Source organism: Rhodobium orientis (assembly GCF_003258835.1).
GTDB lineage: Bacteria > Pseudomonadota > Alphaproteobacteria > Rhizobiales > Rhodobiaceae > Rhodobium > Rhodobium orientis.
Map to the genome: position 1 here is coordinate 1 of NZ_NPEV01000002.1, position 57,671 is coordinate 57,671.

The 57,671-nt window shown below is 67.3% G+C and carries 27 protein-coding genes (1 of these 27 running past the window's edge); 22 read left to right on the plus strand and 5 right to left on the minus strand.

Annotated features, from left to right (window positions below; all coding sequences use genetic code 11):
* Positions 1-30: 30 nt before the first annotated feature.
* From CH339_RS01490 to CH339_RS01520, 7 genes are all read left to right on the plus strand, one after another.
* Positions 31-1,221: a CaiB/BaiF CoA transferase family protein gene (locus CH339_RS01490; protein WP_111432507.1), complete on the plus strand. Its 1,191-nt coding sequence runs from the start codon at positions 31-33 to the stop codon at positions 1,219-1,221.
* 28 nt (positions 1,222-1,249) lie between these two features.
* On the plus strand, positions 1,250-2,578 hold the full coding sequence (locus CH339_RS01495; RefSeq protein ID WP_111432508.1) for an MFS transporter: 1,329 nt from the start codon (positions 1,250-1,252) through the stop codon (positions 2,576-2,578).
* An 86-nt stretch (positions 2,579-2,664) separates the two neighbouring features.
* The gene (locus CH339_RS01500) at positions 2,665-3,069 is read left to right on the plus strand and encodes a hypothetical protein (RefSeq protein ID WP_146610091.1); all 405 of its coding nucleotides are present in this window, start codon (positions 2,665-2,667) and stop codon (positions 3,067-3,069) included.
* A 2-nt stretch (positions 3,070-3,071) separates the two neighbouring features.
* Positions 3,072-3,878, plus strand: coding sequence for an alpha/beta fold hydrolase (locus CH339_RS01505; protein ID WP_111432510.1), 807 nt, complete (start codon positions 3,072-3,074; stop codon positions 3,876-3,878).
* A gap of 480 nt (positions 3,879-4,358) precedes the next feature.
* On the plus strand, positions 4,359-5,645 hold the full coding sequence (locus CH339_RS01510; RefSeq protein ID WP_111432511.1) for an MFS transporter: 1,287 nt from the start codon (positions 4,359-4,361) through the stop codon (positions 5,643-5,645).
* A gap of 29 nt (positions 5,646-5,674) precedes the next feature.
* Entirely contained in the window at positions 5,675-6,772 is a 1,098-nt protein-coding gene (locus tag CH339_RS01515) for a mandelate racemase/muconate lactonizing enzyme family protein (RefSeq protein ID WP_146610092.1), read from the plus strand.
* 428 nt (positions 6,773-7,200) lie between these two features.
* Positions 7,201-9,135 carry a sigma 54-interacting transcriptional regulator gene (locus tag CH339_RS01520; RefSeq protein ID WP_111432513.1) on the plus strand — a complete coding sequence of 645 codons (1,935 nt, stop codon included), beginning with the start codon at positions 7,201-7,203 and terminating at the stop codon, positions 9,133-9,135.
* Between the two features lie 123 nt (positions 9,136-9,258).
* Here CH339_RS01520 and CH339_RS24240 read toward each other — a convergent pair whose 3' ends face one another.
* Entirely contained in the window at positions 9,259-9,525 is a 267-nt protein-coding gene (locus CH339_RS24240) for a hypothetical protein (protein ID WP_146610093.1), read from the minus strand.
* On the opposite strand from CH339_RS24240, the gene CH339_RS01525 reads away from it, so the two are divergent.
* Together CH339_RS01525 and CH339_RS01530 are read left to right on the plus strand one after the other, a co-directional pair.
* A complete protein-coding gene (locus tag CH339_RS01525; RefSeq protein ID WP_111432514.1) occupies positions 9,515-10,960 on the plus strand; it encodes a bifunctional enoyl-CoA hydratase/phosphate acetyltransferase in 1,446 nt (481 codons plus the stop codon). The genes CH339_RS24240 and CH339_RS01525 overlap by 11 nt on opposite strands.
* On the plus strand, positions 10,957-12,273 hold the full coding sequence (locus CH339_RS01530) for an acetate/propionate family kinase (protein ID WP_111432515.1): 1,317 nt from the start codon (positions 10,957-10,959) through the stop codon (positions 12,271-12,273). The genes CH339_RS01525 and CH339_RS01530 overlap by 4 nt, the downstream gene beginning before the upstream one ends.
* A 55-nt stretch (positions 12,274-12,328) precedes the next feature.
* Here CH339_RS01530 and CH339_RS01535 read toward each other — a convergent pair whose 3' ends face one another.
* On the minus strand, positions 12,329-13,294 hold the full coding sequence (locus CH339_RS01535) for an acyltransferase domain-containing protein (protein WP_170138352.1): 966 nt from the start codon (positions 13,292-13,294) through the stop codon (positions 12,329-12,331).
* Between CH339_RS01535 and CH339_RS01540 the strand changes: the two genes are divergently transcribed.
* The gene (locus CH339_RS01540) at positions 13,293-14,108 is read left to right on the plus strand and encodes a 4'-phosphopantetheinyl transferase family protein (RefSeq protein ID WP_111432643.1); all 816 of its coding nucleotides are present in this window, start codon (positions 13,293-13,295) and stop codon (positions 14,106-14,108) included. The two genes, CH339_RS01535 and CH339_RS01540, sit on opposite strands and share 2 nt — an antisense overlap.
* Here the strand turns inward: CH339_RS01540 and CH339_RS01545 are convergent.
* Complete coding sequence (locus CH339_RS01545) at positions 14,081-14,941, minus strand: metallophosphoesterase family protein (protein WP_111432517.1); 861 nt, start codon at positions 14,939-14,941, stop codon at positions 14,081-14,083. The genes CH339_RS01540 and CH339_RS01545 overlap by 28 nt on opposite strands.
* A 116-nt stretch (positions 14,942-15,057) precedes the next feature.
* Here CH339_RS01545 and CH339_RS01550 point away from each other — a divergent pair, with 116 nt between their 5' ends.
* Genes CH339_RS01550 through CH339_RS01575 form a run of 6 tightly spaced genes read left to right on the plus strand, consistent with a single transcriptional unit; the run spans position 15,058 to position 20,635 of the window.
* Positions 15,058-15,882 (plus strand): FkbM family methyltransferase, encoded by an 825-nt coding sequence (locus tag CH339_RS01550; RefSeq protein ID WP_170138353.1) that lies wholly within the window; start codon positions 15,058-15,060, stop codon positions 15,880-15,882.
* On the plus strand, positions 15,879-17,126 hold the full coding sequence (locus tag CH339_RS01555; protein ID WP_111432519.1) for a cytochrome P450: 1,248 nt from the start codon (positions 15,879-15,881) through the stop codon (positions 17,124-17,126). Before CH339_RS01550 ends, CH339_RS01555 begins: the two co-directional genes overlap by 4 nt.
* Complete coding sequence (locus CH339_RS01560) at positions 17,123-18,379, plus strand: hydroxymethylglutaryl-CoA synthase family protein (RefSeq protein ID WP_111432520.1); 1,257 nt, start codon at positions 17,123-17,125, stop codon at positions 18,377-18,379. Before CH339_RS01555 ends, CH339_RS01560 begins: the two co-directional genes overlap by 4 nt.
* A gap of 42 nt (positions 18,380-18,421) precedes the next feature.
* Positions 18,422-18,667, plus strand: a complete 246-nt coding sequence (locus CH339_RS01565; protein WP_111432521.1) for an acyl carrier protein — start codon at positions 18,422-18,424, stop codon at positions 18,665-18,667.
* Positions 18,648-19,880, plus strand: a complete 1,233-nt coding sequence (locus CH339_RS01570; RefSeq protein ID WP_111432522.1) for a beta-ketoacyl synthase N-terminal-like domain-containing protein — start codon at positions 18,648-18,650, stop codon at positions 19,878-19,880. The genes CH339_RS01565 and CH339_RS01570 overlap by 20 nt, the downstream gene beginning before the upstream one ends.
* On the plus strand, positions 19,877-20,635 hold the full coding sequence (locus CH339_RS01575; protein WP_111432523.1) for an enoyl-CoA hydratase/isomerase: 759 nt from the start codon (positions 19,877-19,879) through the stop codon (positions 20,633-20,635). Before CH339_RS01570 ends, CH339_RS01575 begins: the two co-directional genes overlap by 4 nt.
* Here the strand turns inward: CH339_RS01575 and asnB are convergent.
* Positions 20,604-22,598: an asparagine synthase (glutamine-hydrolyzing) gene (asnB, locus tag CH339_RS01580; RefSeq protein WP_111432524.1), complete on the minus strand. Its 1,995-nt coding sequence runs from the start codon at positions 22,596-22,598 to the stop codon at positions 20,604-20,606. The genes CH339_RS01575 and asnB overlap by 32 nt on opposite strands.
* Positions 22,599-22,608: 10 nt before the next feature.
* A complete protein-coding gene (locus tag CH339_RS01585) occupies positions 22,609-22,863 on the minus strand; it encodes an acyl carrier protein (protein ID WP_111432525.1) in 255 nt (84 codons plus the stop codon).
* A gap of 514 nt (positions 22,864-23,377) precedes the next feature.
* Here CH339_RS01585 and CH339_RS01590 point away from each other — a divergent pair.
* The 6 genes in view from CH339_RS01590 to CH339_RS01615 are tightly spaced (at most 3 nt apart) and all read left to right on the plus strand, a layout consistent with a single transcriptional unit that may run on beyond the window.
* Positions 23,378-25,009 (plus strand): cyclic peptide export ABC transporter, encoded by a 1,632-nt coding sequence (locus CH339_RS01590; protein ID WP_111432526.1) that lies wholly within the window; start codon positions 23,378-23,380, stop codon positions 25,007-25,009.
* Between the two features lie 3 nt (positions 25,010-25,012).
* Positions 25,013-26,656 carry an ATP-binding cassette domain-containing protein gene (locus tag CH339_RS01595; RefSeq protein WP_111432527.1) on the plus strand — a complete coding sequence of 548 codons (1,644 nt, stop codon included), beginning with the start codon at positions 25,013-25,015 and terminating at the stop codon, positions 26,654-26,656.
* Positions 26,653-29,082 (plus strand): ACP S-malonyltransferase, encoded by a 2,430-nt coding sequence (fabD, locus tag CH339_RS01600; protein ID WP_111432644.1) that lies wholly within the window; start codon positions 26,653-26,655, stop codon positions 29,080-29,082. The genes CH339_RS01595 and fabD overlap by 4 nt, the downstream gene beginning before the upstream one ends.
* Before the next feature lie 3 nt (positions 29,083-29,085).
* Positions 29,086-49,644, plus strand: coding sequence for an SDR family NAD(P)-dependent oxidoreductase (locus CH339_RS01605; RefSeq protein ID WP_111432528.1), 20,559 nt, complete (start codon positions 29,086-29,088; stop codon positions 49,642-49,644).
* Positions 49,641-50,957: a flavin-containing monooxygenase gene (locus CH339_RS01610; RefSeq protein WP_111432529.1), complete on the plus strand. Its 1,317-nt coding sequence runs from the start codon at positions 49,641-49,643 to the stop codon at positions 50,955-50,957. The genes CH339_RS01605 and CH339_RS01610 overlap by 4 nt, the downstream gene beginning before the upstream one ends.
* Positions 50,954-57,671, plus strand: partial view of a non-ribosomal peptide synthetase gene (locus tag CH339_RS01615; protein WP_111432530.1) — the 5' portion only. Its footprint extends 13,481 nt past the window's final position; 6,718 of the gene's 20,199 nt are visible here — the first part of the coding sequence; the start codon lies at positions 50,954-50,956; the stop codon falls past the right edge of the window. Before CH339_RS01610 ends, CH339_RS01615 begins: the two co-directional genes overlap by 4 nt.

The window sequence follows — 57,671 nt, forward strand, 5'->3', positions numbered from 1 at the left end:
CGAAGTCGAAATCCCAGGAGTTTCAAGAAAATGACAGAGAACCGTGCACTCGCCAACGTGCGGGTCCTTGACCTCACGCGCGTCCTGGCGGGCCCGCTTTGCGGAGCGCTCCTCGCCGACCTCGGCGCCGAGGTCATCAAGGTCGAGCAGCCGGGCTCAGGCGACGACGCGCGCCAGTTCAACCCCTTCGTCAACGGCGAGAGTTCCTACTTCATGAACCTCAACCGGTCGAAGAAGGGGGTAACGCTCAACCTCAAGACCGGCAAGGACATCTTCCTCAAGATGGTCGAAACGTCGGACGTCGTGATCGAGAACTTCAAGCCCGGCACGATGAAGAAGCTCGGCCTCGACTACGAGGTTCTCAAAGAGCTCAATCCGCGCATCATCTATGTGGCCATCTCCGGTTTCGGACAGCACGGCCCCTACAGCCAGCTTCCCGGCTACGACCTCATCGGCCAGGCGATGAGCGGCCTGATGAGCGTGACGGGCGAGGCGGACGGCGAGCCGCTGCGCGCCGGCGGACCGGTCTGCGACGTCATGGGCGGCATGACCGGCGTGATGGGCGTCCTCGCCGCCCTCAACCATCGCCAGGCCAGCGGCCGCGGCCAGATGATCGACATCTCCCTGCAAGACACGCTGGTGACGAGCATGATGACGCTCAACCAGCACTATCTGGTCGACAACCGCGTGCCGCAGCGCCGCGGCAATTCCTACGAGTCGGCGGCGCCGGCGGATTCCTTCCGCGCCTGCGACGGCTGGTTTGTCATCACCGTCGGCAACGACAAGCTGTGGCGCGTCCTGGTCGACCTCATGGAGATGCCCGAGCTTCTGCAGATGCCGGAGTTCGAGACGAACTTCAAGCGCGTCCAGAACGGCAAGGAGCTGAAGAAGCACATCGAGAAATGGTCGGCCACGCGCAAGGTCGCCGACATCGTCGCGGCGTTGCTCGCCGTCAAGGTCCCGGCCGCCCCCATTCTCGACGTCGGCCAAGTCTGCACGGACCCGCACATCGCGGAGGCCCGCGGCATGTTCGTCGAAACCGATCATCCGAAGGCGGGCCCGGTGCGGATCACCAATTCCGCGCTCCGCCTTTCCGAAACCGACGCCGTCGTCAGGTCGCCGGCGCCGACCCTCGGCCAGCACAATCAGGAAGTGTACGGGTCGGTTTTCGGGTTCACACCCGAAGAGATCCTCGCATGGAAAGACCGGCAAATCATCTAAGGGACGCTGCGCGTCCAGGAGAAAGCGCATGTCTACGACACTGACTACCAACGATGCCGCCAGCGCGGAAGTCGCTGTGCCACCTGCAAAATTCACCTATTCGACCAGGTATGTCGTGACGTCCTTCATCATCGTCACGCTCGGCTGGTGTCTCGTGAACTTCAGCAACACCTTCCAGCTCGCCGTCCCCGGAATGATGGAGGAAATGCACTATACGTCCACCCAGATCGGCCTGGTTGCCAGTGTCTTTTCGTTCGGCGGGTTCTTCAGTGCCCTCTGGCTGCCGCTGGTGGCGGACCGGCACGGGCGAAAGATCGGCATGGCGCTGAGCGTCGCCATGGCGGTCGTCTTCAACAGCATGGTCGGTCTGACGCACAGCATCGTCGCCCTGCTGCCGCTTCGCTTCCTGTCATCCCACGGACAGACCTGCCAGTGGGGCATCGGCGCGTCGCATCTGTCGGAAATCGCTCCGGCAAGGATGCGCGGAACGCTTCTCGGCCTCATGCAGGCCGGCACGCCGCTGGGCTTCTTCATGTGCGCGGCGCTGTTCACCTTCATGATGTCGATGGGCTACTCCTGGCGCGTATTCTCCATGACGGCGATCGTGGCGGTGCTGATCATCATCCCCATCCTCTTCGTCCTTCAGGAAAGCCAACAGTGGAAGGCCGCCCGCGCAGAAGTTGAACGCATGAAGGCGCTCGGCAAGCAGACGGTCGAGGACCCGAGCCAGAAGAAGGTCAACATTCGCGAGCTGTTCAAGCCGGCGTACCGCAAGAACACGTTCATTGCGATGACCCTCCATTCCCTCGGCGCCTTCTGGGCGTGGGGCAACGTGACGTGGTTCCTCGTCGCCCTGTCCCAGGACTTCGGCATGGACGCCGTCACGCGCGGTCGGATGAGCATGCTGATGTGGGGCATCGCGGTGTTCAGCTATGCCCTTGCCGGGCGGGTTGGCGATCTCATCGGCCGTCGTGCCGCCATGTTGGTGTTCTCGCTGTTGATCATGTGCGGTGCTTCGACGATGTACTTCTCCACCGCGATGGAAGTCCCCAATGTGCAGCTCCTCTACGTTGCCACGGCTCTGATCGGCGTCGGTGTCGGCCTCCACTCGATCCTGATCGCCTATTCCAGCGAAATCTTCCCCACCCACGTGCGGGCGACCGGAACGAGCATCGCGATCGGCATCGGTCGGTTGACCGCCGTTTTCTCGATGATGGGGCTCGGCATTGTCGCCCAGCAGTTCAGCCCCACGACCGCAGAACTGACCGCCGCGATCGGCGCCCTGCTCATGGTCCCGACCATCTACATTTTCGGAACGGAAACGGCGCGTAGGGAACTGACCGACATCGTCAGCTAGAGCGCAAGGAGATACCCACCCTTCACCAAAACAAACATGGGCCTCAACATCTTCGTTGATGCCGAATAAGAAGCGAGAGCAAGACCATGATCAAGGCAATAGAAGAGCTCGGTCGCAGAATTAATACCTCCTGCGCTGATACATTCGCCAACCGGTATTTCGGGCGGTTCTTCACAGGAGACATGACGCTCAAATACGACGACGACGCGTTCACCCTGTCGCTGCACCAGGGCAAGGTCATCGCCATCCAGGCCGGCGTGCCGAATACCGGCATTGATCTCGGCGTGGCCGGCGCGACCAAGGACTGGCGCCAGTTCGCCGAGCGCAAGAGCCTGACCGTCTCGATCACCAAGATCAATCCCAACAATCTGAGCCTGTTGGGCGCGCCGCTGCGCACCCGCCAGAACTTCAATGCCCTTGCCTACCTTTGCCGGGTCTTTTCTGAAGTTCTCGAAGAACAAGGCACTGCCGGTAAGAAAGTGGAGGCATAGAAATGGCTATCACGGGTTTCTATAAAACCGTCAAAGGCATCAAGACCTACTTCGAGATGAACGACGGTCCCGCCGACGGCAAGCACACCATCATCTGCCTGCACACGGCGGGGCGGGAAAACCGCCAGTACCACGGCATGTTCGAGCTGCTGGAAGACAAGTACAAGATGTATTCCTTCGACATGCCGGCACACGGCAAGAGCTGGCCGCTTCCCGGCAACAAGGTCGTCGACAACTACCGCGACTACGGCGATTTCGTCTGGGCGGTCGCCGAAGCGCTGGAGATCGAAAAGCCGATCATCATCGGCTGCTCGATGGGCGGCAACATCGTCTACTACATCGCCCAGAACTATCCGGTCGGCGCGATCCTGTCGATGCAGGGTGCGGACTACACGCCGACGATCGATGCCTCGATCCTGGAACTGCTCAACCACCCCTATGTCAGCGCCCAGCACTCCCACGTGGAGTTCTCCGAGTGCCTGATCGGCCGGGCCTGTCCCCAGGAAGCGCGCGACTTCATCATGTGGGGCGTCGCCCAGGAGATCAGCGTCACCAAGCAGGGCGACCTTTCCCAGTACAACGGCTTCGACGTCCGCGGCACCATGGACAAGATCACCTGTCCCGTCCTCGTCGTGCACGGTGTCGACGATGCCATCGTCACCGAGAAGATGGTCGAGGAGACCATGTCGCGGTTGGTCAATGCGGAACGGGTCGTCTACAAGCCCGTCGCCGACTACGGCCACTTCCTGGCCGTCGAAAACCCGCAGGTCGTCGCCGAGCATCTCGATGAGTTCCTGACGTCGATCTGAGCCGGCGCTCCGGACGGCGCGCGCCCCTCCTCCGCGCGCCTTCCGGAAGTGGACGCCGGTACCCGGGCAAGCACACCTGCCGAGACACGTGGCCGGGGCACGTCGAGCGACCTCCAGCGAACGAGGCGTGCTCTGGCCAAGCCAATCGACGATTGCGGCCTTGCCCCGATCGTGGGCCGGCGCGGCGGTGGCCCGCGCCAGCCAACGGAGCACGCTCATCGGGCCCGGCAGCATTTTCCGGACAAGAAGGTGCGTCGGGACACCGAGATGGGCCACGTCGCCGGCGCTTGACTGAGCCCCGGCATGCCGCAGCGCGTGATGGGCGCACATCCGACCCGAATTCCCATCCTGCCCACAACCTGACGCCGACAAGATGCGCCGGCGCCCAAGAGCGATCACCATCTCCACCTGGCTCCACCGGCGGGGATGTCTCCCAAGAGAAACAAATGGAAGAATAATTCCGCAAAGGGAGTAAGTTAAATGAGCTCTATGGCAAAAAAAGTACTGTTTTTTGTATTTGTCGCATGGGTCATAGATGCGGCCGACAGTACGATCTATTCCCTGACACTTCCGATGATCAAAGAGGAATTTGGTCTCGATCTCAAGACCATGGGCCTGGTGGCGTCGGTCTTTCTTGCCGGAACCGTGCTCGGGTCGCTTGTGCTGCCCCTCCTCGCGGACCGCAAGGGCCGCCGCATCGGCATGACCACGTGCGTCGGCCTGTTTTCACTTGCGACCTGCGCCGTCGGCATGTCGGGCAGCGTCGTCACGATGGCGATCGGGCGTTTTTTCACGGGCTGCGGCACGGGTGCCGAATGGCCGATCGGCGCGGCCTATGTCTCGGAAATCGTCTCGCCGAAGAAACGCGGCTGGGCGATGGGCATCATGCAGTCAGGCTACCCGGTCGGCTTCTTTCTGGCCGGGCTTGTGTTCCTGATCTTCGAAAGCTGGTTCGATCTCGGCTGGCGCGCCTGCTACTTCGTCCTGGTCATTCCCGGGCTGGCGATCTGCATTCCCATCCTGACCATGCTGAAGGAAAGCCCGACCTGGCTCAAAACCAACGAAGAACGCCGAAACGCCAAGGTGACCGCGGCGGCGAAACCGCACCGCACGGGGTATGGCGAACTGTTCACGCCGAAATACCTCAAGAGCACGTTCATCGCGACCGTGCTGCACATGTTCGGAGCGATGTATGCTTATGGCATCGTCGTCTGGCTTCCCGGGGCGCTGGCGATCGATTTCGCCTTCGACAATGAGCAGGTGTCCTATTTCACGCTCGTCTCCTGGGCCGTCGGTACGGTCGGCTATCTCCTCGCCGGACGTATGGCCGACCTCTACGGGCGCAAGATCGTCCTCACCGCCTACATGCTCATCGGCCTGTTCGCAGTCCTCATGTTGAACTACATGCTGTACAGCGAGAACCACAGCGCCATCCTGATGTATGTCGTTGGCTGCTTTATTGGAATAAGTGTCGGCGTTACCGTTCTCTACATCACCTATTCCAGCGAAATCTATGTCGATGAAGTCCGGACGATCGGCCTCGGTTTTTCCGTGGCCCTCGGCAAGGTCGCGGCCGTCATCACGCCGACGCTGCTCGGCATCATCGCCGAGTTCACCTCCGTGTCGGCATCTCTCCTGGTTGCGACCGGGCTCGGCATGCTGATGATCCCGGTCATTTTCTTTGGTCCGGAAACAGCCGGCAAGGGTCTCCACGAAATCGATGTCGCATCGGCGGCTGCCGGACCCCGGGAAACCGAAACCCGGTGACTTCCGAAGAAAAAAAGAAGGTCGAAAAGATGATTATTACGAATATCGAAGTTATCCCGTTCAAGATCCCCAACAAGCGGGTGGTGGTCTGGGCGGCGGGGTCGCTGCCGGCGGCCGAACACCTGATCGTCAAGATCGTCGCCGAGGACGGAACCTTCGGGCTTTCGGAGGCAATTCCCCGGCCGATGATCTACGGCGAGACCCAGGCGGGCATGTATCACGCCCTCACCGAACACCTGAAGCCGATGGTCGTCGGGCAGGACTCCTTCAATTTCCAGGCGATCTGGGAGAAGTTCGAATACATGCCCTGGAACCTGGCGGCAAAGGGCGCCATCGACGTCGCGCTCCACGATCTGAACGCCAGGCTGCTCAACGTCTCGGTGGCCGAATTCCTCGGCGGCCCCTACCGCACCAAGGTGCCGCTTTGCTGGCAGATCGGGTTCGGTCCCGTCGACGAAATGATCGCGGAGATGAAGGCCAAGGTCGACGAAGGCTATCGCGCGTTCAAGGTCAAGGGCGGCCCGCATCCGGACGAGGACATCGCTGTCTTGAGGGAAATGCGGGCGAACAGCCCGGCCGGTACCCGCCTCTACATCGACGCCAACATGGCCTATGGCCGCCAGGATGCACTCCGCGTGATGCGGGCGCTGGAAGGCGTCATCGATTGCCTGGAAGAGCCGATGGCCGCCTCAGACGATGCCGGCCGCAAGGACCTGGCGGCGCGGGTCGACGTGCCGATCCTCAGCGACGAAAGCAGCTTCACCGTCGCCGACGTCTATCGCCAGATCCGGCTCGGTGCGATCGGACAGGTCGGCATCAAGATCCCGCGCACCGGCTTCACCCTGTCGCGAAAGATCGTGCACCTGGCCGAATGCGCCAACATCCCGGTGCAGGTCAGCCTGCAGGCGGAATGCGATTTCGGCACCGCCGCCGGCCTGCAGTTCGCCTGTGCGTTCCGGCAGGTCAGCCTGCCCTGTGAACTCACCTACTATGTCGACAACATGGGCGACAGCCTGCTGAGGGTCCCCCTCGTCATCGAGGACGGACACATGCACCTTCCGAAGGGACCGGGCATGGGCGTCGATCTGGACTGGGAAAAGGTGGACCGGTACGCCATTTCGATCTGATCCGGCCGAAGGCAAGGGGCCTGCCGCGGCGGAACGTCGGCTCCCCGTCGCGGCGGGCCTCTTGCGCCATCGACACGGGCCGCAAAAGCTTGTCGATGCCCCGCCGCCGATCGTGCCGGGGCATCGAAACAGACGGCTTCCAGCGATGCCGCCGCCGTCACGCAGGCCGGAATCCGCAGTCAGCAGAAAGATTAGGTTGTAATAAAAGGCAGGGCCTATCGAATTGGTATACGCAATTCTTCCTTCCGTGTCCGTTTCTTTTTCGAATTCGTTCGTGATGGCCTGTAGTAAATTGCCGCTGCCGGCAGAGCCCGACTTGTCCCTTACTGCGATGGGGCTTAGGGTGCCCCCGACCCAGCGCCGTGTATGATCGTGCGTGCAAGACGCGCCGGCGTATCGTGCCGGGATCCGCAGTATTGAGGGCGACAATGGAAAAGATCCGCCATGAAACGCTTGGCGATGCCATAAACATCGCGCTCATTCAGACCAGGGACGATATCGGCAAGACGTTTGAATCGATCGCCAGGGATTGCGGCGTTCACCCGCACAGTTTCGTCGCCGACTTTGCCGCTATTCCCGATCTGGCCCGCAAGATCGAGCCGCAGGTGGACGCCGTGCTGTGCCGGCCGGGCACCGCGGAGCACGCCGCCAGCGCCGTCGGCATCCCGGTCATTGCCATCCCGGTCACGTCGTTCGACCTGGTCTGCGCGCTCTATCATCTCAACGCTCCGTTTCGCCGCGCGGCGGTCTTTTGCTACCGCAAGAAGTTCTCCGGCGTCGACGTCATCGAGAAACTGTTCCAGTGCGAGGTCATTCAGTATTTCTTCTGGGATATCGAGGAAATCCCGGGGCTCGTCGACGATGCGGCCAGGATCGGCGTCGATTTCTGTTTCGGCGGCGGCGTCACTTCCGCCCACGCCCAGAAGGTCGGACTGCGCACCGTCAAGATCACGCCGAACGAGGATTCGATCTTCCGGTCGGTGCACGAGGCCCTGCACGCCATCAAGGTCCGGCGGCGCGAGCGCAGCCAGGCCGCGCGCCTGGAAATGGTCTTCGATTCCATCTCCGAGGGCATCGTCGTCACCGACACCGAGAAGAACGTCGTCATCTACAACGGCACGGCCGCCAAGATCTGCAAAACAGGGGACGCGGACGTCATCGGCCGGAATGTCTGCGACATCGTCCGCGATCCCGGCATCGCCATGACCTTCAAGGCCGAGGAGAAGGAGCCGAGCTACCTGAAGAAGATCCAGGACAACACCTATGCCATCCGGCAAAAGCCCGTGGTGCTGGACCAGAACCGGATCGGAACCGTCTATTCGTTCGAGGACATCACCACCATCCAGCATCTGGAAGCGTTGATCCGCAACCAGTTGCGCAGCAAAGGCCTGGTCCCGCGCTACCGCTTCGACGACATCCTGTCGCAAAACCCGCAGATGAACCGGTGCAAGGACCTGGCGAAACGCTACGCCCGCGCCGCCGCCTCCGTCGTCATCGAGGGGGAATCGGGTACCGGCAAGGAAATGTTCGCCCAGAGCATGCACCTGGCCAGCAACCGCGCGACGGGCCCCTTCGTTGCCGTCAACTGCGCGGCCATCCCCGAAACGCTTCTGGAGAGCGAGCTGTTCGGCTATGAGGGCGGCGCATTCACCGGCGCCAGGAAGGAAGGCAAGCCCGGCCTGTTCGAGGAGGCGCACCAGGGCACCATTTTCCTGGACGAGATCGGCGAAGTGCCGGCCGCGCTGCAGGCGCGCCTGTTGCGCGTCCTGCAGGAGCGCGAGGTCCGCCGCGTCGGCAGCAACCGCGTCGTTGCCGTCGACATTCGGATCATCAGCGCGACCAACAAGAACCTTCTGCAAAAGGTCCAGGAAGGCACCTTCCGGGACGACCTCTACTACCGCCTCAACGTCTTGAACCTGAAAATACCGCCCTTGCGCGAACGCAAGGAGGACATCTCGTTGATTGCCGAGAAGCTGCTGACGCTGTTCGGCATGCAGGTCACGCCCGAGATCATGGTCGCCATCGCGCCGGCTCTGACCGCCTATGACTGGCCCGGCAACATCCGCGAGCTCACCAACATCCTGGAGCGGATGTCGCTTCTGATCGACAATGCGAGCGCGCCGTCCGAATGGGCCGGGTTGCTGGAACAGATGCTGCAGGTCTCGGGCAATGACGACCCGCAGGTAATGACGCTGTCCGTCGACATGAATTGCGGCCTGAAGGATCTGGTCCGCGAGGTGGAGCGCAAGGTCGTCGGCGAAATGCTGGTCAGAAACAACAACGACCTAGCCGCGGTGGCCGCCCAGTTGAAGATCGGCCGCACCTCGGTCTGGCGCAAGGTGCGCAGCGAGACGACCCATTAGGGCCTTCCATCCGTGAGATGAGACCGCCCGGCGTGCGGCAAGGGCCGTTGCCGGGCCTGTCCGCGTGCGCGTTTCAGGGCTGCGGGTAGCGGCGGCCCGTTGCAAAGGACGCGCCGCCGCGTTTCAACAATGGAATGGCACAAGCAGTTGTTTTTGAAGATTTTTTGAGAATTTCCCCATTTCAGATTTGAGATGGCGCGCGGCCAGGCCCAGCAGATCGGCCGCGAAAGCGTTGGCACGCAACTTGCGAACTCGCTTCGGTGTTACGGCATTCCTGCGCCCGGCAATGCTCGAAAACCGAAACCCCTTCCAGCTTGCGAAGTCGATCTTCGCGGCAACGGGAAACGTCTGTCCGAAAGCAAGAAGAGCACATGATCCTATGAACGCCACACCCCCCTCTTTCCGTGCAGATCAGTTGCTGACCAGCCTGACATTCGACGAGCTCGAAGTCGGTCAGACCGCGAGCATCGAGCGCAAGCTGACCCCCACGGACGTCAACCTGTTCGCAGCCATGTCGGGCAATGTCGATCCGCTGCATTTTTCCGGCGGCGCGACCTCCCGCTTCCGCCAGCCGATCGGCCACGGGATGTGGACGAGCTCGCTGTTTTCCGGCCTGCTCGGCACGCGACTGCCCGGTCCGGGGACCATCTATCTCAGCCAGAACCTGACCTTCGTCGCCCCCCTGCATGTCGGCGACACGGTGACGGCCACGATCCGGGTCGCCGACAAGAGCCGCACCGAAAAGGGCCACGAGCGCGTGACCTTCGACTGCTCCTGCGACAACCAGAACGGCGATCCGGTGATCACCGGCACGGCGGTGGTGATTCCCCCGTCCGAGCATGTCGACCAGGCCGGCGCGGCATTGCCCGACCTGCAATGGATCGCCCACGACCAGCTCGCCCGGCTGACCGCCAAATGCGCCGACCTGCCGCCATTGCCGACGGCCATCGTCTACCCCTGCGACGAGACCTCGCTGCGCGGGGCCTGTTCCGGCGCCGCCATGGGCCTGGTCGAGCCGGTTCTCGTCGGTCCGCAGGCGCAGATGCAGGCGCTGGCCGAGCAACTCGGCCTCGACATCTCCGCCCATCGCATCGTCGACGCGGCGGGCCCGATCGATGCCGCCCTCAAGGGCGTGGCGCTTGCCAAGAACGGCGAGGTCGGCGCGGTGATGAAGGGCGCGCTGCACACCGACGAGCTGATGGGCGCCATCGTGCGGCGCGACACGGGCCTGCGCACGTCAAAGCGCATCAGCCACGTCTTCGTCATGTCGGTGCCGACCTATCCCAAGCCCCTGCTGATCACCGACGCCGTCGTCAACATCGCCCCGGAAGCCGACGACAAGGCGGGCATCATCCAGAATGCCGTCGAGCTTGCCAGCGTACTCGGCGTCGAGACGCCACGCGTTGCCATCCTTTCGGCAGTGGAGACGGTCAATCCGAAGATCCAGTCGACTGTCGATGCCGCAGCGCTCTGCAAGATGGCCGATCGCGGCCAGATAACGGGTGCCATCGTCGACGGCCCGCTGGCCTTCGACAATGCCATCTCAGCAGAGGCTGCGCGCACCAAGGGCATCCGCTCCGAGGTCGCCGGCCAGCCCGACATCCTGCTGGTGCCGGAGCTTGCCTCCGGCAACATGCTCGTCAAGCAGCTGTCGTTCCTGGCCCATGCCGATGCCGCCGGCATCGTGCTCGGAGCCGCCGTCCCCGTCATGCTCACCAGCCGGGCCGACAGCCTGCCCTCACGGCTTGCTTCCTGCGCGCTCGCCGTGCTGCTGGCCGACAAGGCCGCAAGGAACGGCGCGACCCGTCCGGAGGCGGCCCAGTGAACGTTCACGCCAATCTCTCCGGCGGCGCCCTCCTGGTCCTCAACAGCGGCTCGTCCTCCGTCAAATTCTCCGTCTTTCGCGTCGATCCGGAAGGCCGGGAAATCACGCCCCTGTTTGCCGGCCAGTTGACCGGCATCGGCACCGACGCGCGGCTGTCGGCAAAGACCGCGGCCAGGGAACCGATCGCCGACGAATCCTGGGCCGAGCGCGACACGGGCAGCGTGCCGGTGCTGTTGCCGCATCTGATATCGTGGATCGAACGCCATCTGCCACAGGATCTGCCGCTCATGGCGGCCGGCCACCGGGTGGTCCACGGCGGCGCCAACCTCCATCGCCCGGCGAGGATCACGGACGATGTTCTGGCCGAGCTGGAAACGCTCATCCCGCTCGCCCCCCTGCACCAGCCGCAGAACGTGGCGGCGATCAAGGTGCTGGCCGAGAGCCGGGGCGACCTGCCCCAGGTGGCCTGCTTCGACACGGCTTTCCATCACGCCCAGCCGTTGAATTCGACCACCTATGCCATCCCGAGGCACCTGACGGAGGCGGGCATCCGCCGCTACGGGTTCCATGGGCTTTCCTATGAATATGTCGCGCGTCAGTTGCTCGCGACCCATCCGGATCTCGTCAGGGGCCGGGTCGTCGTCGCCCATCTCGGCAACGGCTCGAGCCTGTGCGCCATCAAAGACGGCACCAGCATCGACACCACCATGGGCTTTTCCGTTCTGGAGGGCGTCCCCATGGGCACCCGCTCCGGCGGCATCGATCCCGGCATCCTGATCTATCTGATGCGCAAGTTCGACATGGACGTGAACGATCTGGAGCGCCTGCTTTACCACCAGTCCGGCCTGCTCGGCGTTTCCGGCGTCTCCAACGACATGCGCGTGCTCCTGGGCAGCAGCGATCCCCATTGTGCCGAGGCCGTCGACCTTTTCTGCCTGCGGGTCGCCAAGGAAGTCTGCACCCTGGCCTGTTCCATGGGCGGCATCGATGCGCTGGTCTTCACGGCCGGCATCGGCGAACACTCCGCCGAGGTCCGCGCCGGGGTCTGCGCCCATCTGAACTGGCTCGGCATCGACCTCGATGCGGCGCGCAACGCCGACGCCGAGGCGCTGATCTCCTCCGACACGTCTCTCCCGGTCCACGTTATCGCCACCGATGAGGAATTCATGATCGCGCGGCACACGGTCGATCTGCTGACCACGCACAACGCCGCCTGCCGCGGCTCGGTGGCCCGGATAAGGGGCTCGACCTGCGGACCAGACGGGGAGAGGCGCAACCCGGACCGACAACGGGACATTGAACCGCGTCGTTGAGCGTCAAGCCAGCCGCGGAACGCGGGTGCCGGTTCTCTTGAGGACGCGCGTCTGGCTATCGGCCCGCATCGAACACCGCCGAGAGCCGTTTCAAATTGCCGCCGAAGGGCGAGACGAGCGGGACGATCTCCGAGCCGCCGCTCCGGAGGTCCTGGCGCAGGACCGCGGCGAGGCTGCCGCTGGGGCTGAGGTCGAGATAGCGCGCGCCGCCCCGCGCTTCGATCGCCGAGAAGGTGTCGCGCAGCCGCATTTCTGCGCGCACGATGCGCCAGGTGAGGGGGCCGTCGACGTGCTCGACCGGGGCGGCAAGGCATGCCGACCACACTGGCCAGAACGGCGTCTCGAAGGCAAGATCGGCGACGGCGGCAAGATAGGCGTCCTTCGCGCTCTCCACCCAGCGCGAATGGAAGGCGAACGGCACCGGCAATTGCTGGAAGGGAACGTCGAGCCGGCGCAACTCCGCGAGAACGCGATTGGTCTCAACGGCCGGGCAGGCGAGCACGCAATGGGCCGCGGCGTTGGTCCCGGCAATCTCCGTCGCCTCGGCAAGGACCGCTGAGTCATCCCGGATGCTCTCCGGCGCCAGCACCGCGATGAGCGCCCCGGCCGGCGCCGTTTTGGCAAAGACCTGCGGCTGTTCGGCGACGGCACGGAGCGCCGTCTCGAACGGGACCATGCCGGCAACGCTCATGGCAACGAACTCGCCGAGGCTGACGCCGAGGAGCATGTCCGGCTTGATACCCTTTGCCTGCAACAGCTTGGCGAGCGCGAACTGCACCAGGAAGAGCGACGGGTGCGAGTGCTCCAGCCGGTCGAAGGGCTCGCTCGCCTTCCTGCCCGCGCCATAGATCGCCTCCAGCGGCGAAAACCCTTCGGCGTTCCGCACGATCTCGTCGCCGATCTCCATCCATTGCCTGAACACGGCGTGCTCCCCCATGACATCGCCCGCCATGTGGTAGTACTGGGAGCCCTGGCCGGCGAAGCAGAACACCGTCGGCAGGCAAGGCGAAACGGACGACATGAACGAGACCCCGGAAAGCGAGCGCAAGGCGCCCCAAGACGCGCCCTTCTCACATGCGGCAAGCCCGAACGGCAAGCCGGAGATCGACCGCGACCGCGTTAGCGCCTGGTGGCTCCGCCTTGACGACATCGGCGCTGCCGACTGGCCTTTGCTTGAGTCGCTCCTCTCCGACGAGGAACTGACCCGCGCCCAGCGCTTCCACTTCGACCGCGACCGCGACGTCTATATCGCCGCTCACGCCCTCTGCCGCGGGCTCCTGACCTGCTGCGCGAGATCGGCGCCGCGCGACTGGCGCTTCACGGTCGAGGATCACGGCAAGCCCGAAGTGGTCTCGCCGGCCGGCGCGCCGCGGCTTCGCGTCAACATCTCCCACACCAGAGGCCTTGCCGCCGTCGCGCTTACCGCCGAGAACGACATCGGCGTCGATGTGGAATGGCTGCAGCGCGAGGCCGCCACCGAGCAGCTCGCCGAACGGGTCTTTGCTCCGAAGGAGCGACAAGTTCTGGCGGACGCGGCCGAGACGATGAAAACCGAGACGTTCCTGACCTTCTGGACCCTGAAGGAGGCCTATGTGAAGGCGATCGGCAAGGGGCTCTCCCAGCCGCTCGACGCCTTCCATTTCGACCTTGAGACCTTGGCCATCGCCTTCGACGACCCGGACGTCGACGATCCGGCAAACTGGCAGTTCGCCCGCTGGCGCCCCGGCCCGGACCATCTGATGGCCCTCGCCATCCGCCATCCGGACCCGGCGCGGCTGGCAATCGAGGCCGGCCCGGCGCCGCTCGATTACCTGAGGGCGCTCGCCGGCTCCTGAATGTCGGCTTCCTCGCCGAGGATCGTCCGCAAGTATGGCGCCATGCCGCGTTCCTGGTCCCACTGGCGCGGATAGCCGAGGGAGACCTCCTCGAAGCGGGTGCCGTGGCGCCAGTCGGTGCGGCGGATGTGGATGTGGCCGGAGATGACGACGCGGGCATTGAACCGCCGGTGCCAGTCCTCGGTCCGCCTGGTGCCGCACCAGGGCGAAAAGCGCGGCGCCCGGGGAATGCGGATGAGGTCCTCGCGCATCGGAAAGTGATTGACGAGGATCGTTTCCATGCCCTCCGGCAGGGCCGAGAGCCGCGCCTCGGCCTCGTCGCAGCGCCGCTGGCACCAGGCTTCGCGGCTCTCGAACGGGGCAGGGTTGAGGAACATCTCGTCGGCGCAGACGGAGTTCTGCTCCCGCGCCCAGGCGACGACCTCATGCCGTCCGATATGGTCGGGCCGGAAGCTGTAGTCGTAGAGCAGGAACAGCGGCGCGATCGCGCAAGGGCCGCCGGGGCCGGTCCAGACCTCGAACGGATCTTCCGGCGTCACCACGCCATAGGCGCGGGCAAGGTCGACGAGCGCCCGGTAGCGCTCCTCGCCGACGAGGGCCGGCCCCTTGCCGCCCTCCTCGGGGATCGCCCACAGGTCGTGGTTGCCCGGCACCCAGAACACCTTGGCGAATTTTTCCGTGAGGGTGGCGAAGGCGAGCCGCACATGGTCGAAGCGCTCGGCGACATCGCCGGCAAGGATCAGCCAGTCATCGGGATAGAACGGCAGTTCCTGAAGGGCGTCGCGATTGGCCGGGCTCGCCAGGTGTAGATCGCTGATGGCACGGATGTTCATGGTCGGGGATATCTGCGCCTCTTTCCTTGACGCTGGCGGGCGAATTTCGAACACTTCCCGGAATCGGGCGGCAATGTCCACCCCGGTGCGGCTCGAAACTCAGTTGGATAACGATCTTGGCGCTCGTAACGAAGGCCTTGCCCGGCGGGCGGGAGATCTCTTGCATCAACCCCTATGAGGTGGATTTCTCCGTCCACGAGATCTTTTCCGCCGACCTTGCCGCCCATGGCATCGCCCTGCCGCACGATGGGCTGTTCCTCGACGTCGGCGCCAATATCGGGCTCTTTTCGCTCCGGCTGCGGGAGAAATGCCCGGCCGCGCGCATTCTCGCCTACGAGCCGATGCCGGACGTCTTAAGAGCGCTCGCCGAGAATATGGGGCGGCTTGCGCCCGCCGGCGAGGCCTATGCCCTTGCGCTCGGCGCAGAGCCCGGTACGGCGACCTTCGACTATTTCCCCGGCCTGACGGCCATGTCCTCGTCCCATCCCGACGTGGCGGAAAAGATGGCGGACGGCATTCGCGCCATCATGGCGGGCGCCAGCGGGTCGGCGGAGGTGCGCGATCTGGTGGAGAGCACCGGTGCCGACGAACGGGCAACGGACGGGGCCTATATGGAGGACCTGTTCCGGCGCCAGCGGGTCACCGTCGACGTCGACACGGTCTCAAGGCAACTGACACGGCACGGCATCGAGCGGGTCGATCTCCTCAAGGTCGACACCGAGGGCGCCGAACTGGACGTCCTTGCCGGCATCGCCGAGGCGGACTGGCCGAAGATTTCGCAGCTCATGGTCGAGGTGCATCTCGGCGACGAGGTGCTCAACGACCTTGCGGCAGATTTCGAGGCCCGCGGCTACGCCATCTCCATCGACCGCCATCCGCTTGCCGACGGCGGCGCCGCGGTCTCGCAGATTTATGCGGTCCGCCGCGGAGACAAGCCATGAGCGCGGCGGGGCAAAGCGACGACATCGACTGGTGGGGGACGCTCTCCGACCCGGCCTTTCTGGAAAATCCCTATCCGGAGCTGCATCGCCTCAGTGCGCGCGGGCCGGTGCAGTTCGATCCCGCCAGCGGCATCTGGTTCATCCTCGGCCACAAGGCGTTTTCGAAGGTGCTGAAATCGCAATCTTTCGGCCGCGACACCCGCAATTGGGCGGGCGGTTGGACCACGGAGGACTACAAAAAGGCCGATCCGGTCGGCTATGAACTCTTCAGCACCTTCCAGCCGCAGATGATCAATTGCGACGGCCCGGAGCACAGGCGCATGCGCGCCGTCTACGAGCCGGCCTTCCGGTCCCAGGCAATGGCCGACGTGGTGCCGATCATCGAGGCCGAGGCGGCCGCGCTGCTCGATGCCATGCCGGACGAAGGCGAGGCCGACTTCATCACCGCCTTCGCCGCCCCGCTGCCGCTCCGGGTCTTGTGCGAACTCTTCGACCTCTCCGCCGGTACTGATGCCCGCGTCGCCCGCTGGAGCGCCTCGCTGATCAGGATTGGCGACATCCTGATGACCCCGGAGCAGAAGCAGGAGGCGCTGGACGCCCTTTCCGAGTTCAAGGCCTTCCTGAAGGAGTGCCTGGCGGCGGCCGACCCCGCGAGCGCCCGGAACTTCATGGCGCTGGCCTTAAAAGCCCGTGACGACGGTACGCTCGATGAGGAGGAAAGCCTCACCAATCTGATTTCCATGCTGATCGCCGGCCACGAGACGACCGTCACCCTGATCGGAAACGGCATGCTGATCCTGTTGCGCAACCCGGAGGAAATGGCAAGGCTTCGTGCCGAGCCGGCCCTGATGCGCACGGCCATCGAGGAGTTCCTGCGCATGGAGCCGGGCGGCAACATGATCCTGCGCGTCGCTTTGGAAGACGTGGAAGTCGAGGGGACGGTGATCCCGAAGGGCGCGCCCGTCCTCGGCCTCATCGGCGCCGTCAACCGCGATCCGGCCCGCTTCGATGTGCCAGACGACCTCGACATCGCCCGGCCCGCCAACGCCCAGCTCACCTTCGGCGGCGGCGCCCATTCCTGCATCGGCGCGCCGCTCGCCCGCCTGGAAGCCCAGATCGCCTTTTCGGCGTTCTTCGAAAAGTACGACACCATCGAGCTTGCGGGCGCACCGGAATGGCGGCTCGACCGGCTGAACGCCCGCGGCCTCGCAAAACTGCCCGTCCACCTCGGAGCCGCCAAATGACCCGCCCCGTCGGCATCGAGGCCATGAACGTCTTCGGCGGCGTGGCCTTTCTCGACGTCCGCGAACTCTGCGACCATCGCGGCCTCGACATGCCGCGCTTTGAAAACCTGCTGATGCAGGAAAAGTCTGTCGCGCTGCCCTACGAGGACCCGGTCACCTTCGCCGTCAACGCCGCCAAGCCGCTCCTCGACGCCATGACGCCGGCGGAGCGCACGCGCATCGAGATGGTCGTCACCTGCACGGAGTCGGGGATAGATTTCGGCAAGTCCCTCAGCACCTACCTCCATCGCTATCTCGACCTGCCGTCCAACTGCCGGCTCTTTGAAATAAAACAGGCCTGCTATTCCGGCGCCGCCGGCCTGCAGATGGCGGCGAACTTCGTGCTGTCCGGCACGTCGCCCGGGGGTAAAGTTCTGGTCGTCACCACGGACATCTCCCGCTTTGCCCTCGCCGATGCGGGGGCCGTCGAGGAATGGGCCTATTCGGAGCCGAGTTCCGGCGCGGGTGCCGTTGCCATGGTGATCTCCGACACCCCGCACATCCTTGCGCTGGACGCCGGCGCCTACGGCAACCATGCCTTTGAGGTGATGGACACCTGCCGGCCGGGGCCGGACACCGAGGCGGGGGATGCCGACCTCTCCCTGATGGCCTATCTCGATTGCGCGGCGGGCGCGGTCGGGGATTACCTGCGCCGGGTCGAGGGGGCGGATTTCAGGGAGAGCTTTTCCCAGCTTTGCTTCCACACCCCCTTTGGCGGCATGGTGAAGGGCGCGCACCGGCATCTGATGCGCAAGCTCTACAAGGCAAAACCCGACGAAATCGCCGGGGATTTCGAGGTCCGCCTCGGCCCCAGCCTTTCCTACGGCAAGCGCGTCGGCAACACCGCCGGCGGCTCGGTCTTCGTCGCCCTTGCCGGCACCATCGACACGGCGGGGATAGACGCGCCCGTGCGCATCGGCCTCTTTTCCTACGGGTCCGGCTGCTGCTCGGAGTTCTTTTCCGGCGTTGCAGGACCGGAGAGCGCGGCGCGGCTGGGGGGCATGGGGATTTCGGCAGAATTCGATAAGCGCTACCGGCTGTCGATTGCCGAGTACGAGCGGCTGCTTGCCGGCGATGCTGTCGTGCGCTTCGGCACCAAGGACGCCGAGCTCGACCACCAGATCATCCCTGGAGCCTGGCCGGCGGACGGGGCGGGAACGCGGCTTGTCCTCGACAAGGTCGTCGGCTACCACAGGCACTATATCTGGGTCTGACCGACCCCGAGCCCAGCGGGCATAAAGAGGACGGCACACCCCTTGGACAGCGACCAGATCGTCGACATCATCATTGGCGAAATCCGCGAGACCGTCCCGGAACTTGCCGACCGTCCCATCGGCCGCGGCGATTCCATGGCCGACCTTGGCGTCGATTCCATCGAGCGCAGCGAGATCATCCTGGCGACCCTGGAAGCCGTCGGCCTGAAGGTGCCCATGGTCCAGCTTCACGGCCCGCGCAATATCGGCGAGCTCGCCGACCTCATCGATGCCAAGAAAAGCGGCTGACCCGATCCGCTTTGCGGGGATAGGCGTCGCCTCCGGCCTCGGCCATGGCAGGGCGGCGTTCCGGGAGGGCCTGTTCGCCGGTCGCAACGTCTTTTCGGAGTTGAAGCGCGAGGGGAGGGAGGCGCCGGAAGGCGAACAACCCTTCCTCGGCGTGGAAATGCCCGAGCCGCCGGCGGTGCTGCCCCCTAGGGTCGATCGCACTGCGACCCTGACGGGTCGGGTCGCCGCATCGGTGCTGGCCGAGGCCTGGGAGGATGCTGGGCTCGACGCGATCGCCCCCGAACGCATCGGCCTTGTCGTCGGCGGCAGCAATCTGGCGACGCGGGAACGGGCGCTGGCACTCGTCGAATATTGGGAAAAACGCGCCTTCGTGCGCCCGCGCCACGGGCACATGTTCCTCGACACCGATCTCTGCGGGCTCTGCACGGCGGCCTTTCCGATCCGCGGCTTTGCCATGACGGTCGGCGGGGCGTCGGCGAGCGGCGCGGTCGCCATCGTAGAGGCGCGGAACGCCATCCGTTCCGGCCGGGTCGATGCCTGTATCGCCCTCGGCGCGATGCAGGATCTCGGCGGCCACGACCTGCAGGCTCTGAGGGCGCTTGGCGCCATGGGCTCGGATCGCTTTTCCGATGTTCCCGAAAAAGCCTGCCGGCCGATGGACGCCGACCATGACGGTTTTCTTTACGGCGAGGCGGCCGCCGCTTTGGTCCTTTGCCGGGAAAGTGTTGGCCTGTCGAAGACCTACGGCACGCTCCTCGGCGCGGCATCGATTGCTGACGGCACCCGCGGGCCGGAGCCCAATCACGAAGGCCAGATCCGCGCGGCGAGGATGGCGCTGGCCGAGGCCGGGCTCGCCGCCGCCGATATCGATCACGTGAACGGCCACGCCACCGGCACGCCGTCGGGCGACGATACCGAGCTTGAGACCTACCGCGCGCTTGGCCTGCACCACACCCGCATCAACGCCACGAAATCGATCCTCGGCCACGGCCTCGCAGCCGCCGGCGCCATCGAGACCGCCGCCGTGCTGGTCCAGATGGCGGAGGGTCGTTTGCACCCGACCCGCAATCTCGAAACGCCGATCGACCCGGGTTTCAAATGGGTCGGCGTCGCGCCCGTCGAGCAAAAAATCGGCCACGCGCTGAAATTTTCCTTCGGCTTCGGCGGGGTGAACGCCGCGCTGGTCATCGGTGCGCCGGAGGCGAGTCGATGACGTTCGAGACCCTGAAGGTGACGACGGACGGAAATGTATGCCGGATCGTCTTCGACCGGCCCAACGCCGGCAATGCGCTAAACGCAAAGCTCATCGCGGAATGCGCCGAAATCGTCGCGCGGTGTACCGCCGAGGACAGCCCCGTCACGGTGGTCGCGATTGAGGGCGGCCCTGAGGTCTTCTGCGCCGGCGGCGATTTCGAGGCGGTCTCCGACAGCGGCTCGGCCGGCGATCCTGCCCCGCTCTACGATCTCTGGCAGGCGCTTGCCGACGGGCCGGTCGTCACCGTCAGCCTGGTGCGCGGGCGGGTCAATGCCGGCGGCGTCGGTTTCCTGGCCGCGTCCGACATCGTCATTGCCGAGGAAAGCGCCCGGATCGGCCTTTCCGAACTGCTGTTCGGGCTTTATCCGGCCTGCGTTCTCCCCTTCCTCATCCGCCGCATCGGCCGCCAGCGCGCCAACTACATGACGCTGATGACGCGGCCGCTCAGTGCCGCGGAGGCGCGGGACGCCGGCCTCGTCGACGTCGTCGCGGAGAATGCCGAACGCGCCTTCCGCCAGCATCTCGCCCGCCTGACGCTCCTGAAAAAACCGGCCATTGCCCGCTACAAGGCCTACCTTTCGGCCTGCCGGGGCGAGCCCGTCGCCGACCGGGAGGCGGCCCTTGCCGCCAACCGGGAAATGTTCCGCGATCCGGAGGTGCGTGCAAGCATCCGCCGCTACGTCACCGAGCTGAAGCTTCCCTGGGAAGATTGACCTCGGCCCGGCGCGCGGTGAGGTCGACGGCCTTGTCGAGCGGCGGCAGGACGGAGGCCGACAGCCCCTCGCGCCGGACGAAGGCCCGGTCGAGAAGCGCGATGGAGATGAGATAGAGGAAGGTCTGGTTTTCCTTGGTGCTGATCTCTGCCGCCGGCTTCGTCAGCACCTTGTTGGCCAGACGTGAGGCAAATTTCGGCTCCAGGAACGGCAGCTTGGACAGCTCGTCCGCGCTCAGCACCAGGTCCAGATAGTCCGGCTTCTCGGCCGCAAAGGCGGCCGCGTCCGGCGCCCGGTACGGGAATTTGCGCTTGTCGGTGATGGCGTCGGGCACCCGGCCCCTGAACGCCTCGCGCAGCAGCCGCTTTTCGACAAAACCGTCGTCGAATTTGAGGTTCACCGAGGTGGCGAGCGCAAAGACTTCCGGATCGAGGAACGGGCAGCGGTTCTCCACTCCGTGGGCAAGGCTCATGCGCTCGCCCTGGGTGGACAGCAGGTAGCCCGGGAGGAGGGTCTTGTATTCCAGCCACTGCGCCTTTTCGACCGGCGACAGGCGCTCGTATCCGGGCGCATTGGCGACGAGTTCGGAAATCGCCCGGAACGGATCTCCCTTGTCTTTCATCAGGCGGGCGGAGAACTGGCCGTTCTGGAACCTGAGCTCGTGGGAAAAGAGGCCGGGCATCTTTTCCTCTGAAAACTGCGCATAGAGCCCGGTGACGGCGGCGCTGTCCTCCGGCCCGTAATGCGAGAGATGCGGGTAGAGCCGGGCGAGCCGCGGGCCGCGGATCTCGTCGGGCAGCTCGCGCCAGGCGGCGCGCAGCAGCGTTTCCTTGAAGAGGTCGTAGCCGAGGAACGCTTCGTCGGCGCCTTCGCCGCTGAGGATGACCTTGATGCCTTCCGCCTTCGTGCGCTGTGACAGCAGATACATCGGCACGAAGGCGCTGCGGAAGGCCGGCACCTCGGCATGAAAGACCGCCTCGGGCGTGGCGTTGGCGATGTCCACATGGCGGATGCGCTCGGCGTGGTGCGAGGTGCCGAGATGCTCTGCGACGAGCCGCTGCTCGGCGGATTCGTCGAATTCGGCGTCCTCGAATTCGACAGAGAAGGTGGAGAGAGGCTTCGATGCGAAATCCCGGGCAAGGGCCGCGACGATCGCCGAATCGACGCCGCCGCTGAGATAGACGCCGACCTCCACGTCGCTGCGCAAACGCAGTTCGACGCTGCGCGACAGCCGCGCGCGGATCGCCTCCAACGCTTCCTCTTCGCTCTCCACCTTGGGCCCGATGTCGAAGCGGAGCGCGTCGTAGGTGCGGGTGGCCAACGTCCCGTCCTTGACGGAAAGATACTCGCCCATGGCAAGGCTCTTGATGCCGAAAAAGCCGGACTGCTCCGGCAGCGGCGTCCATTGGGCAAGGATGGAGGAGAGCTGGTCCGGGTCCTGCTCGAAGGAAAAGCCGGGAACGGCCAGGAACGCCTTCATCTCCGAGGCGAACAGCACCGTATCGCCGCGGATGGCGTAATAGAGCGGGCGCTTGCCGAAGCGGTCGCGGGCAAGGAAGAGGTCGCCCGTCTCGGCATCGTAGAGCGCAAAGGCAAAGCCGCCATTGAAGCGCGTCAGGCAGTCCGGCCCCCAGGCGATCCAGGCGGCAAGCACCACTTCCGTGTCGCAGGTGGTCCGGAACGAAAAGCCGCGCGCTTCCAGCGTCGCCCTCAGTTCCCGGTAATTGTAGATCTCGCCATTATAGCAGAGCCAATAGCGCCCGCTCGCATCGCCGAAGGGCTGGGCGCCGCCGGCCGGATCGAGGATCGCCAGCCGCACGGTCCCCATGGCGAGGCCGTTGTCGACCAGGGTGCCGTAGCCGTCCGGCCCGCGATGGGCGATGCGCGAGAGCATGCCGCGGATGTCGGCGCCGAGCGCTTCGGCCGGCCGGTTGGGTTTGAGGATGCCGGCGATGCCGCACATGAGCCCGGCCTCAGGCGCTTGCGGTGCCGCGTTGCGACACCTTTTCGGCCACCGCCGCCTCGATCTGCGTCAGGCTGACCATGACGCCGCCGGTCATCTCCTTTTCGGAGAATTTGATGCCGTATTCCTTCTCCAGGAAGCGGATGAGCTGGATGTAGCCGAAGGAGTCCATCACGCCTTCCTTGAAGAGGTCGGAGCTCTCCGGAAAGGTCTCGTCGAACTCGATCAGGAACTGTTCTTCGATGAAGTCGCGAATCCTGCTCATGGGCCTCGATATCGCCTGATACCCGAAGTCGTCTGACTGTGACGGCGCGTCGCCTTGAGAACTGTCTTGGGGTGATTCTCTTGAGGTGCGGCCGCCCGATAAGGCTAGCCAATCGCCGGGGTGAGGGCGAGGGGATATCCGGCCGAAAGTGCTCCCGCCAACAGAAAACGCCATGATTCCACCCCTATTGCGGGAGGGATTGGCGGCCGCAGGCTGAGGTCCTCAAAAGTATCCGGCGTATGCATCGAGTGACGTTATCCACAAGGCAGTTATGGCGCCGAATTGATGTGGATGCGATGCCGGTTCGGCTTGCGCGGGTCAAGGTAGCTGCCTAGCATTATCCGAACCCGGCAGATGCGTTTTCCGAGAACGAGATTGCGGCGCGTCCGGCACCGCAGACCGTCCGCCCGTTGGCGGGCGGACGTATCGCCGGCCGGACAATCCGTCGGCGCGGCACGGGCGGGACAACAGCGCGGTCCGCGGGGGAGAACACGCCGAACATGGCAGGTGTTGAATGAATATCCTCCGCCTGCTCCAGGGCGGGCCGCCGGCAAGCCGTCGCTTCCTCTTCGCCATCACCTCGTTCACGGGCCTCGGCAATGCCGGCCTCATCGGCCTCATCAACCAGGCCGCCGAGCAGTCGCTGCTCGGCGCCAAGGTCGGCGCGCAGCTTCTGATCGTCTATGCGCTGACGCTCGCCTTCTTCCTCGTCTCCAACCGCACCTCCCTGCACCAGGCGAACCGCTACGTGCAGCAGAGGCTGGAGGCGACGCGGCGGCGCATCGTCACCAAGATCCGCCGCGCCGATTTGCGGACGCTGGAGCGCCTCGGCCAGGGCGACATCTACATCACGGTCGCCCAGGAGACCGACCACCTCTCCCAGACCCTGCCGCTCCTCATCGGCGCCGCCCAGAGCGCCTTCGTGCTGGTCTTTTTGCTGCTCTATATCGCGACCCTGTCGCTGATCTCCTTTGCCGTCGTCGCCGGCGTCACGGCCCTCGGCCTCAGCATCTTCGTCATCCGCCAAAGGGCGCTCACGGCATCGCTCGCCGCGGTCCACTATCGCGAGGCGGAGATGCTGGACAGCCTCTCCCACTTCACCCTCGGCTTCCAGGAAATCCGCCTCAACGCCGACCGCAATGACGGCCTCTTTGCCCATTTTTCCGAGGTCGCCGACCGGCTGAAGGACGAGGTCATCGCCATCGGCGGGCGCTGGGTGGCGCTCCTGCAATTCTCCAACGCCTTTATTTTCCTCCTCGTCGGTGTCGTTGTCTTCGTGCTGCCGGCGTTCTTTGCCGGCTATACGGACACCATCTACAAGATTACCGCCGCCTCAGTGTTTGCCATAGGCCCCGTCGCTGCGATCACCTCCGTCGTCAGGCTCATCGGCCGCGCCGAGGCCGGCCTCGGCCATGTCTACGCGCTGGAAGAAAAGCTCGACGAGAACGCGCCCGGTGCTGCGGAAAAAAAGCCCCGCGAGCGCTCGCCGTTCCGGGATTTCCAGACCATCGAGCTTGCGGGAACGACGTTCCGGTATGTCGACGGCGCCGGGCTGACGACCTTCACCGCCGGCCCTCTCGATTTCACGCTGAGGCGCGGCGAGACCGTCTTCATGACTGGCGGCAACGGTAGCGGCAAGTCGACGGCGCTGAAGCTCATCTGCGGCCTCTACCGGCCCGACGGCGGCCGCATCCTCTGCGACGGCACCGAAATCGATTCAAGCAACCGCCAGCAGTACCGCGAGATCTTTTCCGGCGTCTTCACTGACTTCCACCTCTTCGACCGGCTCTACGGCATCGACGCCGATCCGGAGGACGTCGCCCGCCTCATCGCCCGCATGGAGCTCTCCGACAAGGTCGATTTCGCAAAGGGTCGCTTTTCGACAAGCGACCTCTCCACCGGCCAGCGCAAGCGCCTCGCCATGATCGTCGCCCTGCTGGAGGACCGGGAGGTCTATCTGTTCGACGAATGGGCGGCCGACCAGGACGCCCATTTCCGCGAGGTTTTTTATGGCGAGATGCTCGCCGACTTCAAAGCCCGCGGCAAGACGGTCGTCGCCGTCACCCATGACGACCACTACTGGGACCGCTGCGACCGCCGCGTTGCCCTCGACCTCGGCATGATCACCAGTGGGGAGGGCGTCTGAACCATGGCGATCGTCGACTTCATCCGCGGCGCCGATCCGCGCCAGCTCCGCATCATGTTCCTGCTGACGCTCGTTGCCGGCCTCGCCAACGCGACCCTCATCGTCGTCATCACCAAGGTCGCGGAAACGGTCTCCAATGCCGGCACCCCAGGCGTTTGGGCCTGGCTCGCCTTTGCCGGCGCCTTTCTCCTCTATTACGGCGCCAACCAGATCGCGCTGGTGCGTTCCATGGCGATCATCGAGGACCTCCTCAACAAGAAGCGCCTGGAGATCGCCGACCGGCTGCGCCGCTCCGAGCTTCTGGTCGCCGACCGGCTCGGCCGCGGCCGGCTCTACAATCTCGTCGCCAAGGAGACCAACCACCTGTCGGTGACCTTCCCGCTGATCGTCGATGCCGTCCAGCAGACGGTGCTGCTCGCCGTCGCGCTCGTCTACCTGCTCTATCTCTCGCCGGCGGCGTTCGCCGTGTTCCTGGCGACCGTGCTTGCCGGCATCCTCGGCTACAAGGCCATCGACAGCCGCTACCGGGAGATATTGCGGCTCGTCGAACGCATGCAGGCCGAACTGCTCGACGCCATCACCGACATCATCCGCGGCGCCAAGGAACTGCGCCTCAACACCAGGCGCAGCGACGCCGTCGCCGCGGCCTACCGCAAGCGCTCCAACATCCTGGAGCGGCTGATGGTGCGCTCGGTCGAGCACTGGGTGTCGCTGATCCTCCTCGGCGGCCTCACCACCTTTGTCATGCTCGGCGTCGTCGCCTTCGCCTTTCCCGGCTACGTCACCGGCCACAACACCATCATCTTCCAGCTCGTGCCGGTGCTGCTGTTCTGCATGGGCACGCTGACCAAGACCGTCGCCCAGTCGCCCATGTTCATGCGCGCCGAGGTCGGGCTGAACGCGATCCTGGCCATCGATACCGAACTCTCCGAGGCCTCCTCCATCGGCCCCGACGAGGCGCGCCGCCAGGCCCGCGCCTTCCTCGATTTCTCCACCATCTCCTTCAACGGCATCCGCTTCAGCTACGACCGCAACGACCCGGAGGCCTATACGGTCGGGCCCCTCGACCTCGGCCTGACCCGCGGCGAGATCGTCTTCCTGGTCGGTGGCAATGGCAGCGGCAAGTCGACGGCGTTGAAGATGATGACCGGGCTCTATCCGCTCGATGCCGGCTGGATCGGCGTCGACGCCGCGGCTGTTGCAGGCAGTGCCCGTGCCGGCTACCGCGAGCTTTTCGCCTCCGTCTTCGTCGACCTCCACCTCTTCGACCGGCTCTACGGCATGGAGGACGCCGACCCCGGCAGGGTCAACCGGCTGATCGCGGAATGGGGGCTCGCAGGCAAGGTCACCTTCGAGGACGGCCGCTTCAACCAGCTCCACCTGTCGACGGGCCAGCGCAAGCGCCTGGCGCTGATCGCCGCCGTCGTCGAGGACCGGCCGATCTATGTCTTCGACGAATGGTCGGCCGAGCAGGACGTGGACTATCGCGAGCATTTCTACACCACCTTCCTGCCGGCCCTGAGGGACCAGGGAAAGCTGGTGATCGCCACCTCCCACGATGAAAAATACTGGGGTGTTGCCGACCGCGTGGTCAAGCTGGACCTCGGCCGCATCGAATGGATCAGGACGGGGGCGGACGCGCGATGAAGGCCTATCTGTTTCCAGGACAGGGCGCACAGCGCATCGGCATGGGCGCGGACCTCTTCGATGCCTATCCCGATCTCACCTGGCGCGCCGGAGAAATCCTCGACTACGACATCGCCGCCCTTTGCCGCGACGGCCCAATCGAAAAGCTGAGCCAGACGCAGTTCACCCAGCCGGCGCTCTATGTGGTCAACGCTCTCAGATACCTGAAGCACCGGGACGAGACCGGCGAGACGCCCGACTTCCTGCTCGGCCACAGCGTCTCCGAATATGTCGCGCTGTTCGCTGCCGGCGTCCTCGACTTCGCCACCGGCCTGTCCCTCGTTGCACGGCGCGGCGCGCTCATGGCCGAGGCCCGGGGCGGCGGCATGGCAGCCGTCCTCGGCCTCGATCCGGATGCGGTGGCCGAGCTGATCGCGCGGGAAGGGCTCGCAGATATTTACCCGGCAAATTTTAATACCCCGCGCCAGATCGTCGTCTCGGGCCGCAAAGACGCGATCGTCGCCGCCGAGCCCCTGTTCCTTGCTACTGGGGCCAGCCACTACAAGGTGCTGCCGGTGAGCGGTGCCTTCCACACGCCGTTCATGGAAGCTGCTCGGGCGGAGTTCGCCGGCGTCGTCGCTGCGGCCGACTTTTCGCCGCAACAGGTGCCGGTGATCTCCAACGTTACGGCCCGCCCGCACGTCGATGCCGACATCCGCGCCCGCATGGTGGAGCAGATCACCGCGCCGGTGCGCTGGGCCGAGAGCCTGCGCTACCTGATGGCCCGCGGCGTCGCCTTCACTGAGACGGTCGAACTCGGCCCCGACGGCCCGCCGGTGGTGCGGCCGATGTTCCGGCGCACGGAAATGGAGGCCGGGCCGCTTCCGCCGGAGGAGATGGCAGTGGCGGTTCCCGTTGCCGCGGCGGCCACCCCGGAGCCTGCCTTTGAGGCCGCCGCACCTGCCGCGCAACCGATCCAGCCGACGCCGTCGGGACCAGTCGCAGACGCCGGAGCAGCGCCCTGTCCCGAACGCAGCGCAGATGCCGTGCTGTCCGAAGTGGCATCGCCGCAGGTCTCGACCGACAGCCGCCCCTGCCACACACCCCGCTTTTCCGTCGAGCGTCTGGGCTCGCGCGCCTTCTGCGACGCCTTCGGCATTCGCCACCCCTATGCCAGCGGTGCCATGTATCGCGGTATCGCCTCGACCGATATCGTCATCCGCATGGCAAACGCCGGTCTCCTCGGCTTCTTCGGCGCCGCGGGCCTGTCGACGGCGGAGGTCCGCAACGCCATACGCCGCATCCGATCGGGCATCCCCGATGCCGCGCCCTTCGGCGTCAACTTCATCGCCCGGGTCAACCGGCCCCACCTGGAGGACGAGCTGACCGACCTCCTCCTGGAAGAGGGCGTCACCATCGTCGAGGCCTCCGCCTTCATGGAGGTCACGCCCGCGCTCGTCCGCTACCGGGCGAAAGGGCTGACCCGCGAAGCCGGCCGCACACGCGCAAGAAACCGCGTCGTCGCCAAGGTCTCCCGCCCCGACGTCGCCGCCCAGTTCCTCGCTCCCGCACCCGACGACGTCGTGAAAAAACTCCGCGCGTCGGAAGCGATCACTGGCGACGAGGCGGAACTGCTCGCCCATCTGCCCATGGCCGACGCCATCTGCGTTGAGTCCGATTCCGGCGGCCACACCGACCAGGGCATGCCGTTCGCCCTCATCCCGCCGATCCTGAAGCTGCGCGACGATGCGCAAATGCGCTTTCCCGATGCCGGCCCGATCTTCGTCGGCGCCGCCGGCGGCATCGGCACGCCGGAGGCCGCCGCCGCGGTGCTCGTCCTCGGCGCCGATTTCCTCGTCACCGGCTCGATCAACCAGTGCACGGTCGAGGCCGGCACGAGCGACGCCGTCAAGGATCTCTTGGAAGCGATCAACGTCTACGACACGGCCTATGCGCCGTCCGGCGAAATGTTCGAACTCGGCTCCAAGGTGCAGGTGTTGAAAAAGGGCGTCTTCTTCCCGGCACGCGCCGAAAAGCTCGTCACCATTTATCGCCAGCACGAAAGCCTCGAAGCGATCGACCCGGCCCTGCGTCGCCAGATCGAGGAGCGCTATTTCCACAAAAACTTCGAGGAAGTTTATGCCGACCTCGCAAAAACCTACGCGCCCGTCGAAATCGCGCGCGCCGAGGCGATGCCGAAGCACCGGATGGCGCTCGTCTTCAAGCGCTATTTCCGCGACACCACCGACTGGGCGCTAGCCGGCGAGATGGCCCACAAGGTCGACTTCCAGGTCCATTGCGGCCCTGCGCAAGGTGCCTTCAACCAGTGGGTCGCCGGCACCGAGCTTGAATCCTGGCCGAGCCGCCATGTCGACGACATCGCCCTAAAACTTCTCGACGGCACGGCGGACCTCCTGTCGCGCCGCTTTTCGGCATTGGTGGGCTAGCCGATGGCCGAGCGCCCCGTCGCCATCATCGGTCTCGGCATGCGCCTTCCCGGCGCCGACGACCTCGACGGATTCTGGGCGCATCTCGCCGCGGGCCGCTCACTCATCACCGAAGTTCCGCCGGAGCGGTGGGATGCGGCGGCGCTGAAGGGCGATCCATCAAAGGGTAACAAGACCGCAAGCATCTGGGGCGGCTTCGTCGACGGCGCCGACACGTTCGATGCCGCTTTCTTCGGCATTTCGCCGCGCGAGGCGGCCTGGATGGACCCGCAGCAGCGCTTTGCGCTCGAAATGGCCTGGCACGCCATCGAGGACGCCGGCTACGCCGCCTCCGCCCTTGCGGGAACCCCTACCGGCGTCTTCATGGGCTGCTGCCACTGGGACTATGCGGAACTTCTGGAAAAGCACCTCGCCCAGATCGATGCCTACCTTCCGACCGGCATCGCCTTTTCCATCATCGCCAACCGGGTCTCCCACTTCTTCGATTTCCGCGGGCCCAGCATCACCAACGACACCGCCTGCGCCGCCTCGCTGACCTCGCTCTATGAGGCCGTGCGCGCGCTCCAGGCCGGCGAATGCGACCTGGCGCTCGCCGGTGGCGTCAACCTGATTTGGTCGCCGAACCATTTCGTCGCCTTTTCCAAGGCCGGCATGCTCGCCCGCGACGGCCACTCCAAGGCTTTTGATGATGCGGCCGACGGCTATGTCCGCGGCGAGGGCGGGGCCGTGCTCTTGCTGAAGCCGCTGTCCCGGGCGCTCCAGGACGGCGACCCCATCCACGCCGTCATTGCCGGCATCGGCGTCAACCATGGCGGCCGCACCAACTCCCTGACCGTCACCAACCCCGAGGCCCAGGCCGAACTGATCGCAAGGGTCCACCGCGAGGCGGACGTTCTTCCGGACGCCATCGACTACATCGAGGCGCACGGGCCGGGAACGCCGCTCGGCGACCCGATCGAGGTCTCGGGTCTCAAGGAAGCGTTTGCGCGGCGCGCGGCCGAGACCGGCGTTTCCTTCCAGCCGGAGACCTGCGGCATCGGCTCGGTGAAGACCAATATCGGCCACCTGGAAGGCGCCGCCGGCGTTGCCGGCATCGTCAAGGTGCTGGCGGCGCTGAGGCACGGCCACCTCCCGGCCAATGTCGGTTTTTCGGAGATGAACCGGCTGATCGACCTCGCCGGCACCCCGTTTCGCATCCAGAAGGAGCCGACCGACTGGCAGCAAAGGGACGACCGGCCCCGCCGCGCGGGTGTCAGCTCCTTCGGCTTCGGCGGCAGCAACGGCCATGTGCTGCTGGAAGAGCTTCTGGCGCAGGCGCAGGGCGGGGCGGAGGAGGGGGGCGCAGCCGAGGCCGACGTCGTCGTGCCCCTGTCGGCGGTGAGCGAGGAGCGGCTGAAGGTTTACGCCGAACGCCTTCTGCGATTCATCGAAGCGAACGGCGAACGCATCACGCTTGCCGACCTCGCGGTCACCTTCCAGCACCGCGAAGCGCTGGACGCACGGATCGCCGTCGTCGCCTCGACCCTCGACGGCCTTGCGGGGAGGCTGCGGGCGTATCTGGCGGACGGAAATGCCATGCTGCCGGACGGCAACGGCCCCCTGCACGACCTCGCACGAAGGTGGGCTCGCGGAGAGGACGTCGACTGGCCGGAAATCGGCGGGCGCCGCATCCACGCCCCGCTCACCCCGTTCGACAGGCAACGCCATTGGATGGACCTGTCGCTAGGTCAAAAACCGCAGGGCGAGACGCCCCATCCGCTCCTCCACCGGAACGTCTCGGGCTTCGGCGGCCCCGTCTTCGAGACCGTTCTTTCCGGCGACGAGTTCGTCCTCGCCGACCACCATGTGAACGGCACAAAGCTGCTGCCGGGCGTTGCCGGGCTGGAAATGGCCCGCGCCGCCGCGAGCCTTGCCGGTGGGCTCGAGCGGGCCGCCTATGTGATCGAGAATGTGGTCTGGAGCCGGCCGATCGCCCTAGAGGAAGGGCAAAGGACGGTCCGCGTCGAAACCCGCTTGGCGAAGAAGGATGGCGCCATCGGCTTTGCGCTTCACAGCGGGAATGGGGCTGCCAACGTGCAAGGCACTTTGGGGCCCGTCGACACCGCTGCTCCGGAGGGAGAAGACCTCGGCGCGCTGCGCTCGCGCCTCATCCAGCGCGTCGATCCCGCCACTTGCTACGAGCGGCTTAATGCGAGCGGCGTAGACCACGGACCGGCGTTCCGGGCGCTGTCGCAGGTGTATCGCGCTGGCGACGAGGTTCTGGCGCAACTGAAGCTGCCGCGCCGTCTCCTGCCCTCGCTGGAAACGATGCCGCTCCACCCGGTGCTGCTGGATGCCGCGATCCAGGCCTGGGTCGCCCTCGGCGATGCGCCGCCGCCCGGTGCCGGCGTGCCGTTTTCCTGCGAAAAAGTCGAGGTCTTCGGGGCCTGTGCCCCGGTCATGTGGGCACATCTGCGGCTGCGCCCCGGCCCGGCGTCCATCCGCCATCTCGACATCGACCTCCTCGACAAGGACGGAGGAAAGCGCGTCGCGATCCGCAACCTGGCCCTGCGCGTGCTGGCGCCGGCCGAAACGGCCGAGACGGAGCTCCACACCGTGCCCGTCATCCTCGCCGACGGCGCCTGGCGCGAGGCGCCGCTCACCTTCCGCGACGACGCGGACGGGGAAACCCGGATCCTGCTGGCCGGCTCCGAGGCAACGACGGCGGAGGCCCTGGCGAAGCGAACGCGCTGGCCGGTCGAATCCCTTCCATCGGTCGAGGGACGCGATCCGGCGGACGCGGCCGAAATCCTCTTCCGTGCCGTCCACGGCATCCTCGCGGAGACCTTGCGCGCCCGGCCTGCCGAGCCGGTGTCTTTCCTCGTCCTCGCGACGGACGGGGTTCCAGCCACGGCCACCGCGCCGCTCGCCGCGCTGCTGCGGACGGCGGCGACCGAAAACCCCAAGGTCAGCGGCCGCGTCGTGTCGCTCGCCGGCCCCGTCTCGCCCGACCGGCTATCCGTTACGGCCATGGTCGAGGCCCGCGCTGCGGATGCCCTTACCGAGATATCCCACGATGTCGACGGGACGCGGAGTGCCTGGAAACCCGATGCGCGAACTATCGCAATATCGGATAATCCATTTTGCGCCGATCCGAACGGCGTCTACTGGATAACCGGCGGCTTCGGCGGCCTTGGAACGATCTTCGCTGGCTGGCTGGTCGACAGGGGCGCAAAAAAGCTGGTTCTCAGCGGCCGGCGGCAAACGCCGGGCAAGGAGGGCGAGGAGACGCTCGATGCCCTTCGTGCCAGGGGTGCCGAAATCCTCCATGCGCCCTGCGATATTGCCTCCCGCGACGAGGTCGACGGTCTCGTCCGCCGCATCGCCGATCTCGGTCCCCTGAAAGGGGTCATCCACGCCGCCGGCGTCCTCGACGACGGTTATGTCCTCACCCAGGAGGCCAACCGGGCCGTCGCCGCCTTTGGCCCCAAGGTTGCGGGGACACTCAACCTCGACCGGGCGACCCGCGATGCCCCCCTCGACTTTCTCGTCCTCTGCTCTTCTGTTGCCGCCGTCTTCGGCAATCCGGGCCAGGCCGGCTACGCGGCGGCGAACGCCTTCATGGACGCCTTTGCCGAGGCCCGCGCTGGCGACCCGGCGGCTCCCGGCAAAACGGTCTCGGTCGCCTGGCCGCTCTGGACCGAGGGCGGCATGTCGGTCGATGCCGCGACCCTCGCCGCCATGGAAAAGCGCCTCGGCCTCACACCGCTGCCGACAGGAGCCGGCCTTTCCGCGCTTCAAACCCTTCTTGCGAGCGAGGCCGCGCCCCGCACCACCGTGCTCCACGGCGACATGGCCCGCATCGGCGAGATGCTTTTCGCCTATGGCCGCGAGCCGGACCCAGCGCCACCGGCGCCGGTTGGAAAAACCGTTGCCGAAACGGCCGCGCCCGCCGTCGGCAATGCCGCCCTGACCGATTTCGCCGTCTCTTGGGTCCGCGACATCCTCGCCGAGGTTCTGGAATTCGATGCCGCGCGCATCCGCCCCGACCGCAAGCTGGAGGAATACGGCCTCGACTCCATCGCCATCGTGGAGACCACCACGCGGCTGGAAGAAGCGCTCGGGCCGCTGTCGAAGACGCTCTTCTTCGAGTTCGTCGACCTTGCCGGCGTTGCCGGCCACCTGGTGGCTGAGAAGGCGGAGGTCCTCAAATCCCTCTTGGCAGACGAAAAGGGACCCGCGGCGGATACGCCGTCTCCGCCCGAACCACCCCGGCCGACTGCCACACTCCCGCTCGCCGCCAACGACGACCGTATCTCATCGCCGCCACCCATACGGCAGCCGGGCCGCTCGCACCGAACGCCCGACACCGCCGACGACCGTCACGACATCGCCATCGTCGGCCTGTCGCTCCGCGTTGCCAATGCCGCCGACCAGGATGCCTTCTGGACAATGCTGTCGGAAGGCATCCATGGCTTCACGCCTGTCCCCGCCGACCGCTGGGATCACGCCGCGATCTACCACCCGGAGCGCGACGTCCCCGGCAAGACGGTAGTCAAGACCGGCGCCTTTCTTGCCGATATCGATAAGTTCGATCCGCGGTATTTCCGGATTTCGCAGGCTGAGGCCGAGCTGATGTCGCCGGAGGTCCGGCTGTTCCTGGAGGCGAGCGTCGAGGCCTTCGAGGATGCCGGCTATTCCCGCGAGACCATGGCACGGCGCTATGGCGGCAACGTCGCCGTCATCGTCGGCTCCATGACCAACGAATACGACCTCTACGGCTTCCAGAACATGCTGGTGCGCGGGTCGCTTGCCAGCGGCAGCTACACCGGCACCGTGCCGAACATGGTCTCCTATTTCTATGGGCTGACAGGCCCGTCCTATTTCCTCGATACCATGTGCTCGGCCGCCTCGACCTGCGTCCACGAGGCCGTCCACATGCTGCGCGCAGGGCGCTGCAAAATGGCGCTCGCCGGCGGCGTCAGCCTGCTGCTCCACCCGCAAAAGCTGATCGCCACCTCCCAGGAGCATTTCACCAGCAAGTCCGCCGACGTCATCCGCGGCTATGGCCTTGGCGCCGACGGCACCATCCTCGGCGAGGGCGTCGGCGCGCTCGTCCTGAAGCCGCTGGTCGAGGCGAAACGCGACGGCGACCGCATCCACGGCGTCATCATAGGCTCGGGGATCTCCAATGCCGGCGTGCGCAACGGCTTCACCGTGCCGAACCCGAACCAGCAGGCCGTCGCCATCGAGGCCGCCCTCGACGACGCCGGCATCGGGGCGGAAACCATCGGCTATGTGGAGGGCCACGGCTCCGGCACCGCCCTCGGCGATCCGATCGAGGTCAAGGCCCTGACGACCGTGTTCCGCAAGGCGACGGACACCATCCAGACGGTCCCCATCGGCACGGTGAAGAGCAACGTTGCGCACCTCCTCGGCGCCTCGGGCCTTGCCGGCATCGCCAAGGTGCTGGCGCAGTTGAAGCATGGCCAACTCGCCCCCTCGCTCCACGCCGAGACGCTGAACCCGGACATCCCGTTCGCAACCTCGCCGTTCTACGTCCAGCGGGAGCTGGCCGCGTGGGAGCGGCTGCGGGATGCGGCCGGCGCCGAGCTGCCGCGCCGCGCGGGCGTCACCTCCATCGGCGCCGGCGGCATGAACTCCCACATCGTCATCGAAGAGGCGCCCGCGCTTTCGGCTTTGCCGGAGCCGGAAGGGCCGGAGCTGCTGGTCTTTTCCGCGCTCACTCCGGAGCGGCTGGCGGCGGTTCTGGAGCGTTTGCGCGGCTACCTTCGCGCCCATCCGGACGAGCGCCTCGCCGACATCGCCTTCACGCTGCAGGTGGGAAAGAACGAGCTTTCCGCGCGGCTGGCGATTGTCGCCGGAAGCCGGGACGAAGCCCGTGCCGCCATCGAGCGGTTCCTTTCGGCGGGTGAAGCGGGCGAGAAGACGGTCTATCAGCCGTCGATCCTAGATTGCGATCCGCCGGCCGACCGCGGGGCTGTGGATGCCGATTGCGCGGCGCGCCGGCTGGACCGCATCGCCGCCGCCTGGTGCCGGGGCGCGGTGATCGACTGGGATCTCGTCAATCGGGGCCGGGCGGTGCGCCGCGTCTCCCTGCCGGCCTATCCGTTCGAGAAGGTGCGCTGCTGGTACCGGGAGGAGCCGGATGCTCCCTCCGTGGTCCGCCCGTTGGGCGCGCGTTCGAAGCTGCACCCCTTCGTCGGCGTCAATCGCTCCGATGCGGCGGGTCTGCGCTACGAGACGCCCATCCACCTCGCAGAACTCCGCGACTACGTCGTCGCTGAGGCCGGGCGGGACACGGTCCTGCCGCTCGCCGCCGTCGATGCACTCGCGGCGGCGGCGTCGATTGCCGGCCTCTCGGAGCGGCCGGCGCTCCGCGAGATACAGATACGCTCGGTGGAGAACTGGACGGAAATCGCATCATGCGATATCCGGATTGACCGTAAAGCGTATGAAGGACCGGCGCTCACAATCGATGCAGTCGGCAACGCCGGCGACCGGACGACATGGGCGCGCGCCCTGCTGTCCGCCGACAGCCCGGTGCCGGCCGGTTCCGTGGACCTTGCGGCCGTGCGCGCCGCCGCATTGCAGGAGCTGGACGCCAGAACCCTCTATGGTGGGTTGAAGGCCCAGGGCCTTGCCTTCGGCCCCTATCTGGAAAGCATCGAGACGGCGTGGCGCCTTGCCGACGGGAGCGTGCTCTGCCGCCTGCGTCCCGACCCGCCGCAGCAGGATCCTTTCAAGAAAAATGTCCGCCTGCCGGCGCTCGCCCTCGGCGCGGCCTGGCAGGCCCTGCTGCTGGCGCTGCCGGGGGAGAGCGGGGCCGCGGCGCTCGCGATCGACGGCGTGACGCTGGCCGATGGCGAGGTCACCGACGTTCTCTGCCGTGCGGACGGCAGTGGCAGCCACGACATCCTGTTCCTCGCCCAGGACGGAGCGGTCGTCGCGGCATTGAGCGGCGCCTCGGCGGATGCATCCTCCACCAAGGAAAGCGCCGCCGCACCGGAGCCCGCACCGCCCGCGACCGAGGCCGCAGCTCCCGCAAGCGCGTTCCGCGACGACCTTCGCCGGATGGCGGCAGACATCCTGAAATTCGCGGTCCTCGACATCTCTCTGCGCGAGCCGTTCCACGACCTCGGCTTCGATTCCATCTCGCTGACCCGCTATGCCGGCGATATCTCGGCTGCCTGGGGCATCCAGCTTTCGCCGGCGATCTTTTTCGAATGCGAGCACATCGAAGCGCTTGCCGACCACCTCGCCTCGCGGCACGGCGTGACGGCGCAGCAGAAGCCCGCAAAGGCAGTCCCGGCCAAGACGGCGTCCGACACCGTCTCGGCGCCGGTCATCCCCGCCGAACCCGCCGGCATCGACCGGCGCACCACCCCGCCGGTCCCGGAAAGCGACAGAAGAATCGCCATCGTCGGCATGGCCGGGCGCTTCCCCGAGAGCCCCGACGTCGGGACCTTCTTCGACAATCTCCTTGCCGGCTGCGACCTCATCTCCGATCTGCCGCTCGAGCGCTATTCGCCGGCCTACCGGGCGCGCCTCGGTGCGGCCGGTTTCACCAAGCGCGGCGGCTTCCTGTCGGACATCGACCGGTTCGATGCTGCCTTCTTCCGGGTCTCGCCGGCCGAGGCGGAACGCATGGACCCGCAGCAGCGCCTGCTGCTCGAGACCGCCTGGCGGGCGCTGGAAGACGCCGGCTACACCCCCGACGAGCTACCGCGCGCGACGGGCGTCTTCGTCGGCATCACCTCGCTCGACTATGCCGAGCTCTGGCGCGCCGAAGGGGGCGGTTCCGACGGCTATCTCGCCACCGGCAATTCGCTGGCGATGGCCGCCAACCGCATCTCGCACCGGTTCGACCTGTCCGGCCCGAGCGAGGCCATCGACACGGCCTGTTCCTCGTCGCTGGTCGCCCTCCTTCGCGCCCGCGACGCGCTCCTTGCCGGCAGGTGCGAGGCCGCGCTCGTCGGCGGCGCCAATCTCTGCCTGTCGCTCGACGGCTTCGAGGGTCCGCACCGGGCCGGCATGCTCTCGCCGAGCGGCCGCTGCCACACCTTTGCCGCCGATGCCGACGGCTATGCGCGCGGCGAGGGCGTCGCCGTCCTCGTCCTGAAGCGGCTCGCGGACGCCGAGCGCGACGGCGACCGCATTCTTGCCGTCGTCGCCGGCGGCGCGGAGAACCATGGCGGCCGGGCCGGCGCGCTGACGGCACCGAACGCAAAGGCACAGGCCCGGCTGATCGTCGAGGCGATGGCCGGCATCGACCCGGCATCCATCTCCTACATCGAGGTTCACGGCACGGGCACGGAGCTCGGCGATCCGGTCGAGACAAACGGCCTGAAGCGGGCCTACGAAGAGCTGCTCGGGGATCGCGCCGCGGACATTGGCCTTGGCGCGGTCAAGCCGAATATCGGCCATCTGGAAGCCGCCGCCAGCCTTGCCGGCGTCGTCAAGGTGGTGATGGCGATGGCGAGGGGCGAACTGCCGCCGACCATCGGCTGCGAGGTGCCGAACCCGCATATCGACCTTGCCGGCAGCCCGTTCCGGCTGGTGACCGCGCGAGAGCCTTGGGTAGGCGAACCGCGCCGCGCCGGCATCAGCAGCTTCGGCTTCGGCGGCACCAACGCCCATGTGGTGCTGGAAAGCTATGGGGGGAGCGCGCAGGCGAGCCGCCGACCGCTGCCGTCGCACGATTTCGCCGACACCCGTTTCTGGATCCCGTTTGAAAAGGAGGCGGACGCGACAAGCGAAACGCTGCTCTTTTCCGCCGACTGGGTGCCGGAACAGGCAATCGGCGACGCCCGTTCTGGCAGGCGCATTGTCGTTGCCTGCGGGATTGCGGTTGCTGATACGAGTGTGGAGATCGTCGATCTCACCCCGGCGGGCCGAAGCATGGCGGAACGCTACGCCGACGCGGCCTCCCGGCTGCTCCGCTTGCTCAAGAAAGAGATGGCGGATGCGGGCGGTGGCGACGTCCTCATCCAGCTCGCCGTCCCGACCGACGAAATTCTCTATGCCGGCATCGCCGGCATGCTGCGGACCGTCAGCGAGGAGGAGCCGCGCTTCACGTCCCAGGTGATCGAGGTGCCGAAAGAGGCCGATCCGACAACACTCGCACGGTGGTTGCAGGACGAGGCCCGCGCCCCCGCCGGCACCCACAGCCGCTATCGGGGCGGCCGCCGTGAGGTTCGGCGCTGGCGCGAGCTTTTCGAGCCGCACCCCGCGCAGCGCTGGCAGGACGGCGGCGTCTATCTCGTCACCGGCGGCATGGGCGGGCTCGGCCGGCTGGTGGCGCGGGATATCGCGGAAAGCGCCAAGGGCGCCGTGCTGGTGCTTGCCGGGTCGGGCCCGCTCGACGACCGCGCGGCCTTCCTGGAGGAGCTGCGGGGGCTGGGCGCGGTCGCCGCCTATCGCCGGGTGGACGTCGCCGATCCACGGGCTGTGAAGGCGCTCGCCGACCATATCGTCGAGGTCCACGGCAGGCTCACCTGCGTGATCCATTGTGCCGGGGCCTTGCGCGATGGGTTCCTTGCGACCAAGACCGAGGACGACCTGCGTGCCGTGCTGGCCCCGAAGGTTGCCGGGAGCCTCGCCCTGATGGAGGCGTGCTCCGGCCGCGGCGTCGAAGAGGTCGTCTTCTTTTCCTCCCTCGCGGGCCCCTTCGGCAATGCCGGCCAGGCGGACTATGCGGCGGCCAACGGGTTCCTCGATGCGCTCGCCGCGCGTGGGGCGGGCAAGACAGGAGTCACCGCCATCGACTGGCCGCTCTGGCACGACGGCGGCATGCGTGTCGATGCGGCAACGAAGGATGCCCTCTTCCGCCGCATGGGCCAGCGGCCGCTGGCAACCGAAGCCGGCCTGAAGGCGCTCGCCCGCGCCCGCGCCGCATCGGCCGCCCAGGTCGCGGTCGTTGCTGGCGATGCGGCCCGCATCCGCCGCTTCTTTGCGCCGCCCGAGGCTTTGCGAGCGGTGCCGCCGGTCGACTCCGACCTGTCGCCCCCCGACCTCGCGAACCGCACACGGGAAAGGCTGCGCGCCCTCTTCGCCGACATCAGCGGGCTTGCCGGGGCGGTGATCGATCCGGCCGCGCCGCTGGAAGACTACGGCATCGACTCGCTGATGATTACCCGGCTCAACAACGAGCTGGCCGGCCGCTTCGAGGCACTGCCGAAAACCCTCTTCTTCCGCCACCGCACACTCGCCGCCGTCGCCGACCATCTGGTCGCGGCCCAGCCCGCCGCCTGCCGCGCCTGGACCGGCGTCGAGGACGCGGTGGCGCCATTGCCCGGGACGGCCCCTGCGCGGACCGCATCTACGACTATCTCCTCGCCCGTCCGGAACGATCCCATCGCCATCATCGGCCTCAGCGGCGCCTATCCGGGTGCCGCCGATCCGGACGCCTTCTGGGAAAACCTCGTCGCCGGCCGGGACGCCGTCACCGAAATCCCGGAAGAGCGCTGGCCGCTGGACGGCTTCTTCGAGCCGGACCCGGACGAGGCGGCGGCGAGCGGCAGGAGCACCTCGAAATGGGGCGCCTTCCTGGAGGGATTCGCCGATTTCGACCCGCTCTTCTTCCGCATGTCGCCGCGCGATGCCGCCGCCATCGACCCGCAGGAGCGGCTGTTCCTGACGGCTGCCTGGCAGGCCGTGGAGGACGCCGGCTACAGCCCGGCGCGTCTGAAGGCCGTCACCGGCGGGCGGGTCGGCGTCTTTGCCGGCGCCACCAAGACCGGCTACGCGCTGCACGGCCCGTTTCGGGCCGAGGGCGGCGCATTGGTCCGCCCCTCGACCTCATTTGCGGCGATGGCCAACCGGGTCTCCTTCGTGCTCGACCTTTGCGGCCCGAGCATGCCGGTCGACACCATGTGTTCCTCGTCGCTGACGGCGATCCACGAGGCGGTTCAACACCTTGAAGCCGGCGCCTGTGCCATGGCGATCGCCGGCGGCGTCAACCTCTATCTCCACCCCGCCACCTATACCGACCTCAGCGCCTCGCACATGCTGAGCCCGACCGGGCGCTGCCGCAGCTTCGGGGCGGGCGCCGACGGCTTCGTGCCGGGCGAGGGCGTCGGCTGCGTGGTGCTGAAGCCGCTGTCGGCAGCCCTCAAGGATGGCGACCGCATCCATGCCGTGATCCGCGGCACGGCGGTCAACCATGGCGGCCGCACCAACGGCTTCACCGTGCCGAACCCGCTCGCCCAGCGCGACGTGGTGCGGGCGGCGCTGGCAAAGGCCGGGCTCTCGGCCCGCGACATCTCCTATATCGAGGCCCACGGCACGGGCACCGACCTCGGCGACCCGATCGAGATCGACGGCTTGAGCGAAGCCTTTGCCGCCGACACGGCCGCACCGGGCGCCTGCGCCCTCGGCTCGGTCAAATCCCAGATCGGCCATCTGGAAGCGGCGGCCGGCATCGCCGGACTGACCAAAGTCGTCCTGCAGATGCGGCACCGGACCTTCGCGCCGAGCCTTCACGCCGAAACGCTCAACCCGAACCTCGATCTCGACGCCTCGCCCTTCGCCCTGCAGCGCGCGGCGGCGCCCTGGCCGTCGGACGGCCCGCGCCGGGCCGGTATTTCCTCCTTCGGCGCGGGCGGCGCCAACGCCCATCTGATCGTCGAAGAAGGGCCGCAGGAGCAGGTGATGGGGGCGCCCGGGCCGCAGGCGATCATTCTCTCGGCCAGCACCGAGGAGCGATTGACGGCCGCTGCCGAACGCCTGCTCGCTTTCCTGGAAAACAAAAGCGATCGCGGCGACGCCCCCGACAGGGACGCGGTCGCCGAAGCGCTCTCCGGCAGGCTCGCCGGTCTGCTCGGCGTCGAGAAGCCGGATATCGACCCGAGCGAGAGCTTCGACGGTCTCGGCCTTGAACCATCCGATGCGCATGCGCTCGTCCGCCGGGCGAACGCGGATTACGGGACCGATCTCGCCGCCGCCGATCTTGCTGCTGCCGGATCGCTCTCCGGGCTTGCCGACCTGATCGCGGCAACGGCCACACCGACGGAGAATGCCGGTCCCGCCCTCGCCGACATCGCTTACACGCTGCAGGTCGGCCGCGAGCCGATGGACGCCCGCCTCGGCATCATCGCGGCGAGCCTTGACGATCTGCAGGAAAAGCTCGGCGGTTGGCTGGCGGACCGGAGTGCCCCGACCGGCGTCTTTGCCGGCAATGCGGGCGGACCGAACAACGGCTTTGCGGCGCTTTCGGCCGACGAGGTTCTGGCCGAAGTCATCGCCCGGGCCTGGGCGACCGGCCGCGCCGAAACCCTCCTGCGGCTCTGGGTGGAAGGCGTGGAGATCGAATGGCCGGCGCTGCGCGCCGAAGATCGCGCCCGGATCGTCTCCCTGCCCACCTATCCCTTCGAGCGGACGAAATACTGGATCCCGGAGGAGGTCCGCCGTGCCGCAGTGACGGGCGAACGCCCGCGCGAGCGGAACGACGAAGCGGCCGTCCGCCAGGCGGTCGAGGCGCCGTCCGGTGACGCCCTGCTCCTTGGTGCGATGGACGCGTTCGATGCGGCGATCGCCGGCGTCCTCAAAGCGGTGCTTCGGAATGTGCCGCTGGACGCGGTCGTCGAAAAATACCGGCCGTGGCGGGTGGCGGCGGAAAACCTTCTTTCTGACGCGGCCGAGGGCGATCCCGCAGAAGCCTGGACGGCCTGGCAGGCCCTGCGCGAGATGTCCCCCGCCCAGTGGGCGCTGGCCGATGCCGCACTCAAAACCCTGCCGGAGATCCTCACCGGGCGCATTCGCGCCACCGATGCCCTCTTCCCGGAGGGGCGCCGGACCCTCGTCGAGGCCGTCTACAAGGAAAACGCCGTCGCCGCCCGCTTCAACCGGACGCTGGCCGAGGCGGCAGCGGGGATAGTTGCGGAAAGCGCTGGCCGGGAACTCCGCATTCTGGAGATCGGCGCTGGCACGGGCGGCACGTCCGAGCCGGTCTTCGACCTGCTCGCCCCCTATGCGGAGCGCATTGCCGAATATTGCTACACGGACGTCTCGAAAGCGTTCCTGATCCACGCCGAACGGGACTATGCGGGCCGCATCCCCGGCCTCAGGACGGCGCTGTTCGACGTCGAGCGGCCGCCGGTCGAGCAAGGTGTCGGCAGCGGCTACGACCTCGTCATCGCCGCCAACGTCCTCCACGCAACGGCGGATATCCGCCGCACGCTCTCCCATGTGCGGGCGCTGCTGGCGCCGGGGGGAGCGCTGCTTCTCAACGAGACCAGCCGGCCGACGCTCTTCACCCACGTGACCTTCGGCCTGCTCGACGGCTGGTGGCGGTTCGCCGACCGCGAGGTCCGTATCCCCGGAACGCCGTCTCTGACGCTTGAGACCTGGCGCGGCGCGCTGGCGGACACCGGCTTTGCCTTTGTCGCCGGGTCGTCGGATCCGGAGCGCGCCCTCGGCCAGCAGATCGTCGTGGCGCGGGCGACCGGCGCGCCGACCGGCAGCAAGGTGCGCGACAGGGCGTCCACTCCGACCGTATCGGACGCCGTTGCACGGCCTTCGCTGCCCGAACACGCCAAGCCTGCCGGGACGCTCCGCCAGAGCCTGCTTGCCGCGCTTGCCGAAACCCTCAACGTCGCGCCGGAGCGCATCGAGGCGGACAAGAGCTTTGCCGACTACGGGCTCGATTCCATCCTCGGCGCGGAGTTCGTCCATCGGCTGAGAAAGACCCTTGGCATCCCGCTCGACCAGACAACCCTCTTCGATGTCTCGACCGTTGCCCGCCTCGAAGGCCATCTCGCCGAGAGCCATCCGGACGTCGCGCCACGCCTCGCCGACGCGCCTGACGCCCTAGCGCCGCCTCCGCATGACAGCGCGCCGGCCTTGGCGACACCCGGCATCCGCACCGCCCCCGCCGGGCGTCCTGCCCGCGAGCCCATCGCCATCGTCGGCGCCAGCGGCCGCTTTGCCAAATCGGAGACCGTCGACGCCCTCTGGCAGCACCTCCTTGGCGGCGACGACCTCGTCGGGCCCGTCACCCGTTTCGACCTCGATCAATTCTACCGCGATGCGGCGCCCGGAACCTACGGCCGCCACGGCAGCTTCCTTGAGGATGTCGACCGCTTCGATCCGGTGTTCTTCGGTATATCGGGCCTGGAAGCGACTTACATGGACCCGCAGCAACGGCTGTTCCTGGAAGAGGCCTGGAAGACGCTGGAAAACGCGGGCCATGCCGGGGCCGACATGGTCGGACGGCGCTGCGGTGTCTTCGTCGGCGCCAGCCACGGCGACTACCAGGAACTGTTCGCGGACCAGCCGCCCGGCCAGGCCTTCTGGGGTAATACCGCCTCGCTGATCCCGGCGCGGATTTCTTACTGGCTCGACCTGAAAGGTCCGGCAATCGCCGTCGACACCGCCTGTTCGTCGTCGCTGGTCGCGCTGCACCTTGCCTGCCGCAGCATCTTAGCCGGCGAGTGCGAGATGGCGCTCGCCGGCGGCGTCTTCGTCCAGTCCTCGCCGCGCTTCTTCCGCTACGCCAATGCCGCCAACATGCTCTCGCCCTCCGGGCGCTGCGCCGCCTTCGGCGCCGGAGCGGACGGCATCGTGCCGGGCGAGGCGGTCGGCGCCGTGCTGCTGCGCCCGCTCGCCGACGCGCGCGCAGACGGCGATACGGTGCTCGGCCTGATCGCCGCCACCGGCACCAACCAGGACGGCACCACCAACGGCATCACGGCGCCGAGCGCGGCCTCCCAGGAGCGGCTGATCCGAGAGACCTATGAGGCGTTCGGCATCGATCCGGCCGGGATCGACATGGTCGAGGCGCACGGCACGGGAACGGTGCTCGGCGATCCCATCGAGCACGCCGCGCTCGTCCGCGCCTTTGCCGGCGTGGAGCGAAAAATCCTCCTCGGTTCGGTGAAGTCGAATATCGGCCACGCGACGACGGCGGCCGGTATCGCCGGGCTCCTGAAGGTGTTGTGGAGCCTTCAGCATGGGACGATCCCGCCGAGCCTGCATTTCGGCGGCGGCAATCCGGCGATCGATTTTTCGACGAGCCCGTTACGGGTAAACGGGGAGCCGGTGGCTTGGCCGAAGGGGGGGCAGAAAAAACGCCGGGCGGCGATCAGCTCCTTCGGCTTCAGCGGCACCAACGCCCACGTGGTCGTGGAGGAGGCGCCGGAACAGGCCCCGGTGCGTGAGCCGGCGCGGGAGCAGCTTTTTGTGTTGTCGGCGCGGACGCCCGAGCAGTTGCAAGCGCAGGCCGAACGTCTGGCGGACCATCTGGAAGCGCATCCGGAGACCGCGCCGGAGGATGTCGCCTTCACGCTGATCGCGGGCCGCCGTGCCTTCGAGCATCGACTGGCGCTGGTGGCGGAGAGCCTTGCCGACGCGGCCGCGCGGCTGCGGGCCTGGCTCAGGGGCGATCCCGAGGGCGGCGTCGAGACGGGTATGGCGCGCGAGGCGTCATCCGCTGGCGATGCCGAAGCGCCCCGACCGACGACAGTGAGGCCCACCGATGGCGACCAGAGGAATGCCGATCTCAAGGCGCTTGGTCGGGCCTTCCTTGCCGGCGCGCCGCTCGATCCGAAAGCCCTCTTTGCCGCGCCGCGACGCCGCGTGCCGTTGCCGACCTATCCTTTTGCGGATCGTCGCTATTGGGTGGGAAAGGGACCGTCGGACGCGCGGCCTGCCCCGGCCCCAGCCCCGGCAATGACAGCAGCGGCGCCGCCTTCGCCGTCTATTTCTGCCCCCATGGACGATGACCGGACGGTGCCGAATGCGGCGCGGGAGCTGTCGCCCGGCGGCGCGACAACGCCTGTTTCCGACGCGCGGGTGAGCCTCGCCGATCCGACCGTCGTCGTTGCGAAAATCGGCCCGGTGGCAACCGATGGCGCGATCAAGGTCCGGCTCGCACCTCTCGCCGCTCCTACGACGTCAGGCGAAGCACCCGGCTCCGTCGCCCGCCGGCCGGATGCCGATGGCGTGCGCATCCTCGACCTTGCCGGCCGCTGGGATCGGTCGCTGGAAGCGGCGATAGCGCGCGAACTGGATGCGGCGCGCACCGACGAGGCCGTCCGCTGTCTGGTTCTTGCGGGAAATGAGGCCTGGTGCGGGGAGGGGGCCTTCGACCCCATGGCCTTCGTCGACTGCGCCGTGCCGGTCGTTGCGGCGGTCACCGGAGCGGCCGAAGGCACCGGGGCCTATGCCGCGCTCCACGCTGACTTCCTTGTCCTTGCCGACAACGCACGCTTCGACGCCATCCCGGATCCGACGACCGAACTCGGCGTGCGGCTTCGCAATCGCCGCCTCGCCGCTGGCGGCGCCGGCCGCCGATCCATCGCGGCCACTGACGTCGCCGCAGTCGGCAGCCCGGTCCATCCGTCGGGAGAGGTGGAGGCTGCCGCCCTCGACCTGGCCGGCCGGATCGCCGAGGCGCCGCGCGAGGCGCTTGTGCTCCTGAAAAACCACATGCGTCGGGAGATGCCGGCGCTTGTCGGGGATGCGACGCCGAACGGCCTTGTCCTCGACCTGTCCGCCGCGCCCGCAACCCTGGCGCCCCGGCGCCTGCCGCTCCGTTCCGACGTCATCGAGCTGGAGCGCTTCGCCGACGGCGTCGTGCTGGTCAGGATGGTCGAGACGGCAGGCCGCAACATGTTCACCCCGGCCTTCATGGACGGGCTGGAGGAGGCGTTCGCGGCGATCGCCGAAATGGCGGACGCGAAGGTCGTCGTGTTGACCGGTTTCGATGCTTATTTCGCCTGCGGCGGTACGGCGGACGGCCTTGCCGAGCTGCAGGCCGGCGCCGGCCGCTTCACCGATCGGCGCATTTATTCGCTGCCGCTCGCCTGCGGACTTCCCGTCGTCGCCGCCATGCAGGGCCATGCGATTGGCGCCGGTTGGTCGCTCGGCCTCTTCTGCGATGCCGCGGTACTCGCTGAAGAAGCCGTCTACCACAGCAACTATCTCTGGTACGGCTTCACGCCCGGCGCCGGCGCGACCCTCGTCTTCCCCGCAAGGCTCGGTGACGACCTCGGCCGCGAAGTTCTGTTTTCGGCGCGCGAATATCGCGGCGCGGAGCTGGCCGCACGTTCACCACGCGTCACGACACTGCCGGGCCGGGATGTGCTGCCGAAAGTGCTTGCTGCCGCCCATGCGCTGGCAGCGCGCCCGCGCGCGGACCTCATCGCCGAGAAGGCGGCGCGCGCCGCGTCCTTGCGGAAAAATCTCGATGCCGTGCTGCAACGGGAAGTCGCCATGCACGAAAAGACCTTTATCGGCAACGACGCCGTGCGCGCCCGGATCGCGGAGAAATTCGGAAGCCTTCCCGCCGACGCCGGTCCCTCCGCCCCCACGACAAGGGCCGGCGCCACGAAGGCGGAGATCGTCGCGTCGCTCGCCGAAACCCTGATGGTCGACACCGCCGACATCCGCGACGGCGACAGCTTCCTCGACCTCGGCCTCGATTCCATCCTCGCCGTCACCTGGATCCGGGGCCTCAACGCGCGCTACGGCATCGAGTTGCCGGCGACCGCCGTCTATGCGCATCCGAGCGTCGGCGCGCTGGCGGCCCATATCGCGGCGCTTGTCGCAGGGACGCCGGCGGCCCCGGCCGCACCGGCGCCCGAAACAACGCCGGCCGCGGCGAACGCCGACACCGGCAGGGTGAAAGCCGAAATCATCGCCTCGCTGGCCGAAACCCTGATGATCGAACCGTCGGACATCCGCGACGACGACAGCTTTCTAAATATCGGCCTCGATTCCATCCTCGCGGTGACCTGGATCCGCGGCCTCAACGCCCGCTACGGCATCGAGCTGCCGGCAACGGCCGTCTATGCCCATCCGAGCGTCGGTGCGTTGGCGGAACACATCGCGTCGCTCCTTCCGGCGCGGGAGCCCGCGCCCGCCGCGCCGACCAAAGAGACGCCGGCCGCCGCCACCGAAGCTCCCGTTGCTGCCCCCGCCCTCAACGCCCTGGCAGCAAGAGCCGCGCCCGCCGGCACCGAGCCCATCGCCATCATCGGCGCCTCAGGCACCTTCCCGAAGGCCGGCGACCTCGACAGCTTCTGGGACAACATCCGTTCAAGCCGCGACTGCATCTCCGAGGTTCCACCCTCGCGCTGGGACATCGCCGAGTTCTACGACCCCGACCCCCAGGCGCTGGGCAAGACCTATTGCAAATGGATGGGCGCGCTCGATGAGCCCGGATCGTTCGACGCCCGCTTCTTTGCCATCACCCCGCGCGAGGCGGAACTGATGGACCCGCAGCAGCGGCTGTTCCTCCAGACCGCCTGGCACGCCATCGAGGACGCTGGCATCGATCCGCAAAGCCTTTCAGGAACCCGCACCGGCGTCTATGTCGCCTCCGGCGCGAGCGGCTATGAGGACCGGATTGCCGAACGCAACACCTACAGTCTCCTCGGCGCCTCCGGCTCGATCCTTGCCGCCCGCATCTCCTATCTGCTCGATTTGCGCGGCCCCGCCCTTTCCATCGACACCGCCTGTTCCAGCTCGCTGGTGGCGCTGTGCCAGGCCTGCGACGGCCTCGCAGCGGGCGCTATGGACCTGGCGCTTGCCGGCGGCGTCTCCGTGCTGGTCGGCCCGAAAATGTTCATCGACACCGCAAAGGTCGCGATGCTCTCGGCGGACGGGCGCTGCTTCTCCTTCGATGATCGCGCCAACGGTTTCGTGCCGGGCGAGGGCGTCGGCGCGGTACTCCTGAAACGCCTGTCCGACGCCGAACGCGACGGCGATCCGGTACGCGCCGTCATCCGCGGCTGGGGCACCAACCAGGACGGCCGCACCAACGGCATCACCGCGCCGAACCCGGAGGCCCAGACCGCGCTCCTGAAGGAAGTCTATCAGCGCTTCGGGATCGACCCGGCGACCATTGGCCTTGTCGAATGCCACGGCACCGGCACGGCGCTCGGCGATCCCATCGAGGTCGAGGGCCTGACCGGCGCCTTTGCCGGCGTGCCCAAAGGGACCAAATGCGCCCTCGGCTCGGTGAAGAGCAATGTCGGGCACCTTCTCGCCTCGGCCGGCATCGCCGGCGCCCTGAAGGCGATGCTGGCGCTGGAACACCGGCAGATCCCGCCCTCGATCCATGTCGAAACGCTGAACCGCCACATTCCGTTCGAAAAGACGCCGTTTGACGTCTGCCGGGAGCTTCGCGACTGGCAAGGCTCCCCGCGCCGCGCCGCCGTCAGCTCCTTCGGCTTCAGCGGCACCAACGCCCATGTGGTTCTGGAAGAGGCCGCAGCGCCGCAGCCGCGTGAGCGGGTAGGGCAGGGACCGCATCTCATCGTCCTCTCGGCCAAGACCCGCGACGCGCTGGTTGAGCAGGCCGGCGCGCTGGAGCGCGTGGTGACGGCGCGGCCGGATCTCGACCTTGCCGATCTCGCCGCCACGCTGCAATCCGGCCGCAGCACCTTCGCCGAACGGCTCGCGGTCGTTGCAAGCGACCGCGAAACCCTCCTGCGCGCGCTCGCCTCCGTCGTTGCTGGCGCGCCCGCGACGGGCGTCCATCTCTCTTCCGGCGACCGGGACGCCGTCGCGCCCTATGCCGATGATCCCGACGCCCGCGACCTCGTCGCCAAATGGCTCACCTCCGGCGATGCCGGCCGGCTGGAAAAGGCCGCCGACCTCTGGGCCAAGGGCCTCGATATCGACTGGCCGGAAATCCCCGGCGCGCGGCGCCTGCGCCTGCCGGGCTATCCCTTCGCGCGCACGACCTACTGGATCGACGAACCGGAAAAGCGGGCCGATGCGCCGGCGCGCGCTACGCCGCTCCTCGGATCGCATCCAACGGCTGGCGAGGTCGGTCGCATGACCGTGCGCATCGACGGCACGGAGCCCTGGCTTTCATGCGATGTCAGCGGCGCGGACCGCCGGCTCCTCGGGCTCTTCCTGCCGGAACTTGCCCGCGCGGCCGCCGAGCGCATGACCGGGGCGCCGGTCCGCCGTCTCTCGCACCTCCTCTGGGGCCGCCCGGTCGTCGTCAACGGCCGCCCGCGCGACCTTACCGTTGTCGTGATGGCCGACGACGAAGGCTTTCTCTATCGCATCGAGGCCGACGGCGAGGCGGCAACGCCCTGCCATCTCGGCTCGCTGGGATCGGACCCGGACGTCAAGCCGGCAACGGTCGCCCCCGCCGACCTTCTCCGCGGCGCGGATGCCACGGCGGAATTCGCCGCCCTCGCCGAACGCCTTGCCGCATCGGGGCCGCCATCGCCGGAAATGGCCCGGGCAATTGAGGTCCGGCGTGACGGCGCGGCCATCTCCGCGCGCCTGGACCTGCCGCGCGGCTCGGAGCCCACCGGCGCCCTCTTCGACCCGCTCTATCTCGACGCCGTCTGGCGGCTCGTCCTCTTTGCCTCGGGTGCGGACGGCGCGCGGCTCGCGCTTCCGATGAGCGTTGCCGCGATGACGGGCTTTGCCGCGCCGGGCGAATCGGCCCTTGTTCGGATCGTGGATGCCGCGGACGGCCTCTCGGCGACCCTCTTCGATGCGGTAGGCAAGGAGAGCTTGCGGATCGAGGGGATCCGGACCGTCCCGCTCGGCGAGAGCCGCGACATCCGCATTCGCGAGGAGGCAGGACCATGACGAGGGTGGCGATCGTCGGCGGCGGGCCGACGGGCATCGGCGTTGCCCGCGAGCTGATCGAGGGCGGCATCAAAGTCGACCTCTTTGAGGCGGAGGCCGATTTCGGCGGCGTCTGGAATGGCGAGGCCCCGTGCGGGCGCACCTATCGCTCGCTGCATCTCATCTCGCCGAAATTCAACACCCAGGTTGCCGACTTCCCGATGCCGGAGGACTATCCGCCCTATCCGAACCACCGCCAGATGCTGGACTATATCCGTGCCTACGCGCGGGCCTTCGGCGTTTACGGGCGCGCCAACTTCAATGCGGCCGTTGAAAGCCTGATCCCCGAGGGCGACGGCTGGCGCCTGAGGACCAGCGCCGGCCATGACGAGCACTATCCCCTCGTCGTCGTCTGCAACGGCCTGCAGCGCGTGCCGCTCTATCCCGAGCCGCCCTATCCGGGCAGCTTTTCCGGCGAGGTGCTCCACGCCGCAGGCTACAAGTCCGCCGACCAGGTCCGCGACAGGCGCGTCCTCGTCGTCGGCGGCGGAAATTCCGGCTGCGACCTCGCCGTCGATGCCGTGACGACGGCGCAAAGCGTCCATCACAGCACGCGGCGCGGCTACTACTACCAGCCGAAATTCATCGACGGAAAGCCGACGCCGCAATGGATGATGGAGCTCGGCAACAAGTTCGCCACGAAGGAAGAGACACTCGCCTATGTGGCCGAGGTCTTCCGCTTTGCCGGCTATGACGGCACTACCTTCGGCCTGCCGAAGCCGGACTATCCGATCGACGCCGCCCACCCGGTGATGAACTCGCTGCTGCTCTACCACATCGGCCATGGCGACATTCGGCCGAAGGGCGACGTGGAGAGCTTTGCCGGCAAAGCGGTGCGGTTCCGCGACGGCAGCGCGGCCGACATCGACCTTGTGCTGTACGCCACCGGCTATCGCCGCGACTTCCCGTTTCTTGATGACAATCTGCTGGAATGGAAGGACGGCATTCCCGATCTCTTCCTCCATTCCACCCCGCGCAACCACGACAACCTCCTCTTCATGGGCTTCATCAACGCCGCCGGCGGCCTGGGCGACGGCATGAAGACGCAAGGGCTGTTCGTCTTGAACTATGCCCGCGCGCTCTTTGCCCGCAGCCCGGGCCTGGAGCGCTTCCTGAAGGCCAAGAAGACCGACACGCCCGACCTCGGCCAGGGCTATTTCATCGATTCCTACCGCCATCGCTGGGAGGCGGACCTCTGGAAGCTGCTCGCCCATATGCGCCGCTACCGCGACATGCTCGCCGAACCCGCCGTCGAGGGAGCGGCCGCGAAATGACCGACGACAGCAAGGACCTCGGCCCCCGCATGCGGCGCCTGCTCGACGAAGAGCTGGTGGCGCGCGCCAGCGTGCGGCCTGAGGTGGACGCGCCGGCGGGGAAGGATGCTGCGTCGTCGGAGGCGGACGTTAAGACCCGTCTCGCGGCTGACGTCTGGCACCTCGCGGCAGGCGCCCTCGGGATGGTTGAGGCCGAGCTCGATCCGACCGAGAACCTGGCCAATCTCGGCATCGATTCCATCGCCATCACCGAGATCATGGCCAAGATCTCCCGCCATTTCGGCATTTCCGTCGCCCCGACGACCTTCTTTGAGGCAAGGGACCTCAACGATCTCGCGAACATTCTGTTGGCCCGCTATCGCGTGCCCATCGCCGCCCGCTACGAGAAGGAAAAGCCGAAAGCGCCCGGACAACCGACGCCTCCACCAGCCCCTGTGGCGCCGCCCATCCGCACTGCCGTGCCGGACGCGGCCCCCGCCGACGACGAGACGACCGTATGGCTCGCTCGCCACCGCGCCGCGGCGCAGCCAGTCGCGCCGGCACCTGTTGCCCGTCCGGCGCCCGACAAAACCGAACCTTCGACCGACGTCCCCATCGCCGTCATTTCCATGGACGGCAAATTCCCGAAGAGCCCGGACCTCGAGGCGCTCGAAGCCCATCTTGCCGCCGGCGACGACTGCATGGAGGTAGTGCCGCCCGAACGCTGGGACTGGCGCGCCGTCGATGGCGACCCGAAGAAGGGCCCCTTCACCAACGTGAAACACGGCGGCTTCGTCGACGGCGTCGACCTCTTCGATGCCGCCTTCTTCCACATCTCGCCGCGCGAAGCGGAGCTGATGGACCCGCAGCACCGGCTGTTCCTGGAATGCGCCTGGTGCGCCATCGAAAAGGCCGGCTATGCGCCGGGGTCGCTGGCCGGCCGCAAGGTCGGGATTTTCCTTGGCATCGACCTCCTCGACTACATGGAGATGGTGAACCGCGACGGCTCGCTCGACCCCCAGCAGATGACCGGTCTCGGCCACACCTTCTGCCCCAACCGGCTCTCCTTCCTGCTCGACGTCCATGGGCCGAGCGAAGCCATCGACACCGCCTGCTCCTCCTCGCTGGTCGCCATCCACCGCGCGGTGATGGCGATCCGCCACGAGGGCTGCGAGATGGCGCTTGCCGGCGGCGCCAATCTCATGCTCTCGCCGCTGCAACACATCCTGTTCTCGCGCATCGGCATGCTGGCGCCGGATGGCCGCTGCAAGACGTTTTCCGCTGGCGCCAACGGCTATGCCCGCGCTGACGGCGTCGGCGCGGTGCTCTTAAAGCGCCTCGATGCGGCCGAGGCCGACGGCGACCCGATTCTCGGCGTGATCAAGGGCTCGGCCGAGCACCATGGCGGCGGCGCCACCTCGCTGACCGCGCCGAACCCGAAGGCGCAGGCCCGCCTCATCGTCGAGGCGCACAGGAACGCCGGCACCGACCCGCGCACCATCGGCCTCATCGAATGCCACGGCACCGGCACGCCGCTGGGCGATCCGGTCGAGGCGGAGGGCCTGAGGCGCGCCTTCGCCGAGCTTTACGGCGAGCGCGGGCTCGCGCCGCCGGCCGCGCCGACGATCGGCCTCGGCTCCATCAAGTCCAATATCGGCCATACCGAGACCGCCGCGGGCGTCGCCGGCCTCATCAAGGTGCTCTTGGCGATGCGAAGCGGCACCCGCTTCCGGACCCTCCATTGCGCCGAGCCGAACCCGCTCCTGGACCTGGAGGGAACGCCGTTCTTCCTCCTGAACGAGGCGAGGCCCTGGGAGCGCCCGGTCGTCGACGGCGCGGAACAGCCGCGCCGCGCCGGGCTTTCCTCCTTCGGCGCCGGCGGCGCCAACGTCCATATGGTTGTCGAGGAATTTCAGGACGCGCGTCCTGCCTGTTCCGGCCAATTTGATGGCCCGCTTGTCGTGCCAGTGTCCGCGGCGAGCGAGCCGGCGCTGAAGGAGGCCATCGTGCGCCTCCGGGATGCCGCGACGGAGGCCGATTTCGCCAGCCTTGCCTACACGCAGCAGGTCGGCCGCGACGCCATGCGCTGGCGCGCCGCGTTCGTGGCGAATGACCGCGACGACCTCGTCCGCCGCATGGATGCCTTCCTCGCCGGGGACGGGGGCGCCGCATTCGCGGGAAGGGTCGCCAACGGCCGCGAGGACGACGCGCCAGCGCTGGACCCGGCGCGCGCCGATCCGGCCGGGATCGCCCGGCACTGGGCGGCGGGCGGCGCGGTCGACTGGCAAAAACTCTGGGCCGGAGAAAAACCCCGCCGCATCGCGCTGCCCTCCTATCCCTTCCAGAGAAAGCGCTTCTGGTTGCCGCAGGCGGAAACGCATCCCGCATCGCTCACCCCGACGTCCGAAGGGAAGGGACGCTATTCGCTCCGCCTCACCGGCGCCGAGATGTTCCTCGCCGACCACCGGGTCGCCGGCACGCCGGTCTTTCCCGGCGTTGCCTATCTGGAACTAGCCCGGTCTGCGGCCGTTGCGGACGGCATCGCCGATCCCGTGTTGCGCAAGGTCGTCTGGATGGCGCCCCTGCGCGTCGAGGCGCCCGTCACCGTCGTCTGCGAAATCGACCCGCGCGACGACGGCAGCATCCGCGTGGACATCTCAAGCCGTGCCGCCGACGGCGTCCGCGAGGTCCACGCCCAGATGCGGATCGCGGCCTCCGGCGGCGCGAGCCGGCGGCCGGTCGACCTCGCCGCCCTCAGCGCCGCGCCCGCCCGCCATGTCGGTGCCGCCGCCGTCTACGGTGCCTTCGACGCCATGGGGCTCCGGTACGGGCCGGCCCACCGCGTCATCGCCGACCTCGCCATATCCGACGGGGCCGTTCTTGCCCGTCTGGAGTTGCCGCAAGCCCTTGAGGCGACGCTGGAAAAAGTCGGCCTTCATCCGAGCCTGATGGACGGGGCCTTTCAGTCGGCCATCGGCCTCTCCATTGACGCGGACGGCAGGGGCGGCAGCGTTGCGTCCCTGCCGTTCTCGCTGGAAACGATCGAGGTGCTCGGGCCGCTGGAAACGGCGATGTGGGCCCATGTCCGAGAGGCGGTGGGGGCGGCGAGGGGCCTTCAGAAGGCCGACATCGACCTCATCGCCGACGACGGCACGGTGCGGGTCGCCATGACCGGCTTCATCGCCCGCGAACTGGCGCCGCCTGCCGGCGAACCCAAGGGCCCTAAGAAGGCGGCCCTCCGTTTCGTCCCGGCTTGGGCGCCGTTTGTGCCGATACCGGAAAAGCCGGTCTTTAGCCGGCGCATCGTTTGCCTTGCCGGCCCGGGCATCGACCATGGCTCCTTGGTCGCCGCCCTGCCGGACCGCGACATCTTGGGGATCGGCGGTGCCGACCTGCCCCTCGCCGACCGCTTCATGCGCCTTGCGAATGAGGTGATGGCCGCCGCCCGGGAGGCGCTGGCGGCGCCGGGCGACCGAAATATCCTGATGCAGGTCGTGCTTGCCGAGGACGATACGGCGTCGCCGCTCGGTGGAATTGCCGGCATGCTGAAAAGCATCCACCGCGAGCACCGCCGCTTCCACGGCCAGGTGCTGCGCGCGTCCGGCGACGCCGCAAAGCTCGCAAGCGCCTTGGCCGCGGCCGAAGCCGCGCCTGCCGGCGCGCATTTGCGGTTGGCGCCGAGCGGTCTTGAGATCGAGACAATCGAGGCGGCGGGCGTGTTTCCTTCGGTATCGCCGCCCTGGAAGGATAGGAGCGTCTACCTGATCACCGGCGGCACGGGCGCGCTCGCCCGGCTCCTCGCCGATGCCGCGCTTGCCCATGCGCCGGGTGCGAAGATCGTGCTGGCCGGCAGGCGCGCGCCCGACGCGGACCTCGCCGCGCAGATCGAGGCGACCGAAAACCTCGTCTACGAGGTCGCGGACATCGCCGACGAGGCCGCCGTCGCCGCGTTGGTCGAGCGCATCCGAACCATCCATGGCCGGCTCGACGGCGTCGTCCACACGGCCGGAACGCTGCGCGACGGGCGCGTGCTGCGCAAGACCGCGGCCGAGCTGGGCGCCGTGCTGGCGCCGAAGGTGCGCGGGGCTCTCGCGCTCGATGCCGCCATCGGCGATGCCCCGCTCGACTTCTTCGTGCTCTTTGCCTCCGTCGCCGGTGTCTCCGGCAATATGGGGCAGGCGGATTACGCCGCCGCCAACGCCTTCCTCGACGGCTTTGCCGAGATGCGCGAGGCGCGCCGCGCGCGCGGCCTCTGCCAGGGCCGCACGGTCTCCATCGCCTGGCCGCTCTGGGCCGACGGCGGCATGCGGATCGGCGCCGCCCAAGAGGACCTTATGCGCCGGGTGACGGGCCTTGCGGCGCTGGAAACCGGCGCCGGCATCGCCGCCTTCGACGCAGCGGTCGCCGGAAGCCACCCGCGCGCGATCGTCGCCGTCGGCGATGCCGCACGCATCGAGGCGTTCCTGGCCGGCGTGGAGCCGGAGGCAGCGCCCCAGCCTGAAAGCTTCGGGGCCGCCGCGCCTGCCGTGCCTGCCGCGCCCGATGCCGACATGCTCCGCCGTCCCGTCCTTGCCGCGCTCATCGACGAAGCCGCCGCCCAGCTCAAGGTGTCCGTGGACGACCTGGAATCGGACGTGGAGCTGACCGAATACGGCTTCGATTCCATCGGCTTCACCCAGTTCGCCAACCGCCTCAACGACCGCTTCGGCCTGGAACTGACGCCGCCGCTCTTTTTCGAGTACCCGACGCTCGACGGCCTTGCCGGCCACCTCGCCGAAGCCGAGCCGGAGGCGATCGCCAAAACCCTTGGCATCGCCGCAACGCCGGCGCCGCAGCGCCAGGAGGTGCCCAAGGCCGAGCCCGCCGAACCGGCAAGGATCCCGCCTGCCGCTCCCGCGCCGCGCCCTCGGCCAGCCGCTGCTCTTGTCCGGGATAACCATCCCAATGACGACGCCATCGCCATCATCGGCATGGCCTGCCGCTTCCCCGGCGCGCCGGACATCGACGCGTTCTGGGACGTGCTGGCGAACGAGCGCGACTGCATCTCCGAGGTGCCGCCGGAGCGCTGGGACTGGCGCGCCTGGTGGGGCGATCCGCTGTCGGAGCCCGGCCGCGCCAATGTGAAGTCCGGCGGTTTCCTTGACGACATCGCCGGCTTCGATGCCGCCTTCTTCGGCATTTCGCCGCCCGAAGCGCGGATGATGGACCCGCAGCAGCGCCTCCTCCTCACCGAGGCCTGGCGGGTGATGGAGGACGCCGGCTATCCCCCGTCCGCCCTTGCCGGCTCGAAGACCGGCGTCTTCGTCGGCACGGCCGATGCCGGCTATGGCCGGTTGATCGCGGCGGCCGGGCTCGGCGTCGAGGGCTACACCATGACCGGGCTCGCCCCCTCCATCGGGCCGAACCGGCTGAGCTATCATTTCGATTTCCACGGGCCGAGCGTTGCCGTGGAGACCGCCTGTTCCAGCGCCCTCGTCGCCGTCCACCGCGCCGTCGAGGCGCTGCGCTCGGGCCATTGTTCGGCGGCGATTGCCGGCGGCGTCGGTGTGCTGCTGCTGCCGGAGGCCTTCGTCGGCTTTGCCAAGGCCGGCATGCTGGCGCCCGACGGCCGCTGCAAGCCGTTTTCCGCCGCCGCCAACGGCTATGCCCGCGGCGAGGGCATCGGTCTTGTCTTCCTGAAGCCGCTGGGCGATGCCGTCCGCGACGGCGACCGCATTCATGGGCTAATCCGGGCAAGCGCGGAAAACCATGGCGGCCACGCCACCTCGCTGACGGCGCCGAACCCCAAGGCCCAGGCCGACCTTCTGCGCACCGCCTATCGCGCGGCCGGCATCGACCCTCGCACCGTCGGCTATATCGAGGCCCACGGCACCGGCACGCCGCTCGGCGACCCGATCGAGGTCGAGGCGCTGACGGCAGCCTTCGCCGACCTCGACCGCGAGGCGGAGGAGCGGTTCGGCCCGGCGCCCGAAGCGTTCGTGCACCGCTGCCTCCTCGGCTCGGTCAAATCCAATATCGGCCACCTGGAAATCGCCGCCGGCATCGCCGGCCTCATCAAGGTGCTCCTGCAGATCCGCCATCGCACCATCGCCCGCTCGCTCCATGCCGAAGAGCTGAACCCTTATCTGAAGCTGGACGGCAGCCCGTTCCGCATTGCGCAGGCAAAGACGGATTGGCAGCCGGTCATCGGCTCGGACGGGACGCCACTGCCGCGCCGCGCGGGCGTCAGCAGTTTCGGCTTCGGCGGCTCCAACGCCCATGTGGTCATCGAAGAGTACCCCTCGACCCCGCCTATCGAGGCCGAGGCGACCGGCCCGCAGCTCATCGTGCTCTCGGCCAAAACGGAGGCGCAACTGACCGAGAGCGCCGCGCGGCTCTATGCCGTTCTGGAAAAGGCCGATCCACGGCTCGCCGACATCGCCTGGACGCTGCAGGTCACCCGCGAACCCATGCGCCACCGCCTCGGCTTTGTCGCGATGGATCGCGCGGGCCTGCTGGCAAAGCTGGCGTCGATTGCCGCCGGAAATGCCGGCGCGGGCGTCGTGACCGGTGAGGTAAGGAGCGTCCGCAAGCTCCTCTCCGTGCTGGAAAACGATGGACCGCTCGCCGAGGCGGCCGCGGGCCTTGCCGAACGCGGCCGGCCGGAGGACCTGCTGGTGCTCTGGGCCGGCGGTTTCAATGTCGACTGGCAAAAGGCCTGGCGCGGCCAGAAGGCGCGGCGGATTTCCCTCCCCG

Coding starts and splice junctions, on each gene's coding strand:
- CH339_RS01525 (WP_111432514.1), top strand. CDS start 9,515: ATGAACGCCACACCCCCCTCTTTCCGTGCAGATCAGTTGCTGACCAGC.
- CH339_RS01540 (WP_111432643.1), top strand. CDS start 13,293: ATGAACGAGACCCCGGAAAGCGAGCGCAAGGCGCCCCAAGACGCGCCC.
- CH339_RS01505 (WP_111432510.1), top strand. CDS start 3,072: ATGGCTATCACGGGTTTCTATAAAACCGTCAAAGGCATCAAGACCTAC.
- CH339_RS01495 (WP_111432508.1), top strand. CDS start 1,250: ATGTCTACGACACTGACTACCAACGATGCCGCCAGCGCGGAAGTCGCT.
- CH339_RS01490 (WP_111432507.1), top strand. CDS start 31: ATGACAGAGAACCGTGCACTCGCCAACGTGCGGGTCCTTGACCTCACG.
- CH339_RS01560 (WP_111432520.1), top strand. CDS start 17,123: ATGACCCGCCCCGTCGGCATCGAGGCCATGAACGTCTTCGGCGGCGTG.
- CH339_RS01575 (WP_111432523.1), top strand. CDS start 19,877: ATGACGTTCGAGACCCTGAAGGTGACGACGGACGGAAATGTATGCCGG.
- CH339_RS01545 (WP_111432517.1), bottom strand. CDS start 14,941: ATGAACATCCGTGCCATCAGCGATCTACACCTGGCGAGCCCGGCCAAT.
- CH339_RS01515 (WP_146610092.1), top strand. CDS start 5,675: ATGATTATTACGAATATCGAAGTTATCCCGTTCAAGATCCCCAACAAG.
- CH339_RS01520 (WP_111432513.1), top strand. CDS start 7,201: ATGGAAAAGATCCGCCATGAAACGCTTGGCGATGCCATAAACATCGCG.
- CH339_RS01555 (WP_111432519.1), top strand. CDS start 15,879: ATGAGCGCGGCGGGGCAAAGCGACGACATCGACTGGTGGGGGACGCTC.
- CH339_RS01535 (WP_170138352.1), bottom strand. CDS start 13,294: ATGTCGTCCGTTTCGCCTTGCCTGCCGACGGTGTTCTGCTTCGCCGGC.
- CH339_RS01500 (WP_146610091.1), top strand. CDS start 2,665: ATGATCAAGGCAATAGAAGAGCTCGGTCGCAGAATTAATACCTCCTGC.
- CH339_RS01585 (WP_111432525.1), bottom strand. CDS start 22,863: ATGAGCAGGATTCGCGACTTCATCGAAGAACAGTTCCTGATCGAGTTC.
- CH339_RS01570 (WP_111432522.1), top strand. CDS start 18,648: ATGCCAAGAAAAGCGGCTGACCCGATCCGCTTTGCGGGGATAGGCGTC.
- CH339_RS01590 (WP_111432526.1), top strand. CDS start 23,378: ATGAATATCCTCCGCCTGCTCCAGGGCGGGCCGCCGGCAAGCCGTCGC.
- CH339_RS01510 (WP_111432511.1), top strand. CDS start 4,359: ATGAGCTCTATGGCAAAAAAAGTACTGTTTTTTGTATTTGTCGCATGG.
- CH339_RS01595 (WP_111432527.1), top strand. CDS start 25,013: ATGGCGATCGTCGACTTCATCCGCGGCGCCGATCCGCGCCAGCTCCGC.
- CH339_RS01605 (WP_111432528.1), top strand. CDS start 29,086: ATGGCCGAGCGCCCCGTCGCCATCATCGGTCTCGGCATGCGCCTTCCC.
- fabD (WP_111432644.1), top strand. CDS start 26,653: ATGAAGGCCTATCTGTTTCCAGGACAGGGCGCACAGCGCATCGGCATG.
- CH339_RS01610 (WP_111432529.1), top strand. CDS start 49,641: ATGACGAGGGTGGCGATCGTCGGCGGCGGGCCGACGGGCATCGGCGTT.
- asnB (WP_111432524.1), bottom strand. CDS start 22,598: ATGTGCGGCATCGCCGGCATCCTCAAACCCAACCGGCCGGCCGAAGCG.